Origin of the sequence: Streptomyces callyspongiae (assembly GCF_047200695.1) — a bacterium.
Taxonomy (GTDB): Bacteria; Actinomycetota; Actinomycetes; order Streptomycetales; family Streptomycetaceae; genus Streptomyces.
Genome location: NZ_JBJZOM010000009.1, coordinates 168574 through 223808, shown reverse-complemented (window position 1 = coordinate 223808; position 55235 = coordinate 168574). Strand labels below are relative to the sequence as shown.

Genomic DNA, 55235 nt, shown 5'->3' with positions numbered 1-55235 from the left:
CCGCCCGGCCCACCGCCGTGTCCTCCTCGGACGCCTCGAACACCTGGCACGCGGGGGCGGGCCAGGCCGGCGGCGCGGTCTCGCCCGACGCCGCCCAGGCTGCCTGCCGGGCCGCACCGAGAGCGGTGTAGTCGGCCGGCTCCGGCACCGCCACGCGGGCGCCGAGCAGCCCCGGCGCTGCCGCCCGCACTGCGGGAAGGCCGGCCGCGGCGCCCAGCAGGAACACCCGTCGCACCTGCACGCCGCGGCCGCGGAGGAGGTCCAGGGCGTCGGCGAGGCCGCAGAGCATTCCTTCGAAGGCCGCCCGGGCGAGATGCTCGGGGCGCATGCTCTCCCGGCGCAGCCCGTGCAGTGAGCCCGCGGTGTGAGGGAGCTCCGGGGTCCGCTCGCCCTCCAGGTAGGGCAGCAGCACCAGGCCGTAGGAGCCGGGAGTGGAACGGCAGGCCAGCTCGGAGAGCCCGTCGAGGTCGGTGTTCAGCATCTCCGCGGTGCCGCGGAGGACCCGCACGGCGTTCAGGGTGCGCACCACCGGCAGGTGGAGGCCGGTGGCGTCCGCGAAGGAGGCGATGGTGCCGGTCGGATCGGCCAGGGCCCGGTGGTGCACCGCGAAGACGGAACCGGAGGCGCCCAGCGACACCACCGCGTCGCCGATGCCGACGCCCAGCCCGAACGCGGCTGCCATCGTCTCGCCGGTTCCCGCCGAGATCAGCAGGCCCTCGGGAGTCGTGCCCGCCGTCTCGGCGGGGCCGATGACCTGCGGCAGAGTGAGCGGGTGGCCGAGCGCGAGCTCTGCGAGATCCGGGCGGTAGGACTCGGTGGCCGCCGACCAGTAGCCGGTGCCGGACGCGTCACCGCGGTCGGTGGTGCGTCGCGACGGGCGGCCCAGCAACTGCCAGGTCAGCCAGTCGTGCGGCTGCATCACCTCCACCACACGCGAGGCGGTCTCCGGGTCGGTGCGGGAGAGCCAGCGCAGCTTCGCGACGGGGTGGGCGGCCTGCGGGACGGCGCCCACCGCCTGAGCCCAGCCCTCACGGCCGCCCAGCGCGTCGACCAGGTCGGTCGCGGCACCCTGCATCGCCAGGTCGTTCCCGAGCAACGCCGGCCGTACCGGCGCCCCGGACGCGTCCAGCGCGACGACTCCTTGCTGTTGGGCGGCCACCCCGATCGCTGCCACGTCGCCCAGAAGGCCGCCCGCGGCGGCCTCACCGAGCGAGAGCAACCACGACTGCGGATCGTCCCGTTCGCCCGGGTGGTCGGCGCTTCCCTGCCGGACGATCTCGCCCGAGGAGGCGTCGCACACCACGAGGCGACTGTGGGCCGCTGCACTGTCCAGACCTGCGACTATCCCCATGGGGCGCATGATGCCGCATGGGACGCGGCGGACGACGCGGTGGCCGTGTGACTGCGGGCACAGCGCCGGAGGCGAGGCAGAGCCGGAGCCGCAGAGAGGCAGCCCTCCGGGGGCGACGGGGACCGGCGCCCCCGGACCGGGACCGCATCGGCTTCCCAGCAGCCTTGGTGGGAGGGAGAGTTGGCGTGGAGCCGAGGAGTGGGCGTGTCCTCGGACACGCCCACTCGTTGCACAGTTCGTCCGCTGCTCCGGCCGAAGCCGGGGGAGCGTGAGTGGGGCGGGTGGGACTCGAACCCACGGCCGACGGATTATGAGTCCGTTGCTCTAACCGGCTGAGCTACCGCCCCTCACGGCGCGTCGTGCACGTGTGTGCGCGTCGTCTGCCGCAGCATAGCCGCTCATACGATCTCTCGCCCGTGCCGGGATCGGATCCACGGGATCTTCGGGTGCACGTTCGTGTGCGGCCGCGAGCCGGTTGTCCGTTCCGTCCCGTGATCTCCCGGGTGGACTCTGCCGGAAGGGGCGGTGGGCGGTGCCACGACAAAGGGCCCCGTACGGGGCCCTTCGAGTGAGGCTCCCCCGACTGGATTCGAACCAGTAACCTGCCGGTTAACAGCCGGCTGCTCTGCCGATTGAGCTACAGGGGACTGACCTGCTCGGGACCGCCTTCCGGTTTCCCGGGGGCACTCCCTCGCTGCGAGCAATACATTAGCGCATGCCGGGCGCTACGCCGAAATCGGTGTGCCGCCGGGCCCATGACCGCCTCCACGAAAGGGGTGCCATGCGGTACCGAATCAGCTTCGTCCTCGGCCTGGCCATCGGCTTCGTACTCGGAACCCGCGCCGGCCGGGAGCGCTACGAGCAGATGCGTCGGCAGGCCCAGCGCCTCGGTGAGAACCCCGCCTTCCGCAACGTCGCGGAGTCCGCCGCGCAGAACGGCCGTCAGATCGCCACGCGGGCGTACGACACGGTGAACGAGCGCACCGGGCACCGCCTGCCGGACGCCGTGAGCGACCGCGTGCACTCCCTTGCCGACCACCGGGCGAACGGCGACGACTGGGGGACCGGCAGCGCCTGATCCGGGGAGGGACGTGCGGCGCCGCGGCGTCACGGGATCGTGCCCGTGCGCCGTCCGTCGCACAGCACCGCCATCGGGTCGCCCTGCCGCGCCACGCGGTCCGGGACGTCCGCGGCGGTGAAGACCAGATCCCGGGGTGTCCGGGCGGCCGCGAGCTCGTCCCAGCTCAGCGGCGTCGACACGGTCGGCTGCGGCTGGGCCCGCAGCGTGTAGGGGGCTGCCGTGGTCTTGGCCCAGGAGTTCTGCGAGTGGTCCACGAACACCTTGCCGGCCCGCAGCTTACGCGCCATCCGGTGGAGCGCCAGTGTCGGCATGGCCCGCTCCGCCTCCTGTGCGAGGCGCTTGGCGTAGGCCGAGACCGCCGAGCAGTCCGTGGGGCTGACGGCAGCCAGCAGATGCAGTCCCTTGGCTCCCGACGTCTTGGCCAGAGCCGTCAGTCCGTCCTGAGCCAGGCGTTCCCGCAACCACACCCCGACCGTGCGGCACTCCATGATCGTCGCCCCTTCGCCCGGGTCGAGGTCGAACACGATCCGGTCGGCCCTGCGCGGAGTCTCCACCCGCCACTGGTGGGTGTGCAGCTCGAGGGCCGCCAGGTTCGCCGCCCACACCAGCGTCGCCAGGTCCTCCACCACGACCTGGCGCTCCGGGACGTCCCCGCTGCGCCGGACCTCCGCCGTTCTCACCCAGTCGGGGGTTCCCGGCGGCGGGTTCTTCGCGAAGAAGCCCGCCGCCTCGACGCCGTCGGGGAAGCGGCGGAAGGACACGGCGCGGGAGCGGAGATGAGGCAGCACTGCCTCCGCGACCGCCACGTAGTAGTGGACGGCCTCGCCCTTGGTGAAGCCCGCGGCCGGGTACAGCACCTTGTCCAGATTGCTGAGGGAGAGCCGGTGGCCGTCGATCTCCGTGGTGGGCATACTCGGAAGAATCCCACAGAAGGGACAAGCGATGCGTTCCATCTGGAAGGGGGCCATTTCTTTCGGGCTGGTCTCCATCCCGATCAAGGTGGTCTCCGCCACCGAGAGCCACGGCGTCTCGTTCCGCCAGATCCACACCACCGACGGCGGCAGGATCCGCTACCGAAAGGTGTGCGAGCTCGACGGCGAGGAGGTGCCGGCCGAGGAGATCGGCAAGGCCTATCAGACCGCCGACGGCAGCGCGGTCGAGATCACCGAGGACGATCTCGCCTCCCTGCCCCTCCCGACCGCCAAGACCGTGGAGATTCTCGGGTTCCTGCCCGCCGAGGACATCGACCCCATCCGGTTGGACCGTTCGTACTACCTCACCGGCGACGGTCAGGGGGCGGCGAAGCCGTACGTGCTGCTGCGGGAGGCGCTGAACCGTTCCGGACGGGTCGCCGTCGCCAAGCTCGCCCTCCGCAACCGGGAGAGCCTCGCCATGCTCCGCGTCTACCAGGACACCCTCACCCTGCACACCATGCTCTGGCCGGACGAGGTGCGGCCCGCCGAGGGCATGGCCCCCAGCGAGAGCGTCCAGGTGCGCGACGCGGAACTCGATCTCGCCGACACCCTGATGGAGACCCTGGGCGAACTGGACATGGCGGACCTGCACGACGAGTACCGGGAAGCGCTGGAGGCCCTCGTCGATGCCAAGGAGTCCGGCGGTCCGCTGCCCACGGGGGAGCCTGCAGCCGCCACCGGGAAGGTCGTCGACCTCATGGCGATGCTGGAGACCTCCGTCCGGGAGGCACGGGAATCACGCGGCGAGCCCGAGGGGACCGGAGGCGAGGCCGAGGTCCACGACCTCCGGGACGGGCGCCGGACCCCGGCGACGGGCCAGGAAGGGAAACGCCCCGCGAAGAAGGCGGCCGCCGCGGAACCGTCTGGAGGGAAGCGCGGGACCGCGAAGAAGACCGCGGCGGCCAAGAAGGCGTCCAACGGGGCGTCCACGACCGCGGGGAGGAAATCCGCCGGCGGGAAGAAGACGACCGCGAAGTCCTCCGGCACGAAGAAGACCGCTGCCAAGAAGACGTCGGCGACCAAGCGCCCCCGCAAGTCGGCCTAGTAGCCTGCGGCCCCTGCGCGGCGCACCCCCGGGCGGGGCGGCCGTCACCCCGCCCGGCCGCCCCGCCCGGCGCGAGGGAACAACACCTCCTCGGCAGTGCGCGGCCCCGGCTCGTCCTCCCCGAGCACGCCGTACGCGCGCAGAGCGGCGGCCACGGCGGTGCCCCACGGAATCCGCAGCCCCGCCTCCGACAGCAGATCCGTTTCGGAGAGCAGCTCCTCCGTCCGGCCGGCACGCAGCCCCGCCCCCGTCAGCACGGCCGCGTCCTGTGCCCAGCGCAGCGCGAGGTCCACGTCGTGCGTCGCCATCACCACGGTGGTGCCGGAGCTCCGGAGTCCGGCGAGAACCGTGAGCAACTGCTCCTGGCCGTGCGGATCGAGCCCCGCCGTGGGCTCGTCGAGGACCAGCAGCCCCGGCCGCATCGCCACCGCGCCCGCGAGCGCCGCCCGCTTGCGCTGACCGTAGGACAGCAGATGCGTCGGACGGTCCCGCAGCGCCGCGATGCCCAGGGCGTCCAGGGACTCGTCCACCCGGCGGCGGACCTCGTCCTCGGGCACTCCCAGGTTCAGCGGGCCGAACGAGACGTCCTGGGCCACCGACGCGGCGAAGAGCTGATCGTCGGGATCCTGCACCACCAGCTGGACGGCGGTCCGCAGCCGCGTCAGGCCCGCCCGGTCGTAGCGCACCGGCGCCCCCTCCAGCAGCAGCCGTCCCGAACCGCAGCGCAGCCCGCCGGAGAGCAGCCGGAGCAGCGTGGTCTTCCCGCTGCCGTTCCGCCCGAGCAGGGCGAGCGAACGCCCCCGCTGCACGGTGAAGTCCAGGTCCCGGATCACCCACGGACCGTCCTCGTAGCGGAAGCCCGCACCGTCGAGCGCGACCAGCGGTTCGGGGGACGGGTTCAAGGAAGCAGCCTTTCCAGGACGAGGGTGGCGACGATCAGCCCGATGAGCAGCAGTGCCGTACCTGCCAGGAAGGGGCGGGACGGCAGGACGGCGGGCACCAGCACCCGCAGCGTGCCGTCGTAGCCCCGCCCCGTCAGTCCCCGCTCGAGGCGCTGGGCGCGGTCGAAGGCGCGGACGAACGCGGTGGATGCCAGGCCGGCCAGTGAGCGCCACGCGGCCGCCCGGGTGGCATGGCCCAACCGGGCCGCCTGCGCCTCCCGCACACGTCGCACGGCATCCAGCAGCAGGAAGCTCATCCGGTACATCACCAGCGCCACGTCCACGACCGCGGGGGGCACTCCGGCACGCACCAGGCGCGGCACCACGTCGGCGACGGGAGTGGTGAACGCGAACAGCAGCAGCCCGAGCGAGGCCGCCGACGTGCGCAGCAGCAGTCCGACAGCCTGGACGGGACCCTCGGGCGCCCACGAGAGACCCCAGCCGGAGCCGTCACCCGCTCCTCCCAGCCGGAACAGCAACGGGACCGCTCCGGTCACGCAGAAACCGAGGGGTACCCGGAAGGCGCGCCACAGCCGGCGCCCCGCGACGCCGGCCGGGCCGAGCAGCACGGTCAGCGTCGCGGCGGCGACGAGCGCGGCGCCCGGCCACGGCGGCAGGGCGACGGCGAGCGCGGTCAGCCCCAGCCCCAGCGCGGCCTTCTCCAGCGGGTGACGCCCCCGCCAGCGGTTCTCGTGGGCTGCGGCGTCGATGGGCAGCACGAGCGGCTACGGGACGGGTCGGCCGTCGGCCTCGCCGGCCACCGGGGCCGGTGCCGCGGCCTCGGCGGCCGCCGCGCCCTGGCGGCGTCCCCGGCGCAGCCCGAAGTAGTAGGCCACCACACCCCCGCCGAGAGCGGCCTGCAGCGCGAACAAGCCCGACGCCACTTCGCCCGACGGTGGTTCGTACACCGGTGCGAACCACGGTTCGTAGGCGGGAGCGTTCTCCTCGATGGCGCCCTGCGCCCGGGCGTCGGCACCGCCGAAGGGTTCGTCCGCGCCGTCGCCGGCGCCGATGGCCAGCGGGACCACGGCCAGGCCGACCACCACGGCGATCAGCAGCAGATTGATGCGGGTTCCGCGCGTCACCGGGCCGCCTCCTGCGTCGAGGCCGCCCGGTTCTCCGCCGCTCGAGCGGGCCCCGGGGCGAGCCGGGTCAGCACTCCGAGGCGGCGCAGCTCGCCTCGGCTGGACTGGGTCAGCAACCGCATCACCAGCACGGTGAGCAGGCCCTCGCTGACGGCCAACGGGAGCTGTGTGACGGCGAAGATGCCGCCGAACTTGGCCAGTGCTCCGGCCACGCCGGTCACCGGGTCGGGGAAAGCGAGTGCGAGCTGCACGCTGGTGACGCAGTAGGTGCTGAGGTCGGCCAGGAAAGCGCCCGCGAAGACGGCAGCCATCAACGGAGCCCCGGTGCGGACCAGCAACCGGTAGGCCCCGTAGCCCGCCCAGGGCCCGACGACCGCCATCGAGAAGGCGTTGGCCCCCAGCGTGGTCAGTCCGCCGTGGGCGAGCAGCAGCGCCTGGAAGAGAAGGGTCAGCGTGCCGAGAACCGCCATGACCGGCGGCCGGAACAGGATCGCCCCCAGCCCCGTGCCGGTCGGGTGGGAGCAACTCCCGGTGACCGAAGGGATCTTGAGTGCGGACAGGACGAAGGTGAAGGCACCCGAGGCTCCCAGGAGAAGCGTGGAATCCGGGTGTTCGCGGACCTGACGGGTGAGAGTGCGGACGCCGTGCAGGACGAACGGGGCGGCGGCGGCGCTCCAGGCGACCGCATGCCACGGGGGCAAGTACCCCTCGGCAATATGCATGTGAGTGAGACCTCTCCAGCACCTCGTGGATGGACGACGCGCCTTGGCCGGTCTCCTGGCTCACGGGTCATGCCGCCGGGGGCTCCGCCTTCCCGGCCCGTGCGGCGTACCGCAGCGGTCCAGTGGCTTCCGTTGAGGAATGGAGCCCGACTTCCCGATCACAGTGGCGAGGGCCGCACCGGATTCGCACCGGCTTCCCGAACACCAAGGCAGTGCGACAGTAGCCCGCCGTCGGACCCCTCCACAACCGTGCCCCGTTCGGCGGCCGTTGCGGCGTCGTCCCACCCATCGGCTCCCGCCCAAGGGCACGGACCGGGTTCGCGCGGGAAACCGGCCGTGCACCCCCGGCGGAACCTCTGCGGCGCCTCCTGGCGCTCCGGGTCCGCTCTCTCCCGACGACTCATTCCTCGAGGCGCACCACCATCTTTCCGGTGTTCTCCCCCTTGAGCATGCCGAGGAAGGCGTCGAGAGCGTTGTCGATACCGTCGACCACGGTCTCCCGGTAGTGCAGCTTCCCGGAACGGATCCACTCCGAGACCTCGGAGACGAACTGCTGCTGCATCCCGTAGTGGTCGGCCACCAGCATGCCCTGCATGCGGATACGCTTGCCGATCAGCATGGCCAGGTTCCGCGGTGCAGTCGGCGGTTCGGTGGCGTTGTACTGCGCGATCATGCCGCACACCGTGATGCGGCCGTGCACGTTCATCTCGCCGAGCGCCGCCTCAAGGTGATCGCCGCCGACATTGTCGAAGTAGACGTCGATGCCCTGGGGCGCCGCTGCCCGCAGCTGCTCCGCGACGGGGGCCGACTTGTAGTTGAACGCCGCGTCGAAGCCGTACTCCTCCTGCAGCAGGCGGACCTTCTCGTCGGAGCCCGCGCTGCCGATGACGCGTGACGCTCCCTTGAGGCGTGCGATCTGCCCCACCTGGCTGCCCACCGCCCCGGCCGCGCCGGACACGAACACGGCGTCGCCCTCGGTGAGGGAAGCGACCTCGAGCAGTCCCGCGTACGCGGTGAGTCCGGGCATGCCGAGGACGCCGAGGTAGGCGCTGGCGGGGGCCAGTTCGGGCGAGACGGTCGTGGCCTGCCGGGCGTCCAGCGTGGCGTACTCCCGCCACCCCTTGCCGTGCAGGACGTGGTCGCCGGCGTTGAAGCCCTCCGCGCGGGACTCCACCACGATGCCGACGGCTCCGCCGTCCATCGGTTCCTCCAGGCGGAACGGCGGTACGTAGGAGCGCCGGTCGTCCATGCGGCCGCGCATGTAGGGATCGACCGACAGGTACTGGTTCCGCACGAGGATCTGGCCGTCCGCGGGTGCCTCGACCGGCACCTCGCGCAGCGCGAAGCCGTCCGGTGCCGGCCAGCCCTGGGGCCGCTTCGTCAGGTGCCACGCGCGACCGGCGGTCGGCAGGGTCATGGGATGCCTCCATGTGTTTCAGGTGATGAAACAAGCGTGCACATGGATATTTCAGGTTGTCAAGCAATGGGGTAGAGTGGTGCCATGACTTCCGGCTCCCGTCCCGCGCTGCCGCAGCCCGATCCCCTCACCCGGGAGGTCGTCGAACTGATCGGCGGGGTCGTGGCGCGCTATCACGCGGAGTATGAGCTGGCGGCCGCGGACCACGCGCTCACCGGTGCGCAGGCCCGGGTGCTCACCCTGCTCGCGCGGCAGCCCACGCCGATGCGGAAGATCGCCGACCAGCTCCGCTGCGAACCGTCGAACGTCACGGGCATCGTGGACCGTCTGGAGGCGCGCGGTCTGGTCGAGCGTCGCCCCGATCCGGCGGACCGCAGGGTGAAGGTGGCCGCGGCCACCGAAGCGGGGCGCGACACCGCAGGGAGCCTGCGAGGGTCCCTGGACTTCGCGCGGGAACCGCTGGCCGACCTCACGTCCCTGGAGCGCCGGGTGCTGCGGGACCTGCTGGCACGCATGCTCGGCGGCTCCGAGCCCGGAGACGACCGGGCGTGAACGGGTGGCAGGGGGCAGTGGGCGCATCCCCTCGGCGCCTCAGCGATCGGTGATGCGCGCGTGGGCGAGCCGCGCCAGTGCGCTCTGCCCCTTCCGGCTGGGGTGGAACCAGTCCCACCTGCTGAGTGACGCCGCAGTGAAGCGGAAGCGGTGCACGGCGCCGCCGTCCCAGCGGCAGCGCCGCTCGGCGGAGCAGACCTCCCGCAGTGCCGCGTTGTACGCCCGTACCCGCTCCGCCACGCGCTCGCGACGGGCCTCGGCAGCCGCTCCGGTCGCCCGCGGGGCGCGCAGCATCGAGGGGCAGACTCCCAGGGCCCAGACCCGCCGTGCCTGCGGCTGCTTCCTGCCCACCCGCCACAGGTGCTTCAGGTCGGGGATGCCCGCGACGTACGCCTGTGCCCGCGGGGCCTTCCGCCACAGGGAGCGCAGGGCGTCCGCGAAATCGGCCCGGAAGGCGGCGACCGGGGTCATGGACGTCGCGGAGGGCCGGCAGGCGTCGTTGGCGCCCACCAGGACGGTCACCAGGGCCGGGGAGCGTGCCGCGGCGCGTGCCATCTGCCCGGGCAGGTCGGCCATCGTGGCCCCCGGCTCGGCGTAGTTCCGGCTGTCGCGCGCCGGGTGGTCCAGCAGTCGGCGGGCGAGGCTGTCCACCGAGGGATCGGTCCCGGTGGCCCACGAGGCCCGCGGGCACACCGCGAGCGGTCCGCAGGCGTCGAAGCCGGCTGTGATGGAGTCGCCCACGGCAGCGAGCGAGTCCGGAGAGGTGTCCCACTCGGGGCTGGCGGCCGGAGACGGCGCCGGGGAGCCGGTCGCCCCGCTCGGCGCCGCCGCGGACGAAGCGGGGCGCTCGCCGGGGGCGGTCGCGCTGTTCTGGCACGCCGTCAGAGTGAATCCGCACGCTGTCGCCGTCAGCGCCAGCAGCGCCGTTCCCGCGCGTCGCCGCAGGGAGCCGGTGCCGTGTGCGCGGGTCGTCGGCATCGGGACACCTTCCCTTCGTGGCACCTGGGCAGACGGTACGTCACGCACCGCCCCCGCGGCGCGGTAGCTTTCTCCCATGGGGCCGGGATGCTGCGTACAGGTAACCGAACGCACATCACATCGCGTCATATTCTGTCCGATTCGGCATAGTATGCCCACGATGGTGTTTACTGTTCGTCACCTCGGGAGCTGGTAGCAAGTGACCGATGGTGCAGAATGTCAGGCGCTGGTCCGGTGTGTGACCAGCAGGTACTCGAGGCCGCTGGGGAAGGCGCACCTCGAACCGCACTGGAGGTCCCCGTGACGACACGTGGAGTTCTGTTCGTCCACTCCGCACCCCGCGCACTGTGCCCGCACGTCGAATGGGCCGTGTCGGGAGTGCTCGGTGCCCGCGTCACGCTGGACTGGATCAAACAGCCCGCGTCGCCCGGCACCTGGCGTGCCGAGTTCTCCTGGCAGGGGGAGTCCGGCACCGCCTCGAAGCTCGCCTCCGCCCTGCGCGGCTGGCACATGCTGCGGTACGAGGTGACCGCGGATCCCGGCGCGACCGCGGAGGGGGAGCGGTACAGCTCCACCCCCGAACTCGGCATCTTCCACGCCGTCACCGGCGTGCACGGCGACATTCTCATCCCCGAGGACCGCCTGCGGGCCGCGATGTCCCGCTCCTCCCGCGGCGAGAGCGACCTCGAGGCGGAGATCGCCCACCTTCTCGGCAAGCCCTGGGACGACGAACTGGAGCCGTTCCGGCACGCCGGTGAGGGCGCGCCCGTGCGCTGGCTCCACCAGGTCGTCTGAGGCGCTCGCGCCTGCGCACGAGAACCTCGGACGGACGACGAAGCGCCGTTCCGGCAGGCCCTCGGGCCCGCCGGAACGGCGCTTCCGCGCGGTGAGGCGGTGTCAGACGGTCCGCAGCGCCAGCACGATGTTGTGACCGCCGAAGCCGAAGGAGTCGTTGAGCGCCGCGATGCGGCCCTGCGGAAGCTCCCGTGCCTCGTCCCGGACCACATCGGCGTCCGCCTCGGGATCGAGGTTGTCGATGTTGATGCTGGGCGGTGCCACACGGTGGTGCAGCGCCAGCACCGTCGCCACCGTCTCGATCCCGCCCGCACCGCCGAGCAGATGGCCCGTCATGGACTTCGTCGCGGACAGCGCCATGTGGTCGACGTCGTCGGAGAAGACCTTGCGCAGCGCCTTGATCTCCGCGATGTCGCCCTGCGGAGTCGAGGTGGCGTGCGCATTGACGTGCATGATCTCGTCGGCGCGCAGGTCGTTCCGCTGCATGAGGTTCTGCAGCGCGTGCGCGATGCCGTTGCCGCTCGGCTCCGGCTGGGTGATGTGGTGGCTGTCCGCCGAGACGCCCTGCCCCACGATCTCCGCGTACACCCGCGCGCCGCGGCGGGCCGCGTGCTCGGCGGACTCCAGGACGACGACGCCCGCGCCCTCGCCCATGACGAAGCCGTTGCGGTGCTCGTCGTAGGGACGGGAGGCGCCCTGCGGATCGTCGTTGTTCTTCGACATCGCCATCATGTTGCCGAACGCGGCGATGGGCAGCGGATGGATCGCCGCCTCGGTCCCACCTGCCACGACCACGTCCGCCCGCCCGGTACGGATCATCTCCACGGCGTAGCCGATCGCCTCCGAGCCGGAGGCGCACGCGCTCACCGGAGTGTGCACGCCGGCCCGCGCGTTGACCTCGAGGCCGACGTTGGCGGACGGGCTGTTCGGCATCAGCATCGGCACGGTGTGCGGCGAGACCCGCCGGACACCCTTGTCGCGGAGGACGTCGTACTGGTCGAGCAGCGTGGTCACACCGCCGACGCCGGAGGCGACGACAGTGCCGAGCCGGTCCGGATCGACACTGGCGTCCTCACCGGCGGAGGCGGTGAAACCCGCGTCACTCCAGGCCTCGCGCGCGGCGATCAGCGCGAACTGCGCCGAGCGGTCCAGCTTGCGCGCCTGCGGCCGCGGAATGATGTCGGAGGGGTCGGCCGCCGCCTGTGCGGCGATGCGCACCGGCAGATCGGCAGCCCACTCCTGATCGAGGGCACGCACACCGGACCGACCGGCGAGGAGACCCTCCCAGGTCGTCGCGCTGTCGCCACCCAGCGGTGTGGTTGCGCCGATACCGGTGACGACCACGGTGGAAGGGGTCGTGTTCATCGGAATTCTCTCTCCACGTGTCCGAGGTTCGCGCGGTGACGCTGCGGCGCCACCGCAGGGCGGCGACAGTCCGGCTCAGCCCTGGTGCTTGAGGATGTACTCGGTCGCGTCGCCGACGGTCTTGAGGTTCTTGACGTCGTCGTCCGGGATCTTCACGCCGAAGCGCTCCTCGGCGGCGACGACCACCTCGACCATGGACAGCGAGTCGACGTCGAGGTCGTCGGTGAAGGACTTCTCCTCCTGCACGTCCTCGGCGGGGATGCCGGCGATCTCGTTGACGATCTCGGCGAGACCGGCGATGATTTCTTCCTTCGTGGCGGCCATTGCGGCGCTCCTTCGTGTTGTGTCGGTCTCCCGGACGCGGCTTCCCGGCCCGGTGCTACCGCAGCGCCTCGGCATCGAGAGGCCGATGCGCTGCGAGGTTCAGGGTGATGATCTTGTCCCTCAGGGGAGGGTAACGACTGCTGCCGCGTATACGAGGCCGGCACCGAATCCGATGACCAGCGCCGTGTCGCCGCTCTTCGCCCGGCCGGTCGCCAGGAGACGTTCCATGGCCAACGGGATCGACGCGGCCGAGGTGTTGCCGGTGGTCTCCACGTCACGGGCCACCGTGACGCTGTCCGGGAGCCCCAGCGTCTTCACCATCGAGTCGATGATCCGCATGTTGGCCTGGTGCGGGATGAAGACGTCCAGGTCCTCGGGGGCGACCCCGGCCGCGGCCAGCGCCTCCTGCGCGACCTTCGCCATCTCGAAGACCGCCCAGCGGAACACGGTCTGGCCCTCCTGACGGAGCGCCGGGAACTTCACCTCCCCGGACTCGTCCAGCGGAAGCTCCGCGACGTCGCCCACCCGGAAGTCGTCCCACGGCACCGTCTGCGAGATGGCGTCCGCCTTGTCGCCCTCGGAACCCCAGACGACCGGACCGATGCCCGGCTCGTCGGCCGGGCCGACGACGGCCGCACCGGCACCGTCCCCGAACAGGAAGGCCGTGGAGCGGTCCTTCAGGTCGGTGAGGTCGGAGAGCCGTTCCACGCCGACGACCAGCACGTACTCGGCACTGCCGTCCAGGACCAGTCCCTTGCCGATGGCCAGTCCGTAGCCGAAGCCCGCGCAGGCGGCGGAGATGTCGAACGCCGCGGCCTTGCCCGTGCCCAGGCGATGGGCGATCTCGGTGGCGATCGCGGGGGTCTGCTTGAAGTGCGAGACGGTCGAGATGATGACCGCGCCGATCTGCTCCGGCGCGATGCCCGCATCGGCGACGGCCTTGCCGGCCGCCTCGAGGGTCATTTCGGCGACCGTCTCCTCCGGGCCCGCCCAGTGGCGCGTGGCGATGCCCGAACGCGAACGGATCCACTCGTCGGACGAGTCGATGTGCTGCAGGATCTCCTCGTTCGGCACCACCCGCGTGGGGCGGTAGCCGCCGACACCGTGGATGCGCGCGTACGGCGAACCCTTCGTGGGCCTGATCTTCGCGGTCATGCTCTCGATGCTCCTCTTCGGCTATTCGGCCGCAGCGGCGTGTTCGGCCACCAGGGCCCGGGCCGCGTCGAGATCGTCGGGGGACTTCAGCGCCAGGGTCCGCACCCCCGGCATGCCGCGTTTGGCGAGGCCGGTGAGGGTTCCCCCGGGGCAGACCTCGATCATGCAGGACGCACCCTGCTCCTGGAACGTCTGCATGCACAGGTCCCAGCGGACGGGGCTCGCGACCTGCGCGACGAGGCGCTGCGCGACCTCCTCCCCGCTCTTGACGACCAGGCCGTCCCTGTTGGAGACGTACGGGAGGACCGGAGAGCCGACGGACACGTCCCGCACAGCGTTCTCCAGCGCGTCCACGGCGGGAGCCATGTGCGCGGTGTGGAACGCGCCGGCGACCTTGAGCGGCATCACGCGGGTGCCCTCGGGCCGGTCGGCGGCGAGCGCCGCGAGCTGCTCCGCGGTACCGGCGGCCACGATCTGCCCGGAGCCGTTGATGTTCGCGGGAGTCAGGCCGAGCCGCTCGAGGTGTGCGGTGACGGCCTCCGGGTCCCCGCCGAGCACGGCCGACATGCCGGTCTCGGTGACGGCGGCCGCGCGGGCCATCGCCCTGCCGCGCGTCCGCACCAGGGACATCGCGTCCGCCTCGGAGAACACACCGGCGGTCGCGGCGGCCGCGAGCTCGCCGACGCTGTGGCCGGCGACGGCACCGACGGCGGCCGGCAGCCGGATTCCCTCGAGCAGCGCACCGGTGGACACCAGTGCGGAGGCCACCAGGAGGGGCTGCGCGACGGCAGTGTCCCGGATGTCCTCGGCATCCGCCTCGGTGCCGTAGTGGATCAGGTCGAGTTCGAGGGCTTCGGACCATTCCCGGAGGCGGTCGGCCACGCCGGGAAGGTCGAGCCAGGGGGTCAGGAAGCCAGGCTTCTGGGCGCCTTGGCCGGGAGCGACGAGTACGAGCACACTCACACTCTCTCTTGCGGACGTGGGTCCCCGCCGGTGGGGACCGGGACGAAGAACGGTCGAGGGAATTGTGGCTCCCCGACAAACCGTCCGCGCCAAGCCTAGGGCTGCCGGTCACCGTCGACGAGACGCCCCAGAATCAGCGCAATACGCAGAGTAAACGCTGAGCGTACATCCGACGGCGACCATCCGGTGACGTCCGTCACGCGTCGCAGCCGGTAGCGGACGGTGTTGGGGTGCACGAAGAGCATCCGGGCCGCCCCTTCGAGGCTGCTTGCCTGTTCCAGGTAGACGCTCAGCGTTTCCAGCAGCGCCGAGCCCGCCTCCTCCAGTGGCCTGTAGATCTCCTCCACCAGAAGTTCACGTGCCACGGGGTCCTCGGCCATCGCGCGTTCCGGCAGCAGGTCGTCCGCCAGGACCGGCCGCGGTGCGTCGGGCCAGGCGGCGCACGCCCGCAGCCCGGCGGCTGCGGCCTGGGCCGACCTGGTCGCCGACAGCAGGTCCCCCACGACGTGCCCGGCCACCACCGGCCCCGAGGCGTACGGCCCGATCAGCGCCTTCGCGGCCCGCAGCGGGTCGTCACAGCCGCCGGCGATGACCACCAGCCGGTCGCCCAGAACTCCCGTCAGCACCTGGAGCTTCGCCTGCCGCGCCGCGCGCCGGATGGCCTCCACCGTCAGCTCGCTGTCCCCGTCGGGCGCCGCCCCCAGCACCACGCAGACGGAGTCGGGCGAGTTCCACCCCAGGGCAGCAGCCCGGGACACCGCGCCCTCGTCCGCCTCGCCGGACAGAACGGCGTTGACCACCAGGGATTCCAGCCGCGCGTCCCAGGCGCCCCGCGCCTCGGCCGCCTGGGCGTAGACCTGCGCGGTGGCGAACGCGATCTCCCGGGCGTACACGAGCAGCGCCTCGCGCAGCACCGCCTCGTCACCGGGCGCCGCGACCTCGTCGATCGCCGCCTCGACGACCTCGATCGTGGTCCGGACGAGCTCCACCGTCTGCCGGAGCGTGATGGCCCGGGTCAGCTCGCGGGGAGCCGTCCCGAACACGTCGGTGCTGATCGCCTGCGGGGTCTCCGGGTGCCGGAACCATTCGGTGAACGCGGCGATGCCGGCCTGGGCCACCAGGCCGATCCACGAGCGGTTCTCCGGCGACATGGCGCGGTACCACGGCAGCTGCTCGTCCATGCGGGCGAGGGCGGCCGACGCCAGCTTGCCGGACGACTGCTGCAGCCTCCGCAGGGTGGCCGCGTGCGGATGTTCGGCGGGCGGCGTCGCGGAGCCGCCGGAGGGACTTTCGTCGGATTCCGTGGATTCTGGCACGGAACAAGCCTGCCTCATCCCTCGCGGCCCGCGGGTGCGGGGGCGTCTACGGTGGTTCCCATGCTCGAGGTATGGCGCGGTGGGAGCCGCTACCGCGGGGGCGATCCGGCGGCCGGGGTCGCGACGCGGCACGCCTTCTCCTTCTCCGGTTCCTACGACCCCGACAACGTGCGCTTCGGTCTCCTCGTCGCCTGCAACGAGGAGCAGTTGGCGCCCGGCGCGGGCTTCGACCTGCACCCGCACCGGGACCTGGAGATCGTCACCTGGGTGGTGTCCGGTGAACTGGAGCACCGCGACTCCGAGGGCCACACGGCCCGGGTGCGCCCGGGCGACCTGCAGCGACTCGGGGCCGGCGCGGGCATCCGTCACATCGAACGCAATCCCGGCGACGAGCCGCTGCGCTTCGTGCAGATGTGGCTCGTCCCGGGCACGTTCGGCGGCGAGCCGGTGTACGAGGTGGTGCGCGGCATCGCGGACGCCACGCCGTTCGCGATACCCGGCACGGACGCGGTGCTCCACGTCCGGCGTCTCGGGGAGGCGGAGGTCACGGCGGTCCCGGACGCCGCCTGGGTGTACGTCCATGTGGTGCGCGGGACGGTCCGAGTCGACGCGCACCGGCTGTCCGCCGGTGACGCCGCGCGGATCACCGGTGCCGACGGCCTCGCCGCCACCGCGGAACGGGACACCGAACTCCTGGTCTGGGAGATGCACGCCGAGCCGGTGTACGGCTGATCCCGCCCGCCGGAGCGTCGCTTCCTGCACGTTAGGCTGCGGAGCATGGACAGTGCGCTCCGGAAGATCGACGACTGGCCCGTGCCCACCGCGTCCGCCGCCGTGGTGAGGGCGGACGGTGCCGTCCTCGGGACGTACGGCGCGACCGGGCGCCGTTTTCCGCTCGCCTCCGTCACGAAGCCGCTGGCGGCATACGCGGTGCTCGTCGCAGTGGAGGAGGGTGCGGTCGAGCTGGGCGAGCCCGCCGGCCCCGAAGGGGCGACCCTGCGGCACCTGCTTGCGCACACCTCCGGCCTCGCCTTCGACGAGGACCGCGTGATGGCCTCGCCCGGCGACCGCCGCATCTACTCCAACGCCGGGTTCGAGGCCCTCGGCGACCATCTCGCCAAGGCCACCGACATTCCGTTCGCCGAATATCTGCGGCAGGCGGTGCTCTCACCGCTCGGCATGTCCGCCACCGACCTGTCGGGCTCGCCCGCCAAGGACGCCGTCTCCACGGTGGAGGACCTGACCCGGTTCGCCGCCGAGCTGCAGCGTCCGAGGCTGCTGGCGGCGCAGACGGTCCGCGAGGCGACCGAGGTCGTCCATCCCGGCCTGAGGGGCGTGCTGCCGGGCTTCGGGAACCAGGTCCCCAACGACTGGGGCCTCGGCTTCGAGATCCGCGACGGAAAGTCGCCCCACTGGACGGGCTCGCGCTCCTCGGCGCGGACGTTCGGCCATTTCGGCCAGTCCGGGACGTTCCTGTGGGTCGACCCGGTGGCCGGCGCCGCCTGTACGGTGCTGACCGACCGCGACTTCGGACCGTGGGCCGTGGAGGCGTGGCCGGCCTTCACCGATGCGGTCCTGGCCGCCCTCTGACGGCGGGAGGGCTCAGAGCTCCGCCAGCAGCTGGGCCTTCTTGCCGGAGAACTCGTCGTCGGTGAGGAGGCCCGCCTCGTACAGTTCGCCGAGGTGACGTATCCGGTCGGCGATGTCTGCCGGATCCGGGCGTTCCCGGTCGCCGGGCGGTGCGGCCGGGGCCGCCGTCACCGGGACGGGCTCCGCGGCCTGGACAGCGGCGCGCACGGCGGCCGCGAACGGCAGGGACTCGTGCACCGGCCCGTACCCGAGGCCGAACACCACGGCGGCCGGGTCCTGGTCCACCTCCACCCCGGGGAAGGCGCGCAGGGCGGCGGGGTCGGCACCGCGCGGGATCAGCCGCAGATGCCCCTTGAAGACCTCGGGGGAGCGCCACTCGACGCCCGCGAGCTCGCCGACGGCGAACGTCTGGTCGCCGGACTTCCACTTGGCGGAGGAGGCGCCGGTCCGGAACCAGCGGAAGGTGATCTCCTTCCCGTCGAAGGCGGCCTTCCCGTCGTAGGCCTTGAACGACAGCGGTGGCTCGGGTGCGTGGACCAGGTGGCCCGGGGCGGGCTCTGCCGCGTCCGGGCCGAGCTGGGACCGCATTTCGTGGACGAAGTAGTCGGCCAGGAGTTCCCGGTCGGCGGGGAGGACCAGACGGTAGGGGTCGCAGGTCTCCTTGAGCTGCCCGTCGGCGGCCTCCATCAGGGGGTCGGAGCCGGGTCGGGGCACGGCCCGCACCACGATGGTGCCCCGCCGTCCCCCGGGTGCCAGTTCGACACGGCTCAGTGCCTCGTAGGGGATGCGCCGTTCGCCGAGGACCTGCAGGAGTTTCGGCGTACGCAGTCCCCGCTCGTAGCGTACGAGCACGGAGTCGGACTCGAACTGCCAGGTCGAGTGGATTCCCGCCAGCACGTCACCCATGCGGCTCATCGTATGCGCGGACCGCTCGCGCGTCCCCCGGAGCCCGGCGGTGGCCCCTCGGCCGGTGCCGGCGGAAGGCTCCAGTCGTCGCTCAGGGCGGGGGCCATCAGATCCAGATAGGCCTCGGTGGTGCGCCGTGCCGCCTCCACCGTGGTGTCCCCGCTCTCGCCCCAGCGGCGGCCGGCGGCCCGCATCACCCCGGAGAACGAGGCCGTGAGCACCCGGGGCCGGGGGTCCGAGGGCGGGAGGTTCTCGCGCCGGGCGAAGACCTCCGCGAGCCGCTCCTCCATCTCGGTGGAACGCCGCATGTGGACCGCCAGCAGCGCGGGAGTCGTCTCGATCACCTGCCACATGTGCATGTACAGGCTGATCGGGACTACCTCGGCGATGGCCTCGCCGATGCTGTCCCAGGTCGAGTCGAGCGCATTGCGCAGGGCGCGCAGCGGAGCCTCGTGCCCGGGGCGTTCGAGGACCGCCTCGTAGAAGCGCGACTCGGTCTCGTCCTGCAGGGCGAACGCCACCTCCTCCTTGCTGGAGAAGTACCGGAAGAAGGTGCGCTGCGAGACGTCGACGGCCTCTGCGATGCGATCGACGGTGGTGTCGTCGTATCCCTGCGCGACCACGAGTTCGTGCGCCGCCCGGATCAGAGCGTCCCGGGTGCGCTGCTTCTTGCGCTCCCGCAGTCCGGTCACTTTCGGCCACCTCCGTCTCGATCGGCGCGTTCACCCTACCGGCGGAAAATCGCCGACCACAGGTCGGTGAACGGCGATGTCGTACGGCAGCGGCTGCCAGGTTCCGGAGGAGCTCCTGTGGACGGTACGGCTCCTGTGGACAATGCGGCCACCTGTACCGGTGAACTCCGCCGTCGGCTCTTGGATTCGGCACCCCGGGAGGCCAGCCTGGACCACACCACCGCGCGGAGAGTGCGCGGAAGACGACGGAGAGTGATTCACATGTCCGCATCGGGCGCCGCCCGTACCGTCCGCACCGCTCGTACCGTTCGCACCGCGGCCCTCACCGCGACGGCGCTCTGTCTGGGCACCGCCGCTGTCGTGCCCGGAGCCCGGCCTGCCGAGGCGGCGGACCGCAGCGCCGCCCGTACGGCACTGGGCGACTGCGGGGCAGGGCACCTGTGCCTCTGGGACGGTCAGGAGTTCACCGGCGAGCGGCTGACCTACGAGCTGGCGGGCGCCGACATCGAGAGCTGCGAGCCTCTGCCGACCGGATTCACCGCGGATGCCTACGCCAACCGCACCGGCCGGCCCGTCACGCTCTACCAGAGTGCGGAGTGCGCCACGACGGGTGAGTTCAGCACACACCCCTCGGGGACCTGGACGCCCAGATCCGCCTACCAGGTCCGTGCCTTCAAGCTCTGGGAGCGATGACGGCTTCCCGGCCCCGGAGAGCCGGCCCCGGAGAGCCGGCCCCGGGAACCTCGTCCGGCGCTCGTCAGGCGTCCCCGCCGGCGGCACCCGGATCGGCGGCCGCCACATCGAGAAGTTGGTAGCGGTCCAGGGCTTGCTTGAGGGCGGATCGGTCCACCCGGCCCTCCCGGGCGAGTTCGGTGAGTACGGCCAGCACGATCGACTGCGCGTCGATGTGGAAGAAGCGCCGCGCCGCGCCGCGCGTGTCGGCGAAGCCGAAACCGTCGGCCCCGAGGGACTGGTACGCCCCGGGGACCCAGCGGGCGATCTGGTCCGGAACGCCGCGTTCCCAGTCCGACACCGCGACCTTCGGGCCGTCGGCGCCTTGCAGCTTCCGCGTCACGTACGGCACGCGCTGCTCCTCCTCCGGGTGCAGCAGGTTGTGCCGCTCGACCTCCACCGCCTCCCGGCGCAGCTGGTTCCAGGACGTCGCCGACCACACGCTCGCCCGCACGTCCCACTCCTCGGCGAGGATCCGCTGCGCCTCCAGGGCCCAGGGGAGGGCCACCCCGGAGGCGAGGATCTGCGCCGGGTGGGTGCCCTGCTCGCCCTCGCGATACCGGTACAGGCCCTTGAGGATTCCGTCGACGTCGACGTTCTCGGGCTCCGCGGGCTGCTGGATCGGCTCGTTGTAGACGGTCAGGTAGTAGAAGACGTCCTCACTGTCCTCGCCGTACATGCGGCGCAGACCGTCCTTGACGATGTGGGCGATCTCGAAGCCGAACGCCGGGTCGTAGGCGACGCAGGCCGGGTTCGTGGCCGCCAGCAGCATCGAGTGGCCGTCCGCGTGCTGCGTGCCCTCGCCCGTCAGCGTCGTGCGACCGGCGGTCGCCCCCAGGACGAAGCCCCGCGCCATCTGGTCGGCCATCTGCCAGAACTGGTCGCCGGTGCGCTGGAAGCCGAACATCGAGTAGAAGACGTACACCGGGATCAGCGGTTCGCCGTGTGTGGCGTAGGCCGAGCCGGCCGCAATCAGCGAGGCGGTGCAGCCCGCCTCGGTGATGCCGTCGTGCAGCAGCTGCCCGGTGGGGGATTCCTTGTAGGCCAGCAGCAGCTCGCGGTCCACGGCCTCGTACGTCTGCCCCAGCGGGTTGTAGATCTTCGCCGAGGGGAAGAAGGAGTCCATGCCGAACGTGCGGTACTCGTCGGGCGCGATCAGCACGAAGCGCCTGCCGATCGCCTTGTCCCGCATGAGGTCCTTCAGCAGGCGCACGAAGGCCATCGTCGTGGCGACCTGCTGCGACCCCGAGCCCTTCCTGACCGTCGCGTAGGACGAGTCGTCCGGGAGGGCCAGCGGCTCCGCCCGCACCACCCGGGTCGGCACATAGCCGCCGCACTCCCTGCGGCGGTCGTGCATGTACTGGATCTCCTCCGAGTCCCGCCCCGGGTGGTAGTACGGCGGCAGGCCGGACTCCAGTTCGCTGTCGGGGATCGGCAGGTGCAGCCGGTCGCGGAAGTGCTTCAGGTCGTCGACCGTCAGCTTCTTCATCTGGTGGGTGGCGTTCCGGCCTTCGAAGTTGGGGCCGAGCGTCCAGCCCTTGACCGTCTGCGCCAGGATCACCGTCGGCTGGCCCTTGTGCTCCTTGGCCGCCTTGTACGCCGCGTAGACCTTGCGGTGGTCGTGGCCGCCGCGCCCCAGATGGAGGATGCGATCGTCCGACATGCCCTCGACCATGGCCCGGAGGCGCTGGTCCCCGCCGAAGAAGTGCTCCCGGATGTAGCTGCCGGACTCGGTCGCGTACGTCTGGAACTGGCCGTCCGGCGTGCTGTTGAGCTTGTTCACCAGCACACCGTCGCGGTCCTGGGCGAGCAGCGGGTCCCAGGAGCGGTCCCAGACCAGCTTGATCACGTTCCAGCCGGCGCCGCGGAAGGCGGACTCCAGCTCCTGGATGATCTTCCCGTTTCCGCGCACCGGCCCGTCCAGCCGCTGCAGGTTGCAGTTGACCACGAAGGTCAGGTTGTCCAGGCCCTCGCGGGCGGCGATGGACAGCTGGCCGAGGGACTCCGGCTCGTCCATCTCGCCGTCGCCGAGGAAGGCCCAGACGTGGGAGTCGGAGGTGTCGGCGATGCCGCGGGCCTGCATGTAGCGGTTCATCCGCGCCTGGTAGATCGCACTGATCGGGCCGAGCCCCATGGAGACCGTCGGGAATTCCCAGAAGTCCGGCATCATCCGCGGATGCGGGTAGCTGGACAGCCCGTTCGGCGATTTCGACTTCTCCTGTCGGAAGCCGTCCAGCTGCGTCTCGGTCAGCCGGTCCAGCAGGAACGCGCGGGCGTAGATGCCGGGGGAGGCGTGCCCCTGGAAGAAGATCTGGTCGCCGCCGCGGCCGTCGTCCTTGCCGCGGAAGAAGTGGTTGAAGCCGACGTCGTACAGCGACGCCGAGGAGGCGAAGGTGGCGATGTGCCCTCCCACGCCGATCCCGGGCCGCTGCGCCCGGGAGACCATGACGGCCGCGTTCCATCGGGTCGCATTGAGGATCTTGCGCTCGATCTCCTCGTTGCCGGGGAAGAAGGGCTCGTCCTTGGTCGCGATGGTGTTGACGTAGTCCGTGCTCCGCATCTCCGGGACGGCGACGCGCTGGTCACCCGCCCGTTCGATGAGGCGGAGCATGAGGTAGCGGGCGCGTTCCCGGCCGCGCTCGTCGACGGCTGCGTCGAGCGAGTCGAGCCATTCCTGGGTCTCCTCCGGATCGAAATCCGGGACCTGGCTGGGAAGGCCGCCAATGATGATCGGGGTGCGATCGGGTCCGGAAGCCACGCTTGTCCTTCGCTGTTCGGTCTCGGTCTTCCTGCTCGGCCCGGGCTGAGCAGGCCGAACGCTCTCCTGCGGCCCATGCCGCATCCATCGTGTACCGCGGTCGGGCGTACGTCACCCCTACCGTCGGGTAACCGCCCGGTCGGAGCGCCGGCCGGCCGCTCCGCGCTCCGCCGCGGCCGAAATCCCACCCTACGCCCGGGGAGCCCCTCCGGGGCTCGGTGTGGTGCGAACCGCGGCGGATCGTGCATTGTGGGAGGAGAAGTCGATGTTTGTGCGGGACGGCGGGCCGGGTACTTGCGCGATCCGTCCAGCCCGTGTGGACTACCCCAAAGCCTTGCTCACAGGTGAGGCGCAACCCTTGTACCGGAACATGACAGGAGGCAATCCGTGAGCGCGACCGCGGACCACGCGGAGGAGCGGACCAACCCCGCCGCAAGGCTGGGTTTCCAGCCCGGGATGGTGGTCCAGGAGCTCGGCTACGACGACGACGCCGAGCAGGCACTCCGTGAGGGAATCGAGGCCATCACGGGCACCGAACTCGTCGACGAGGACCACGACGACGTTGCTGACGCCGTGGTGCTGTGGTTCCGCGAGGAGGACGGTGATCTGACGGACGCGCTCGTGGACGCCACCACGATGATCGACGAGGGCGCTCCTGTCTGGCTGCTGACGCCGAAGACCGGCCGTACCGGCTACGTCGAGGCCAGCGACATCGGAGAGGCCGCACAGACCGCCGGGCTCGCCCAGACGGGCAACGTCAACGCCGGTACCGACTGGACCGGCTCCCGTCTGATGACCCCCAAGGCCGCGAAGTCCGGCAAGCGCTGACCGGCACGCGCCGAGAAGCGCAGGGACCAGCCGTCGAAGTACCCCGGTCCGCCCCGAGCGGGTCGGCGGACACCGCGCGTCCCCGGCAGTCCAGGCTGCCGGGGACGCGCGCTGCCCGCATGCGTAGGCTGGGCGGGTCACGCACCGCTACCGAGGAGTTCGCAGCATGCAGCCTGTCGAGGTCGGCACCAAGGCCCCCGAGATCACCTGCAAGAACCAGCACGGCGAGACCGTCACGCTGTCGGAGTTCAAGGGCCGCAAGAACGTGGTCCTGCTCTTCTACCCCTTCGCCTTCACGGGCGTGTGCACGGGTGAGCTGTGCGCCCTGCGCGACGAGCTGCCCCGGTTCTCCGGCGAGGACGTCCAGCTGCTGGCGGTCTCGTGCGACTCGCCGTTCTCGCTCCGGGTATTCGCCGAGCAGGAGGGGCTGGAGTACCCGCTCCTCTCGGACTTCTGGCCGCACGGCGAGGCCGCTCGGGCCTACGGTGTCTTCGACGAGGACAAGGGTTGCGCCGTGCGCGGCACCTTCATCATCGACAAGGAGGGCGTGGTCCGCTGGACGGTCGTCAACGGGCTGCCCGACGCCCGTGACCTGAACGACTACGCCAAGGCGCTGGAAGCCCTCTGAGTGAACCCGGGGCGCCCGGGGAACCGCTCACCGGGATCCACTCGTTGAGCCACCGGCATCCCTTTCACGTCACGGGGGCACGCCGTGCTCCTCACGGACACATCTGCAGGAGGCATCGTGGGAGTCAGTCTCGCCAAGGGCGGCAACGTCTCTCTGACCAAGGAGGCCCCCAACCTGACCGCTGTCGTGGTCGGGCTGGGCTGGGACGCCCGTACCACCACCGGAAGCGACTTCGACCTCGACGCCAGCGCCCTGCTGGCGGGCAGCGAGGGCAAGGTCACCAACGACCGCAACTTCGTCTTCTTCAACAACCTCACGAGCCCCGACGGTTCCGTGCAGCACCTCGGGGACAACCTCACCGGTGAGGGCGAGGGCGACGACGAGGTCATCAAGGTCAATCTGGCGGCCGTGCCGTCCGAGGTGGAGAAAATCGTCTTCCCGGTTTCCATCTACGAGGCGGAGGCGCGTCAGCAGAGCTTCGGCCAGGTACGGAACGCCTTCATCCGCATCGTCAACCAGGCCGACAACAACGAGCTCGCCCGCTACGACCTGAGCGAGGACGCCTCCACCGAGACCGCGATGGTCTTCGGTGAGCTGTACCGGCACGGGGCGGAGTGGAAGTTCCGCGCGGTCGGCCAGGGCTACGCCTCGGGGCTTCGCGGTATCGCCCAGGACTTCGGGGTGAACGTCTGACGCGGAGGTCGGCATCCCGCCCGATCCCGGCAGGACGCGGCGCTGCGGGCTTCCCGGATGGGGAAGTGTGCAGCGCCGCTTCCGTGCCGCAGACTCGGTGCCGTCACAACGGCTGGCCTCCGTGGCCGGGATGCGGTCCCGGGCGGCGGGGCACCAACGCGGAGAGGACGGCAGACATGGGCGTCACGCTCGCCAAGGGAGGCAACGTCTCCTTGTCCAAGGCCGCACCGAACCTCACCAGGGTTCGGGTGGGGCTGGGATGGAAGGCTCGGTCCACGACCGGCGCCGCCTTCGACCTGGACGCCAGCGCGCTTCTCTGCGCGGGCGGTCGCGTGCTCGGTGACGAGTACTTCGTCTTCTACAACAACCTCACGAGTCCCGACGGGTCCGTCGAGCACACCGGGGACGAACTGGTCGGCGGCACCGGGAGCGACGACGACGAGACGGTGCTGGTCGACCTCCCGCAGGTGCCGGCGCAGGTCGACCGTATCGTCTTCGCCGTCTCCATCCACGATGCCGAGAGCCGCAACCAGGCTTTCGGGCAGGTCACAGATGCCTACATCCGTGTGGTCAACCAGGAGGACGGACAGGAACTCGCCCGTTACGACCTCACCGAGGACGCCTCCACCGAAACCGCGATGATCTTCGGTGAGCTGTACCGGCACGGCGGGGAGTGGAAATTCCGTGCAGTCGGCCAGGGGTACGCGTCGGGCCTGCGGGGCATCGCCCTAGACTTCGGAGTCAACGTTTCGTAAAGAGTCCGGTCTGCGGGCCCCGCGCGACGAGAGAGATTGGGTAGCCAGTGCTTCTGAAAACCTTCGGCTGGTCCTTCGGCGTCACCGCCGCGGGTCTCGCCCTGGCCGCAGTTCTGTGGGGCCCGGAAGGCTTCGCCGTGGTGGCGATCCTCTCCGTCCTCGAGATCTCGCTGTCCTTCGACAATGCGGTCGTCAACGCCGGCGTCCTCAAGAGGATGAACGCCTTCTGGCAGAAGATCTTCCTCACCATCGGCGTCCTGATCGCCGTCTTCGGCATGCGGCTGCTGTTCCCCGTCGTCATCGTCGCGATCAGCGCCGGCGTCGGCCCGGTGGAGGCTGTCGACCTCGCCCTCGCCGAGCCGGACCGGTACGAGCAGCTCGTCACCGACGCCCACCCCGCCATCGCCGCGTTCGGTGGGATGTTCCTCCTCATGATCTTCCTGACGTTCCTGTTCGAGGAGCGTGAGCACACCTGGTTCTCGTGGCTGGAACGCCCGCTGGCCAAGCTGGGCAAGGTCGACATGCTGTCCGTCACCGTGGCGCTGGCCGTCCTGATGCTCTCCGCACTGTTCCTCGCCGTGCACGCGCACCAGTACGACGGCCACGCCGACAAGACGTCCACGGTGCTGATGGCGGGTGTCGCCGGCCTCCTCACCTTCCTCGTCGTCCACGGCCTCTCCAACCACTTCGAGGAGCGCATCGAGGAAGAGGAGGAACGCGAGGAGGAGGAAGAGGAAGCGGCGCGCAGGGCCGGCAAGTCCCCCACCATGGTGGGCCTGGCGGGCAAGGCCGCCTTCTTCATGTTCCTCTACCTCGAGGTGCTGGACGCGTCCTTCTCCTTCGACGGCGTGATCGGCGCCTTCGCCATCACCAACCACATCTTCTGGATGGCGCTCGGCCTCGGCATCGGCGCGATGTACGTCCGGTCCCTCACGGTCTACCTCGTCCGGCAGGGCACCCTCGACGACTACGTGTACCTGGAGCACGGCGCGCACTACGCCATCGGCGTGCTCGCCTTCATCCTGCTCGTCACCATCCGCTACCAGATCTCCGAGGTGATCACCGGCCTCGCCGGTGTCGCCCTGATCGCGCTGTCGTTCTGGTCCTCGGTCCGGCACAACCGGGCACTCCAGGAACGCGACGGCGGGGAGGGAGAACCGGAGGAGCGGTCCTCGGTCTCTTCCGGAGTGTGAGACGGACGGGGTGATGCCCCGTCAGGGGTGTCAGCATCCCCCGTATGCGGAACGCTGACAGGTGGGGCGGCACCGAGCCGGACTCGGCGCCGTCCCACCTCGTCACAGTCGGTGCGGAACGTGGGGGTGGGGCCGGATGGTCTCCCTGTGGGAGAACTGGCGGCAGGGCATGGGCAGGTGGCCGAAATTCGACACCGTCGGCGGCCCCTCCACGTACGCCGTGGAACTCACCCGGCGCCACCCGGTGGTGTCCCTCACCAAGCAGGGCGCGGACAGCGGCAGCCTCCAGGTCAACCTCTCCTGGCAGATGCACACCTCCGACCTGACGACGAAGCGCCGCGGCGGTTCGCTGCGGCATCCCCTGCGGGCCATCAAGCCCGACGACGTGCAGGCGCACACTCGCGGCGTCGTCAGCGTGGACCTCGATCTGGCCTGCCTCTACGAGCTGACCGACGGCAGCAGAGGCGTCGTCCAGCCGCTGGGCAGCCTCTTCGGCGACTTCCAGGGACCGCCGTACGTCAAGCTCACCGGCGACGACCGGTTCGGTGCGCCCTCGGGCGAGTCGATCTACGTCAACCTGGACCACGCCGCCGACATTCGCCGGCTGCTGTTCTTCGTCTACATCTACGACGACACCCCGGCCTTCGCTCGGGCGAAGGGCCTGCTGACGATCATCCCCAGCAACGGCTCGCACATCGAGATCGGCCTCGACGAGCGCGCACCGCAGGCGCGTTCCGTCGCTGCCGTGCTGCTGCAGCACGAGAAGGACGAACTCGTCCTCCGCCGCGAGGTCCGCTACGTCTACGGCTTCCAGTCCGAACTCGACCGGCTCTACGGCTGGGGCCTCCACTGGGGCCGGGGCTACAAGAAGGACCGCGTCTGACCGGCGGCCCCGCCCTCGCCGGGCGGGGCCGCCGGTGGCGAGGACTCAGCGGTGCAGGAACTGCGGGCCCTGCGGCGGGAGCGTGAACGCCGGGTCCGGCTGCTGCGGATACCCGTACGCGGGCTGCGGATAGCCGTAGGCGGGCTGCGTGCTCGGCGGGTGCTGCGGCGGTTGAGGAAAACCGTAGGGCGCTGTCGCCTGGTCGTCCGGAGCGGCGAATGCGGCACCGGCCGGGTCCGGCTGCGGCTCCGGGCCGGGCGGTTCCGGCACGGGGCCGGGCGGCACCGGACCCGGCCCGGGACCGGGCTCGGGCTGCGGATGCGGCTCCGGCCGCGGCTCCGGGACCGGAGAGGGCTCCGGGAAGTCCGGCTCGGCGGGGGGTTCGGGAACCGTGGCGTCGCCCGGCAGCGAGGCGCCCGCGTCGCCCGCATCGCCGGCGGCCTCCTCGTCCACGGAGATGCCGTACTCCGCCGCCAGCCCGACCAGGCCTGTGTCGTAGCCCTGGCCCAGCGCCCGGAACTTCCAGACCTCTCCCCGCCGGTACAGCTCGCCGCAGATGATGGCGCTCTCCGAACCCGTCTCCGGCTCCACCTCGAAGACCGCCAGAACCGTCCCGGCGGCGGCGTCCCGCACCTCCAGGCACAGGCCGGCGACCTGCGCGAAGGTGCCGCCGTCGGCCGACGCCACCAGCAGCACCCGGTGCGCCGAGTCCTCCAGCAGGCCCAGATCCGCCTGCACCGCATCCGTGAGGCCCTGCTCGTCGCGCTCCTTCGACAGGTGGCACACCGAGCCCGACGGGTGCCGCGGTTGGTTGTAGAACACGAAATCGTCGTCGGAACGCACCCGGCCGTTGTCCCCGACGACCAGCGCGGACGCGTCCACATCCGGGACGCCGTCGGCGGGCTCCGCCCAGCGCAGCACGGCGTGCACGGCGGACGCCTCCAGTGGGACGTTGGAACCCTTCAGCATCGCGTGCGTCATACGCTCAATCCTGCCTTCCCGCACGACCCCCGTACAACGCGGGTGGCCCTGCCGGCCCCGGGCGTAACCTGCTTTTCACCTCTCCCGGGAACTCCGGGCCCCCTCCCGAACGTACGATGAGCGGCCGGATCACACCGTTTTCGACGGGCGGCCGACCGGCACGACAACGGGGAGGCGGTTCTTCATGCGGCACTTCGGGCATCTGACGCCCGACACCAGGGCAGAGTTGTTCCACCGCCCACCAGCAGAGTTCGACCTCCGATCGCCGCAACGCCTCCTCGGCACGGCACTCGGAGCGACCCTCTACAGCCCCGCCACCCGCCCCCGGCTCGCCGCCGACATCCTCAAGCAGGCGCGGCGCGGCGTCGTCTCCATGGTGCTGTGCCTGGAGGACTCCATCGACGACGCCGACGTCGCCCGGGCCGAGACCAATCTCGTCGAGCAGATCGCCGCCCTGCCCCGAGGGGCGGAGGCCGACGAACTGCCGCTCCTCTTCGTCAGAGTGCGCACCCCGGAGCAGATCGGCGACCTCGTCGCCAGGATGGGCGACAGCGCCGCCGCTCTGGCCGGCTTCGTCCTGCCGAAGTTCACCGAAGAGACCGGCCTGCCCTTCCTGGAGGCCGCCGCCCGAGCCGAAGCAGCCTGCGGGCGGCCCCTGTTCACCATGCCGGTGCTGGAATCCCCCGAACTCCTCCACCTGGAGACCCGGACCGAGACCCTCACCGGCATCGCCCGCGCCGTCGACAAGTTCCGCAACCGCGTCCTCGCCCTGCGCCTGGGCGTCACCGACTTCTGCTCCGGCTACGGACTGCGCCGCACACCCGAGATGACGGCCTACGACGTGCAGCTCGTCGCCTCCGTCATCGGGGACGTCGTCAACGTCCTCGGCCGCGCCGACGGCACCGGATTCACCGTCACAGGGCCCGTCTGGGAGTACTTCCGCCTGCAGGAACGTATGTTCAAACCGCAGCTCCGTCGCAGTCCGTTCCTCAGCGGCCGCGCCGAGGAACTGCGCACCGACCTCATCGAGCACGACATGGACGGCCTGCTGCGCGAGATCGAACTCGACCGCGCCAACGGACTCCTCGGCAAGACCTGCATCCACCCCTCGCACGTCGCGCCCGTGCACGCCCTCTCGGTCGTCTCCCACGAGGAGTACAGCGACGCCCGCGACATCCTCCGCCCCGAGTCCTGCGGCGGTGGGGTGCTGCGCTCGGCCTACACCAACAAGATGAACGAAGTGAAACCGCACCGCGCCTGGGCCGAACGCACCCTGCTGCGTGCCGAAGCCTTCGGCGTCGCCCACGAGGGCGTCGGATTCGTGGAACTGCTCGCGGCAGGCGTCAAGGAAACGACGGAGTGACACAGCACGTGGACGATCTGAAGGAACAGCCCACCCCCTCCACCGCAACGACCGGCAGCACCGGGGACACCGTGTGGCCCGGCAGCCGCGTCGCCCGCGACCTGGGTGTCGAACTCACAGGCGACGTCCGCCGTCTGGTCGGCCTCGCCCTGCGCCGCAACCCCAAACGCGCACACCTGCTCGTCTCGCAGGTCCTGGGCAAGCACGTGCCGCAGCGCCCCCACCTCGTCCACGAAGCCGGCCTCGCCCTCGGACGCCGGGTCCGCGCACTCCTCACCGGTACCACCGCCCCGTCCACCGCCCCCCACCAGGACTTGCTGCCCGCGGGCACGACCGTCCTCGGGTACGCCGAGACCGCGACCGGCCTCGGCCACGCCGTCGCCGACGGCCTCGGCCCCGTGCCCTACCTGCACTCCACCCGCCGCGCCGTGCCGGGCGCCGCCGCCGCGGGCACCTTCGAGGAATCCCACAGCCACGCCACCGGACACCTCCTCCTCCCCGAGGACCCCGCCCTCCTCGCCGCCCGCGGCCCCCTCGTCCTCGTCGACGACGAGTTCTCCACCGGCAACACCGTCCGGAACACCATCCGCGCCCTCCACACCCGGCACCCGCGGCAGCGCTACGTCGTCGTCGCCCTCGTCGACGTCCGCTCCGCCGAGGACCGCGCATCCCTCGACACCTTCGCCGCCGACCTCGGCACCACCGTCGACGTCGTCGCCCTCGCCTCCGGAGCCGTCCACCTCCCCGCCGACGTACTGGAACGCGGCCGCGCCCTCGTCGCCCGCCACGAAGCAGACGCCCCACCCCCACCCGCGCCCACCGGCGACAGGGCCCGCACGGAGCCCTCCGCACACCGCGTCGACCTCGACTGGCCGACCGGCGTCCCCGACGGCGGCCGCCACGGCTTCCTCCCCACCCACCGGGACCGGCTCGACGCGGCCCTGCCCTCCATGGCCGCCCGCCTCCACACCGCCCTGCACCGTGCCGGGACCCTGCCCGAGCCTCCCTCCGCACCACCGGCCGGGCGCCGCATCCTCGTCCTCGGCACCGAGGAACTCATGTACGCCCCGATGCGGCTCGCCGGCGCCCTGCAGGACCGCCTCGGCCCCGACACCGACGTCCGGTTCTCCACCACCACCCGCTCACCGGTCCTCCCCCTCGACGACCCCGCCTACGCGATCCGCACCCGGCTCACCTTCCCCGCCCACGACGACCCCACCGACGGGCCCGGCGAGCGCTACGCCTACAACATCGACCCCGGAACCGACCCGGCACGCCGCTTCGACGCCGTCGTCGTCGTCACCGACACCCCCGGCGACACCCCGGCACTCCACGCCCCGGACGGTCTCCTCGCCCGCCTCGCCCCTCACACCGACGCCGTGCTCCTCACCGTCGTCCCCTCCCGCACGCCCCTGCCCCCGCCGCTCCGCGGCCCGGACTTCTCCTCCTACGCCCCCGGCGACGTCGCATGGCTGCTCCAGGACCTCTCCGACGTCCCGCTGGAAGCCCCCACGGAGGAACGCGAGGAAGCCATCCAGCGCGGCGGCGCCCACTACGCCGAATCGCTGCCCGTCGAGTACCAGCCGAGCCCGGAATACCAACGCCTCTTCCACAGCGCCCTGGACACCTCGGCAGCCCGCATCGCCCGCGCGGTCGGCGCCGTCACCGAGACCGTCCTCGCCGAACGCGGCAAGGACGCCGTCCTCGCCTCACTGGCCCGCGCCGGCACCCCCGTCGGCGTCCTCATGCGCCGCTGGGCCCAGCACGTGCACGGCCTCGACCTGCCGCACTACACGCTCTCCATCGTCCGCGGCCGCGGCATCGACACCAACGCGCTGCGCTTTCTGGCCACGCACCACGAACCGTCCGCCGTCGTCTTCGTCGACGGCTGGACCGGCAAGGGCGCCATCACCCGCGAACTCGCCGAAGCCCTCAGTCCGTTCCCGGCGTTCGACCCCGAGATCGCAGTCCTCGCCGACCCCGGCGGCTGCGTCCGCACCCACGGCACCCGCGAGGACTTCCTCATCCCCTCCGCCTGCCTCAACTCCACCGTCTCCGGCCTCGTCTCCCGCACCGTCCTCCGCCACGACCTCGTCGGCCCGCACGACTACCACGGAGCCAAGCACTACCGGGAACTCGCCGACGCCGACCTCTCCCGCCACTTCGTCGACACCGTCGCCGCCCGCTTCGACGACGTCCGCCACGCAGCGGCCGCCGACGCCCGCCGTCTGACCGCCGCCACCGACCGCGCCCCCACCTGGACCGGATGGCGTGCCGTCGAACGCATCAGCCGGGAGTACGGCATCGGAAACGTGAACCTCGTCAAACCCGGCGTCGGTGAAACCACCCGCGTCCTGCTCCGCCGCGTCCCCTGGCGCATCCTCGCCCGCCGCGGCGCCGGCGCCGACCTCGACCACGTCCGACTGCTCGCCGAACAGCGCGGCGTCCCCGTAGAGGAGACCGACGACCTGCCCTACACCTGCGTCGGACTCATCCACCCCCGCTACACCCGCGGCGCCACCGGAGCCGACGGAAAGGCCGCCACATGACCCCGCCGACCACGCTCTTCGCCAGCGACCTCGACCGCACCCTCGTCTACTCCGCCGCGGCCCTCGCCCTGGACGTCCCCGACCACGAGGCGCCCCGCCTGCTCTGCGTCGAGACCTACCAGCAGCGCCCGCTGTCCTATGTCACCGAAACCGCGGCCCGACTGCTGCCGCAGGTCGCCGAAGCCACCGTCTTCGTCCCCACCACCACCCGCACCCGCGAGCAGTACCGGCGCATCCGGCTGCCCGGCCCGCCCGCCCGCTACGCCGTGTGCGCCAACGGCGGACACCTGCTCGTCGACGGCGAGACCGACCCGCACTGGCACGCCCGCGTGCACCGCACCCTCGCCGACTGCGCCCCGCTCACCGAGATCCAGGCCCACCTGCGACGCACCGCCGACCCGGCCTGGCTGCTCAAGGAACGGACGGCCGAGGACCTCTTCGCCTACCTCGTCGTCGACCGCGACGCCCTCCCCGACACCTGGGTCAAGGACCTCGCCGGCTGGGCGGCACCGCGCGGCTGGAACGTTTCCCTGCAAGGACGCAAGATCTACGCCGTGCCGGGCCCGCTCACCAAGAGCGCCGCCGTCGCCGAGATCGCGCGACGCACCGGTACCGACCGCACCCTCGCCGCCGGAGACTCCCTGCTCGACGCCGACCTGCTGGAACACGCCGACACCGGCTGGCGCCCCGGCCACGGCGAACTCGCCGACACCGGATGGGACGCCCCGCACATCACCGCACTCCCGGAACACGGCGTCGCCGCCGGGGAGCGCCTGCTGCACGAAGCGCTCCGCACCGCACAGCAACCATGAGCACCGGGCGCGGCGCCATCCGCCGCGCCCGGAACCCGTCGCGGGAGCGTCAGCCGCAGCACCCGCCGCCGCAGCAACCGCCGCCCCCGCCACCACCGGCAGGAGCGGTCGCCGTACCGCCGACCGCGACCGTCGACAGCAGCTTCACCGTGTCCCCGTGCCCCTCGGGGCAGGGGGCCGGCGCGTCGGACTCGGCCATCGGACGACGAAGCTCATACGTCGCACCGCACTCGCGGCACCGGTACTCGTAACGTGGCATACCCCGCAGCATAGACCGGAACGGCCCACGGAGCCGGGGCGCCGATCAGCCGCCCGCCCGGTCCCGCCGGATCCGGCCCACCACCTCCTGCACCGTCTCCCGCACGGCATCCAGCTCCGTCACGAAACGCCAGTAGTCCGGATGCCGGCCCGTCAACCCCGCCACCGCGTCGTCCACCCGCTGCACCGACCGGTCCAGCGGCTCCGCGTGCCGCGGATCCGGCGTACTGCGCCCCGCCATCGCCAGCCGCTGCGCATCCCGGATCGCGAACCGGACCTTCTCCACCTCCGCCGAATGGTCGACGCTCACCTCGTTCAGCCGCTGCAGCCGCTCACCCGCGGCCTTCACCGCCTCATCGGTGGTGTTCAGCAGCGCCCGCACCGTCGCCAGCAGCGATGTCGCCTCCACCCAGCGCTGCGCGTCCCGCGCCTGCTGCGCCTCCCGCAGCTTCTCCTCGGCCTGCCGCACCGTCCGCACCGCCTGCTGCGGCACCTCCTGCAGGTCCTGCCAGCACGCCGCGCTGAACCGGCGCCGCAGCTCGCTCAGCACCGGCTCGACCTTGCCGGCACGCGTGTCGAGCGCCTGCGCCCGGGTGCGCAGCGACGACAGCCGACGGTCCGTCTCCGCCGCACGCTCCGGCAGCCGCTCCGCCTCGCCCCGGATCGCCTCGGCCTCCCGCACCACCCGGTCCGCGCGCTCCAACGTCTCCGGCAGACCGTGGCGGCCCGCGCCCTCGTTCAGCTTGGTCAGCTCCGGCGACAGGGCGGCCAGTCGCGCGGCGAGATCGTCCGCCTGCAGGCCCGCCGTCCGGGCATTCTCCAGCGCCGTGGTGGCCTGCAGCAGCCCCTGCCGTGCCCGCTCCACCGCGGGCGCCAGCCGGGCGAGCTGCGTCTCGGCCCGGTCGAGCAGCGGCCCCAGGCGCTCCCGGAAGCGTTCCAGCTCCGTCCTGCTCTGCTCCAGCTCGCGCCGTGCCTGCTCCAGGTCGGCCCGCGCGCGGTCGGCCGTCCCGGCGTCGAGATCGTCCCGATCCAGGTCGTGGGCGTCGACCGCGGTGATGTAGCGGTGACTCACCTGGTCGATCCGCGTCCCCAACTCGGCGAAGTCCGCCGCCACCTGCCGCCCCTGGGGCGAGTCGTCGACGGCATTGATCGTCTCGACGGAGATCCGCAGGTCGCGCTGCGCGCTGTCCAGCTCGTAGAAGGCCTCTGCAGCGGCATCCTTGGCGGCCTGCGCGTCGGCCCGCTTGTTCTCCGTCCGGCCGCTTCCCCATCCCCACCGGCGGGTGCCGCCGCTCGTTGTCACGTCTGCCCTCTCCCCGTCGCCGCCATCAGTGGATCGCCCGCCCATTCTCCCACCCGGCTGCCAGGCCCAGCGGGCCGCGGTTGCTCCGCGGACGAGAGGGCAGGGTAGTCTGTTTGCTCACCCCAGTCCGGGCGCATAGCTCAGCGGTAGAGCGCTGCCCTTACAAGGCAGATGTCACAGGTTCGATCCCTGTTGCGCCCACACTTCGCACCAGCCCCGACCGGCACGAAAGTGCAGGTCGGGGCTGGTTCTGTGTGGGTGGGGGAGTGGCTTCATCCCGATCGGTGTGGGGTTTGCCGGGGCCTTCGGCGGTTCGTGTTGGTGACCCCGTCTTCCAAGAATCTCCCACGATGATGTCGGTCACCGTATTCCCAGGTGTTGGGGCTGCACGCGTGCATCCGTGTCGTGCAGACCTGCCGCCCGAGTACGGCAGGGCATTGCGCCCGGCCGGGCAGTGGTCGGACCTCCTGTCAGCGTCTCCGAGACGGTCCTCGGGGCCGGTGACACCACCTCCGAGGCCGTCCACTCGGCAGGGGTAAAAGTCATGCCGGTCCCGGAGGCCAGCGATTCTTGTGCGGGTCGGGAAGAGAATAACGGGGCTTCTGTGCTGGTCAGGCGGCGTGTGGCGATTGTGCTGGCATCCCGCTACACTTGACTGGTACCAGAGTAGGTACCAGTTGCGAGAGAAGGTGCCCATGCCCGCCCTGAATGTGTCCTTCACGGACGACGAGATGGCCACGATTCGCGACGCCGCAGCGCGGGAGGACATCAGCATGAAGAACCTCGCGCACGAGGCGATTCTCGCCGAGGTCCATCGGCGCAAGGTGACCGCGGCGGCCATCCGTACTAGCCGAATCTCCGCCGGGCTGAACCGGCGCCTTGAGAACACGTAGCCGGAGGCGGTCATCACCGAGTACCTGGACGTCCGGGATGTCCTGGACATCGCCGAGATCACTCTCTGCTCCCGGCCGGGTGTCCGTGACTGGGGACTGCTCGAATCAGCGGTGGCTCGTCCGCAGGCGACAGTGTTCGGCCAGGAGGCGTATCCCGGCCTCTTCGAGAAAGCGGCGGCGCTGCTGCATTCTCTGGCGAGTAATCACAGTCTGGTCGACGGAAACAAGCGGACCGGCTGGGCTTCGGCGATCGTCTTTCTCGACATCAACAGCCATCCGTTGATCGAGCCGCTGGATGAGGACGAGGCGGAGAAGTTCGTCGTCGCCGTCGCGCAGTCGCAGAGGGAGGTCCCGGAGATCGCGGATCGGCTGAGGTTCTTCGTCGAACCGTGACCCACGCCTCGAGCGCCCGCTCGGAGGGCCAGGAGGGGCTCCCTCATGCCCGCGCGTGGGGCGATTGAGCTCTGCGTCTCTTCACTGCCGGACCTGAACCGCCGGACCTGTGGGGAAGGGAGGGGCAGCTTCCGCAGCTTTGCGTGGGTCATTTCGCCGAGAAGGCGTCACTGATGGTCGGACTCCATCGATCCATGCCTGCGGAGACTCACCCGTATCGCTTACATGCCGGGAAGCGTGTCCTGCTCGACGTCGACGCGCGGCGGTGCGGGTGCGGCGCGGAGCTCCAGTTTGCGGCGGCAGTCGCGTCCGAGCCCCCACAGGCGGCTGGTGCGGTCGCGGAGAGGAGCGCCGCACATGCCGCAGGTGACGCGCGGCCCCTGACCGTCGACATCCGCCTCGCCGGGTGCGGAAGCGTCGGGCAGGGGCAACAGGGCGTCGGTCACCGGAGCATGGTGTCAGGTGAGGCCGGGCCTTGGGACGGATCGCCCGGGCGAGCCGCGTCCCGCCGAGGAGCATGAGGACGGTGCGCAGCCTGACAGCGCTTCGATACGGTGCAGCGCCGATCAGCAGCCGTGCGGACGACGCGTCACGATGCGGTGCCGGCATCGGAGGCACGGTCCCGGCCGGGACCGGCTACCGGAGGCTGGTCCGGCCACGTGAAGGCGTACTCGGGGTTTCCTCCTCGGCACAGTCGAACGTAACGCAGCAGCTCGCGGATGATTCCTGCATTGCCCATGGCCCAACCGTGACGCGGTTCGAGACTGCTCGGGCCGGCCCGGTGCTCGACGTTCGACCAGCGGGTGCCCTCGGTACTTCGGATCGCTCGGGCGACGATGTCGCTCACGAGCTCGTGTGCGAAGTCGTGTGGGTCCTGCTGTTCGGCGATCCGGTCGCAGGCCAGGGCGAGGACCCCCGCAGTTCCGCAACACCGGCCGTTGTTGTCCCAGAAGCCGGGGCGTAGCCGTTTGGGCAGGCCGGAGTGGGTGATCGTGTGCCAGCAGCGCTCGGCGAGGGCGGACCAGGCGGGGAGGCCGGTGATGTTCCGTAGCTCTCGGAAGACGTGGGCATCGCCGGCCGGGCCGTGGCACCAGCCGTAGCGGAAGGGCTCGTGACGGCGCGAGATGGTTGCACGATCAACAGAAATTCCGGCCGGCGCGCTCCCGGCCCCCGGCCGCCCTCCGAGAGCCTCCGCTCGCGCTTCGGCGGCAGGGCGACGCGGCCCGTGCCGTTCGGGGGAGCGGTCGCACCGGCGCGGACGACGGCGGCGCCGGTTGACATGATGGAGCGGTGAACTTCTGGTCGATCTATGAGCAGGGCTTCGCGCGGGTCGCCGCATGCACCGGGCACGCGGCCGTCGCCGATCCGCGGACGAACGCCGAGTCGGTGCTGCGCCTGGGAGAGCAGTGCGCGCGGGAGGGCGCCGCGGTCGCGGTCTTCCCCGAACTGTGCCTGTCCGGGTACTCCATCGAGGACCTGCTCCTCCAGGATCCGTTGCTCGACGAGGTCGAGGCCGCGCTGCGCACCGTGGTCGCCGGATCGGTGGACCTGCTGCCGGTGCTGGTCCTCGGCGCGCCCCTGCGGCACCGCCACCGCATCTACAACTGCGCGGTCGTCGTCCACCGGGGGCGGATCCTCGGCGTCGCGCCCAAGTCGTACGTGCCGAACTACCGCGAGTTCTACGAGCGCCGCCAACTCGCCCCGGGCGACGACGAACGCGGCGGTCTGCTGCGGTTCGGCGGCGAGGACGTGCCGTTCGGCGCCGACCTGCTGTTCGCGGCGGACGACGTCCCCGGCCTGGTCCTGCACGCGGAGATCTGCGAGGACATGTGGGTGCCGGTCCCGCCGTCCGCCGAGGCGGCCCTCGCGGGAGCCACGGTCCTCGTCAACCTCTCGGGAAGCCCCATCACTGTGGGCCGGGCCGAGGACCGGCGGCTGCTGTGCCGGTCGGCATCCTCACGGTGCCTGGCCGCCTACGTCTACGCGGCCGCGGGTCTCGGCGAGTCCACCACGGACCTGTCCTGGGACGGCCAGACCATGATCTACGAGAACGGCACCCTGCTTGCGGAGACCGAACGCTTCCCGCTGGACGACGCCCACGCGGTCGCGGACGTGGACCTGGACCTGCTGCGCCAGGAGCGCGCCCGGGCGGGCACCTTCGACGACAACCGCCGCACGCACGCCGCCCGCACGGACGGCTTCCGGCGGGTGCCGTTCCGGCTGGACCCGCCGACCTCCGACCTCGGACTGCGGCGCGCGGTCGAACGGTTCCCGTTCGTGCCGTCCGACGCCGACCGGCTCGCCCAGGACTGCTACGAGGCGTACAACATCCAGGTCGAGGGCCTGCAGCAGCGCCTGGCGGCGATCGGCGGTCCGAAGGTCGTCATCGGCGTGTCCGGCGGCCTGGACTCCACCCACGCGCTGATCGTCGCCGCCCGCGCCATGGACCGGGCCGGCCGCCCCCGCAGCGACATCCTGGCCTTCACCCTGCCCGGCTTCGCGACCAGCGAGCACACCAGGGGCAACGCGCACGCCCTGATGCGCGCCCTCGGCGTCACCGCGGCCGAGCTGGACATCACGCCGACCGCCCGGCTCATGCTCCGGGAGATCGACCACCCGTTCGCCGCCGGTGAGCCGGAGTACGACGTCACCTTCGAGAACGTGCAGGCGGGCCTGCGCACGGACTACCTGTTCCGGCTGGCCAACCAGCGCGGCGGGATCGTGCTCGGCACCGGCGACCTGTCCGAGCTGGCCCTGGGCTGGTGCACGTACGGCGTCGGCGACCAGATGAGCCACTACAACGTGAACTCCGGCGTGCCGAAGACGCTGATCCAGCACCTGATCCGCTGGGTCGTCCGCAGCGGCCAGTTCGACGAGGAGACCGGCCGCACGCTGACGGCGATCCTCGACACCGAGATCAGCCCGGAGCTGGTGCCGGGGGAGGAACTCCAGTCGACCGAGTCGAAGATCGGCCCGTACGCCCTCCACGACTTCACGCTGTTCCACGTCCTGCGCCACGGCTTCCGCCCGACGAAGATCGCGTTCCTCGCCTGGCACGCGTGGCACGAGCGGGACGCGGGCAGCTGGCCGCCGCACTTCCCCGACGCGGAACGGACGGCCTACGACCTGCCCGAGATCCGGCGCTGGCTCGAGACCTTCTGCCGCCGCTTCTTCGCCTTCGCGCAGTTCAAGCGCTCCGCGATGCCGAACGGCCCGAAGGTGTCCGCCGGCGGGTCGCTCTCTCCGCGCGGCGACTGGCGGGCCCCCTCCGACGGCACGGCCCGTGCCTGGCTGCGCGACCTGGAGCGCTGGGACGCGGAGCGTACCGACCCGTAGGCATGGCGGCCACGGCGGCGATCCGGCCCACGGCCGCCACCGGCCGTGGGCGATTCCTCAGGCGCCGCCGTCGGCCCGGACCGCCGTGCCGAGGATGTGGGTCGCGGCGGGCGAGCGGGGATCCGGGAACAGGAAGCGGTCGACATCGGTCACGGTGAACCCCGCGGCGGCGAGCGCCGCCTCGGTGTCGCGTCCCGTGTGGCAGCCCCCGCACACCAGCGGCCACACCGTCGCGTCCAGCACGCGCTGGACGCGACGCATCCGGGCCGAGTCGGCCCGGACATGTTCGAAGAAGTGCAGGCGTCCACCGGGGCGCAGCACCCGGCGGAGCTCCGCGAGCGCGGTGGGCACGTCCTCGACGGAGCAGAGCACCAGGCAGGCCACGGCGGCGTCGAACGAGGCGTCCTCGGCCGGGATGCGGTGCGCCGTGCCGTCCACGACCCGTACCGGGACCGGTGCGTCGTGCCGGGCGGCCCGGACGGCGAGCCCCCGCAGCCGCGGCTCCGGCTCGACGGCGACCACTTCCCTCACGGTGCGGGGGTAGTGGGGGAAGTTGAGTCCGTTGCCCGCGCCGATCTCCAGCACCCGTCCGTCCAGGCCGTCGAGGAGCCGCCGACGGTGCTCCGACACCCCGGCACGTTCCATCGCCGGTCCGGCGCAGCGGGCGTAGAGGCGGGAGAAGACCGGTCGGCGCATGTTCTGCGGCATGGTGGGGCGGCACCTTCCTCGTCGACGTCGGGGCGGGCGTGCGGCACGCTGCCGCCGCTGCCGGTCGTGCACCGGACGACGCTACGGGAGACGGGAGTCCGCTGTGGTGTCCGTCCGGGTATCCGCTGCGTGCGGGGCGCTCCGCTCCGCCGCCACGGCGTGCGACACGGCGGCCTGCAGCAGCCGCACCAGCCGGTCCTCCGCGTCCGGGGCGGCCAGCAGCACGCGGAGGGCGTACTCCAGGTGGTGCCGGCCCGGTCCGCGCCACCACAGCGTGTCGGCGGCGCGTCCGAACGCACCGGGGCGGGCGTCGCCCGTGTGACGGGCCCGGCGTCGGCAGCGGTCCTCCCGGCGTGCGGCGGCAGGACAGGAGGCCGGCAGGTCACCGGCCGCGTGCAGCACGTCGGCGATCATCGACGCCTCGTACGACCGGCCCGCCGGGCGGGCCGCGGCGAGGTCCGCGGCCAGGGGGCGTAGGCGGCGGCGCGCCGGCTCTCCCACGGCGTCGTTGATGCTGCGGGCGAGCGCGGCGAGTGCCGGGTCCGTGCCCCGCGGGCTGTCGGTGAAGGGACCGGCGGCGAGTACGGAGGCCGTCTCCATGAGGCAGGCGCCGTCCTCCGGCGCCAGATGCCCGTACGGGCGGGGGGCGGGCAGACCGTCGGGCGGTGAACCGTCGCCGCCCGGGGTGCGCGGGTCGGAGGGGCGGTGCGGGACGCGCATGGGGGCCTCCGCGGATCGGATTCCGGTCACCGGCTCGGACCGGACCGGCTGCACGACCCTCCCGGCCGGTGCGGCTCGGGAGTGGGCAGAACCCGGTCGGTCGGGTGGTGCGCGCTGCTCCCCAGCGTACGGCCGAGAGGCGCCGGGCGGCGTACGGCGCCCGGCGCAGTGGACGCACACGGCCCGGACGGTCCGCCTCCGCCGTCCCGCGCGAAGTCGGCCGTTCCGCGCCATGCTGGAGGTGAGGCGGGGTGCCCTGCTCCGCCTGCTCGCGCCGAGGAGGTACGAGGATGTCCCACACGGTGACCGCGGGCCTGGACGGCTCCCGGGAGAGCCACGCCGCGTTGGACTGGGCGGCCGCGGAGGCGGTCCGGCGATCGGCGACGCTGGAGATCGTGCAGGTCCACGAGACCGGGGCCTACCCGTACTCGCAGCTCATCGACGACCAGGTCGAGATCGACCATGCGGAGCGCATGGTGAAGGAGGCCGCCGCGGAGATCGACCGCCGCCATCCCGGTCTGCACCTCACGTCGCAGGTGGTGGCGGGACGGCCCGCCGCCGTGCTCGACGAGATCGCCTCCCGCTCCGACCTGCTGGTGCTGGGAACGCGGGGCTTCGGAGGTCTGCGCGGCTTCTTCGTCGGGTCCGCCGCACTGCCCGCGGTGGCGCACGCCCGCTGCCCGGTCGTGCTGGTGAGGGCCGGAGGAGGCGACCCGGACCGCAAGGGCGACATCGTGGTGGGTGCGAAGCCGGACGGGACCCCGCCCGCGCTCCTCGACTTCGCCTTCGACGAGGCCGCGCTCCGGTCGGTCCCGCTGCGCGTCCTGCACGCCCTGGACCTTCCGCCGGGACACCGCCGGGGCCGGCGGCGCGCCGCACCGCCTCCCGACGCGGAACTCGTCGAGCAGCAGACGGCGCGACTGCGCGGCCAGGTGGAGCCGTGGCGGGAGCGGCACCCGGATGTCGAGGTGGAGTGCCGCACGGTCGAGGGCCCGCCCGCGGTGCACCTGGTGGAGGAGGCCGCCGACGCGGCGCTGCTGGTGGTGGGCCGGAGGCCGCACCACCACCGGGTCGGCACGCACATCGGTCCCGTCACCCACGCGGTGATGCACCACGCGCTCGTGCCGGTGGTCGTCGTGCCCCACGACTGACGTGCGGCGCGTCGAGTGAGCAGTCACACACCGCTCCTGACGTGCTGTTCGGGCCCCGGGGGCCCGGGCCGGCAGGGAAGTACGACCGGGCGCACGTACCCTGCCAGGTGGAGAACCGAGGGAGGTGCGATGTCCGAGAAGAGCAGACGGCTCACTCTGACGCTGCTCGTCGCGACCGACGGGTGCGCCCTGCTGCGTGCCGCGGGGGAGCTCGATGTGCACACCGAGCAGCGATTCCTCGCCGACGCCGGTGAGCTGGTCGACAGCGGACACCTGTACCTCGTGCTGGATCTGACGGCGCTGACGTTCTGCGACTCCCGCGGCCTGAACTGCCTGCTGGCTCTGGACTGGCTGTGCCGCCGCCTCGACGGCCGGCTCATCCTCGCGTCCGTCGGCAACCGGCTGCTGCAGCTGCTGGAGCAGACGAAGGTGCGCGACCGGTTCCTCGTGCTGCCCTCGGTCGGGGCGGCCCTCGACACGGTGCCGCCGGAGCACCGTCCGGCCTGGCCGCCGATCGGATCGGGGGCGGGGCCGACCGGCGGCCCGGGTTCCTCGCCGGGCGGCGTTCCCGCCGAGGGCCGGCCTCCTCGCTGAGGGCGGCCCCACCCGGGGCGCTCCCGAACGCCCTGAAGGACGAGTCGTCTCCCCTGGTCGCGTCACCCCGACGGCGTGCCTGGCCGGAGTCCTTCCCCTCGTGTCCTAGCTTCTTCTCCCGCGGCGAGGAGGCCGCACCTCCACCACGCGACGGGAGAAGCCATGAGGCGACGTCAGTTCCGTGCCCGCAGACTCCTGCCGGCTGTCGCCGGCCTGAACGTGCTCGCGCTCGCCGTGCTGGGTCTCGGTGCCTCCTCGGAGGCCTCGCCCGGCCAGGGGCGGGAGATCCGGGCGCCACGCGAGTTCAGCGGCATCGCCTGGCTCGCCACCGACGCCGGGCACACCGTTCCGGGCGGCGACGACGAACCCCAGCAGGTGTTCCTGGTCTGCCACGACACCCGGGACAACGACGCGGAGCGCGACCTGCCGCGCCTCTCGCTCGTGCGGACCCCGGTCGACCCCGACGGGATCATCGTCGAGGAACTCGACGTCGACTTCCCCAGCGTGCCGAACGACCTCGAGAGCATCGCCCGGGTGCCGCACCGGAAGGAGGCGCTGCTGGCGGAGAGCAACGCCGACGGTGACGACCCCGACCCCACCCTCTACCTCGCCCGGTGGGACGACGACCTCGACGTCGAGATCGTGAACGCCGTGCCGTGGCCCGAGACCCCCGAACCACTCGTCAACGTCGAGGCGACCGCCGTGACACGGGTCCACGGGCGGACCTACTTCGTGTACGCAGAGCGTGCGCAGGGGAGCGACACCACCCGCTTCCACATGACCCGGATCCGGATTCGGCGGAGCGGGGCGATCACCTTCGGCACCCGGTGGTCCTCGGTCCCCTTCACCGCTCCCGAACCGCCCGGCGCCCGCCCGGCTTCCGGCCTCGACATCGACAGGCACGGCAACCTCTACGTCTCGTCGGCCTACGACCCGGGCGACCTCGGCCCGTTCGACAGCGCCGTCCACCGGGCGGCCACGGTCCGCCCCGGCGGTCCCCTCGGTGCCCGGCTCCGCCCGGTGCGGCCACCGCAGGAACTCGCCCGGAGCTCCGGGCTGAAGATCGAGGGCGTCGGGCTGGTCGACGGCTCCTTCCCGCTCTTCGCCGGGGACGACGACGAGGACTACGGCGGGCTGCTGCGCCGGCTGCGCCTCACGGAACAGGGCCGCCGCGCCTCCTCGTGACCCGAAGCGCTGCTCGCGCCGGTGCCGCCGCCCGAACGCAACCGTTCCCGGCCGCCGCACGTCGGAAGTCGTTGACGCGCGACCGCTCCGGTTCGCGCCGGTCCGCGACAAGGAGTCCTCGTGCCGATCAGCCTCGACAAGATCCCCACACCCCTGCACCCGCTGGTGAGGACGGCAGCGGTCTCGCTCGACAAACACGGCCTGACCGGGCAGCGCGCAGCCGTCTACCTCGTGCTCGACAGATCCGGCAGCATGCGGCGCTACCGGGTCTATTCGCAGTGCACCGGGCTTCAGCCCGGTGGCGAAGCGAATCCGAGAGCTGCTCTGACCTCAGCTGTGTGCACGGATCCGCAGTGTTCGCCTCGGCCCGGGTCGGAGCGGTCGGTTCTGCTGCTCGATGTACTGCTTCACGATGCTGAGCGGTGCGCCGTCGATCGGAACCGGCGAAGTACGAGCCGGACCAGAGTCGTTGTGCCCGCCAGTAGTGGCGGACGAGGTCGGGGAACTCCTGGCGCAGCCGCCGGGAAGAGACGCCCTTGAGGGAGTTGACCAGCTTGGACACGGCGATCTCCGGCGGGAAGTTCACGAGCAGGTGGATGTGGTTGTTCTCGCCGTTGAACTCCACCAGGTCGGCCTCGAAGTCCTCGCACACGGCTCGCATGATCTCCTCGCAGCGCGTCAGGTGCCGGTCGGCGAAGCCTTGTGCCGGTACTTCGTCAGGCAACCAAGTGGACATGCATGCGGAAGACGCAGTGGCGACCTGTACGAATGTTCTCATCGATACCCGTAAGTCAACTATGTAGCATGATCTGCGTGCAGCTTCGGTACAGCTTCCGCGTGTACCCGAGTGCCGGTCAGCGCATGGCGCTGGCAAGGGCGTTCGGGTGTGTGCGGGTGGTCTACAACGACGCGCTCCGCGCTCGGGAGAGCGCCCGCAGCGAAGGCATGCCGTTCCCGAAGACCGGGGACCTGTCGAAGCGGCTGATCACGGAGGCGAAGAACACCCCCGAGCGGGCCTGGCTCGGCGAGGTCTCGGCGGTCGTCCTCCAGCAGTCCCTCAGGGACCTTGACACGGCGTACCGGAACTTCTTCGACGGGCTCAAGGGCAAGCGGCCCCGCATGGGCGCGCCCCGGTACAAGTCGAAGCGGGACACCCGGCAGTCGGTCCGGTTCACCGCGAACGCCCGCTGGTCGATCACCACCGGCGGGAGGCTGCGCCTGCCGAAGATCGGCGACGTCAAGGTGAAGTGGTCGCGGACGCTGCCCTCCGTGCCGTCGACGGTGACGGTGGTCAAGGACAGCGCGGGCCGGTACTTCGCGAGCTTCGTCGTGGAGACCGGCCCGGAGGAAGTCCTTCCCGCGGTCACACCCGAGCTGGGCATCGATCTCGGGCTCGGGCACTTCGCGGTTCTCTCCGACGGGACGAAGGTCGACAGCCCGCGCTTTCTGCGCCGCGCCGAGAAGCGCCTGAAGAAGGCACAGCGCGCCCTCTCCCGCAAGGAGAAGGGCTCCAGCAACCGGAACAAGGCCCGGATCAAGGTCGCTCGCGCACACGCGAAGGTGGCCGACGCACGCCGCGAGTTCCACCACCAGCTCTCCACGAAGCTGATCCGCGAGAACCAAGCGGTCGCCGTGGAGGACCTGGCGGTGAAGGGACTCGCCCGCACGCGCCTGGCCAAGTCCGTCCACGACGCCGGATGGTCGGCGTTCGTCACGATGCTGGAGTACAAGGCCGCCCGGTACGGACGCACCTTCGTGAAGATCGGCCGGTTCGAGCCCACGTCTCAGGTGTGCTCGCAGTGCGGCGTGAAGGACGGCCCGAAGCCGCTGCACGTCCGTGTGTGGACGTGTGGGGCGTGCGGGGCCGTCCTGGACCGGGATATCAACGCGGCGGTCAACGTCGCCAAGGCGGCCGGACTGGCCGTGTCAGCCTGTGGAGCGCAGGTAAGACCGGGACTCGTCCCGGCACCGCGCAGCGAAGCAGGAACCCACCCGACACCGCAGCCTTCAACGGCGCGGTAGGCGGGAATCGCCGCCCTTCAGGGCGACGAGGATGTCAATACAAGAACGGGAGTGTCCAGCCTCGCCGAGCAGGCACTCGGTCTGTCCGCCAACCTCGACGACGACGGCACCGTTCCCGTCGTCTTCTTCGACACCGACGCGCACGACCCGGTGGACGTGTCGGTGGACGACTACGAAGGGGCCATCCAGCGACACCACGACCGGCTCGGACACATGGGCACCACCAACTACGCCGATGCCATGCAGGCAGTCGTCGACCACCACCGGAAGGCCCGGCCCGACAGCCCGGCGTTCGTCCTCTTCCAGACCGACGGGTCGCCCGACTCCCGCCGCAAGGCGGAACGTGTGCTGTGCGACGCGTCCACGCTGCCGATCTTCTGGCAGTTCATCGGGTTCGGCGACGACCGGTTCGCCTTCCTCCGCAAGCTCGACGATCTCGCCGTCCCGAAGAAGCGAGCCGTCGACAACGCCGGGTTCTTCCCCGCGGGCCGCGACCCCCGCGCCCTGTCCGACGGGCAGCTGTACGACCGGCTCATGGCCGAGTACCCGCAGTGGGTCGTGGCGGCCCGCGCTGCCGGCATCATCCGGTGACACCGCGGGCGTTCCCGTCACCGGGAGCCTAGGACCGCCCGGCGTGCTCCCGCGGAGGCGGTGCCGACGAGTCGGGCTTCCCGGTGCCGGGCTCTCCGGCTTCCGGTACGGCTGTCCGCGGCGCACGCGGCTGCGCGGGGACCCGCGCCGGTGCCGGCGGGTTCCGGCGGATCACCCGCGTCGCCAGCGTTCCCGCCGCGAACAGCGCGCACACCGAGACCGCCGTGCCCATCCAGGTGGCGCCGAGCCAGCGGCTGCCGATCCACCCCAGACCCACGCTGTACACGGCCCACGTCAGCCCGGCCAGGGCCGACCAGGGCAGGAACTCCTTGGCGCGCCGTTGCGCGGCGCCCGCGGTGAGGCTGACCACGGTGCGTCCGGCCGGCGCGAAACGGGCCAGGACGACCAGGATGCCGCCGCCCGCGTCCAGGGCGTGCCCCAGGCGTTCCTGGGCCCGCGTCAGGCGACGGGACCGTGCGAGTGCCCGGTCCAGCCAGGACCCGCCGCGCCGGGCGAGGCGGTAGACGAGCAGGTCGCCGGTCACCGAGGCGCCCGCGGCGCACAGCACCAGCGCCAGCATCTGCGGCAGCCCCGTTCCGACCGCGGCCCCGGCACCCGCGGCGGTCGTCCCGGCCACGGCGGTCGCCGCCGCGATGACGAGGACGCCGCTCGGCAGCACCGGCAACCAGACGTCCAGCAGCACCGAGGTCACGATGAGTACGTAGATCCAGGGCGTACCCAGGAGTGACTCCAGGGCTTCCTGCACTGTCTTCCCCCGTCCGGCCTTGCTCTCCCGCCGTTCTCGGCCTCCAGCGTACGCGCGGACGATGCGCCCGGACGGCCCGGGGCGTGGGCAGCGGCGCGTGTCGTCCCGCGTCACGCCGCGGCGACGGCCGACGCCCGGACGCGCTCCCGCCGGCCCACGGTGGCCAGCACAGCCCTTGCCACGGCGTCGGTGTCGGTCAGGGTTACGGAGTTCACACCGGGACGGGCTCCCGCCGCCGTCACCCAGTGCACGCCCTCGGTCGGGACGCCCACGGCGAACCTGCCCGGATGCGGCGTCCCGTGCCGGTCGACGACCCGGTAGGGGCGCGGTGTGACGTCCAACCCGCCCGTCTCGTAGGTGCCGACACGGTGCGGACGGCACGCGCCGTCGCGCAGCATCCCCGCGAGCAGCCGATCCGCGGTGCGGCGGAGGTCGGGTTCCGGGAGACGTGCCTCGACGAGGCAGGAGGCCCGGACCGTCACCCCCGGAACCGCCGGCGAGTGCGCCTCGAAGGCGCCCCCTTCGGGACTGGGACGGACCGTCATGCCGGGGCCCAGTACGTCCAGCACCCCGGCCTCGATCAGGGCGGCCATCTCCTCGATGCGCCGCCGCGGCGGGCCGATGGACAGGAACGCGTTCAGCGGGGTGTACCAGCGGTCGAGGTGGTCGCGCCGGGACGTGCCGGCGATCCCCGCGTGGTCGACGGCCAGCCGCACCTCGTTGCGCAGGTCCCGCAGCACGTCGAGTGCGGCCTTGCAGGGGCCGTTCACGTTGCCGCGCCGGGCCTCGGCGATGTCGCGGCGCAGCCGTTCCAGCAGCCAGGCCCGGTGTGTGGCGGCGTCGCCGAAGTGCAGTCCGTCGCAGGGCCGGGCGAGGCGGTGCCAGTCCCAGCGCCGGTCCTCCGGCACGCCGTGCCCGTCGAGCAGCGCGGACTCCGCAGGGTCGCCGTGGGGCACGCGCAGGAAGGCGGCACGGAAGTCGGCAGCCTCCCGTCTTCCGGCCGCACGGTCCGGGGCGCGCTCCGCCAGCAACGCCTCGTAGTAGACGGTCTCGACCTCCTTGGCCACCAACGGCCATATGTCGTGCAGGAAGTCCGGAGGGTCGCCGTTCTCCGCGCGGGCGCGCAGCCGCCGCACTGTCGGCTCCGTCAGCAGCAGTGGGCGGTGCCGCCCGTGCGCGCCCTTCTCGTTGTCGCCGCGCGCGTGGTACGGAACGCCGCGCCGCGAACCCGCGTACAGCCGCGGCTCCCGGCCGGACGGCAGGTACCGCAGCGCACCGCCCGGCCCGGACGAGGTGAACCGCCCGCCCCGGCCGCTGGTCAGCAGTGCCATGTGGTCGAAGAAGTTCAGGCCCAGCCCCCGCAGCAGCACCGGTTCGCCCGGTGCGAGCGCGGCCAGTTCACCCGCCAGGTCGGCCGGGTTGGCGGGCGGTACGTAGCGCAGACCGTGCTCGCGGGCGTAGGCGCCGAGGCGTCGCTGTTCCGGGCCGGGGGCGCCGGGCAGGTGGCCCTGCGCGAGCACCACGGCCCCCAGTCCGCGCAGTTCCGTGCCGTCGGACAGCTCCAGCCGTTGCCCGTCCTCCGCGTCGTCGAGCCGGACCGCCCGCGTGCGGTGGACCGTCACCCTCACCCGGGACGGCGCCCGGTGGAGGGTCTCGGCGAACACCCACTCCAGGTAGGCGCCGTACTGGGCACGCGTGGGGTAGTCGTCGGGGCCGAGGGTGCCGGGGTGTGCGCGTTCGAACCACTCGTGGAGTGTCGGCCCGGGACGCACCGGCCCCTCGGTCTCCACGCTGGCGTCGGTGAACAGCGTGACCTGCGAGGCGACGGTGTTCATGAGCAGGTGGCCGGACTGTGCGGTCCGCCACACGCGTCCCGGGCCCGGCCGCTCCGGGTCGACGACGTGCACGGTCAGCTCGTCGTCGGTGCCGAGGAGTTCGGCCGCGGACGCGCACAACCGCTCCACGACGCTCGTGCCGCGCGGGCCGGCGCCGACCACGGCGACGGAGTGCCGCGCGGCGGCTCCGGAGGCGGCCGGCTGATGGTGCTCCAGGTTCCGGCTGCGCGGGGCATGCCGGACCTGCGGGGCGTGCGGGACGGACACGTGTCTTCTCCCGGTCGGACGCTGACGTCCTTCGGCGATACGGCTGCACGGTGCCTGCGGCGGCGCTGCCTGCCGCGGCGGTGTGCCGCCTCATCATGCCCGCCCCGCCCGGGCCCGCGAAGACCTCCCCTGCGGATCGGGCGCAGGTGTGGGAAGAGTCACGCGGCTGCTCAGCGCCGTTCCAGGTCCCGCTCCAGCACGCGCGCGAGATGCGACACCGGATGTGCGTCGCCGTCCCCGGAGGGGTTCACGGACTCCGCCCGGTCCATGCTCAGCCGCGCGGACCTCCCGTGCAGGGCGAGCGTCATCAGATGGTTGCCGAACCACGGGCCACCGGTGCGGCGCCACGTCAGTGGCGGCCGCGGAACCCGCGCATGCCGGGCGAGCAGCCGCCCCAGCCACCGGCCGGGGGCGCTCCACCCCAGCCGGAAGCCCCATTTCATGTAGGCGGGGACGCTGTTGTGCATCGGCGAGCACGTCAGCTGCGTCACCGCCGCTGTCGGCCGCCGGGGGAAGTGCTGCCGCGGGAACCGCGGTTCCGCCAGGTAGGCGTGGTGGACGTCGCCGGACAGGACGCTGACGGTGGCCGGCCCGTTCTCCGCCGCAGCGGCCGAGGCGATCAGCTCCGCCAGTTCGCGGAAGGAGTCGGGGAAGGCGGCCCAGTGCTCCAGGTCCGCGGCCCGGCGCAGCTTCTCACCCCACCGGGCCCAGCGTTCGCCGCGCGCCCCCGCGCACAGTGCCGCGTTCCACGTCTCGGCGTCGTGGATGGCGGGCGGCAGCAGCCACGGCAGGGAGGAGCCGACGAGCAGGTGGTCGCAGCCCTCTTCGCGCATCTGGTCGCTCAGCCACTCCCATTCGCTGCGGTCGAGCATGGACCGTTCCCGCTCCGTCAGGACGCGCGCCGCGCGGCTGTCGGTCATCACCAGCCGCACCCGGCCGAAGTCGCGTCGGAAGCTCCAGCGGAACGACTCCGGGTCCTCGTCGGCGCGTTCCGCCGCCTCCCGCAGCACGCCGGCCCCGTCCTGCGCCTCCCGCACCGCTGCGAACAGCGGATCCCGGGACAGCTCGCCCGGTGAGAGGTTGCCCAGGTGCTGGTACACCCAGTACGAGGTGAGTCCGCCCAGCAGGCGTTCCCGCCACCACGGCAGGGCGCGGATGTCCCGCCTCCAGGACTCACTGGTGTTCCAGTCGTCGATCACGTCGTGGTCGTCGAAGATCATGCAGGTCGGGACGGTGGACAGCAGCCAGCGGACCTGCGGCGCCAACCAGGACTCGTAGTACAGCTCGGTGTACTCCTCGTAGTCGGCGACCTGGCTCCACGGCGGATCGTCGAGGTCGCGCCGTTGCTCGAGGCGCTCCCGCAGGTGCGGGGACGTCTCGTCGGCGTACACCTGGTCGCCGAGCAGCAGCAGGACGTCCGGTGTCTCGCCGCCCGCGGCGACCTGCCGGGCCAGCGCCTCCAGCGCGTCCGGGCCCACCGGGTCGTGGGCACTCCGTGCCGGGCGGGCGGCCCAGCGGCAGGAGCCGAACGCGACCCGCAGCGGCGGGCCGTCGTCCGGGGCGTCCGCGGCGAGCGTGCGGATCGTGGAAGCGGGCAGTCCGCCGTCCTCGAGCGGCCAGACCTGCTCCCCGTCGAGCAGCACCCGGTAGGGAGTCACGGTGCCCGGCTCGAGGCCCACCACCGTGACCAGCGCGTAGTGGTGCCCGTCGACCTGCCAGGTCCTGGCGCTGCCACCGGCGTTCCGGCAGCCGCCCGGCTCGGCGTCCGATCCGCACACCACCTCCGCCTCGCAGGGCCGGTCGGACTCGATCCAGACCGTGGCGGTGTCCTCGTCCACGTAGCGCAGCAGCGGCCCCAGACGCAGCTCGGGCATCCGGTCTCCTCCTCGACCTCGGCACCCACCAGGAAGCCGGCGCCGACGGGGTGCCCCGCACGAGTGCCGGTGGAGCCGAGTCTAGGCTGAGGCGGTGATCGCCGCCGACGCCCTGCTGCCCGTGAACGCCACACTCGGTTTCGTGCTCGCCGGCCTGTTCCTGGCCGCCATGGGTGTCGCCGCGTTCAGCCGGCTCGTGCACGACGACGGCCGGAGCCACACCAGGGCGGTCGCGCTCGCCGGCGTGCGCGCCACCCTCCAACTCGCCGCCGTCTCCTACGTCATCGGCTGGGTCGTCGGCGCGGTGCCGACGCTGCTGGGGTTCGTCGGGCTGATGTACGCGGTCGCGGTGCGGACGGCCGGACGGCGCGTCACCGCCAACCGCACCTGGTGGTGGGCGGCAGCACCCATCGCCGCCGGCGTCGGTCCGGTGCTTGCCGCCGTGCTGCTCACCGGACTTGTCCCGCTGAAGGGCATCGCCCTCGTGCCGATCGCCGGCATCCTCATCGGCGGAGCCATGACGGCGACCACCCTGGCGGGCCGCCGGATGCTCGACGAGATGCACACCCGCCGTGGCGAGGTGGAGGCCGCGCTCTCCCTCGGACTGCATCCCAGGGACGCCCGCCTGGAGGTCGTCAGGCCGACCGCGGCGGCAGCGCTCGTGCCCGGCGTCGACCAGACCCGGACCGTGGGCCTGGTCACGCTGCCCGGCGCGTTCGTCGGCATGCTGCTCGGCGGCGCCTCGCCGGTCATGGCGGGTGCGGTGCAGCTCTTCGTCCTGCTCGCTCTCCTGTTCGCGCAGACCGTGGCGGTCGCGGTCGTGCTGGAGCTCGTGGCGCGCGGGCGTCTCCATCGCGTACCGTGGCGCACGTCTGAAGGGGAGTAGCTCTTCGCCGGACCGTCGACACACTGGGCGGCGCGCGGAACACGTGCGGCCGCCCCGGCGCCCGGAGCGCGACGAACCCACCGGAAGGTGGCCGCCGCGCCGGCGAGACCTTCGGCCGCAGCATCCGTACACCCGATGCTGCCGGACCGAAGTGCGCGCTGCCCGGCCCTCTCCGGCTCCGGCAGCCCGACCGGAGCCAGGAGTCGTCCGCTCATGTTCAGCCTCACCACCGCAGCCGTCGCGTTCGGCGTCGTCTTCCTCGCGGAACTGCCCGACAAGACCGCACTCGCCGGCCTGCTGCTCGGTACCCGCTTCCGCGCCTCCTACGTCTTCGCCGGTGTGGCGGCGGCGTTCACCGTGCACGTCGCGCTCGCCCTCGCCGCGGGCGGTGTCCTGACCCTGCTGCCCCACCGCCTGGTCGACGGGGTCGTCGGGCTGCTCTTCCTGGCGGGCGCCGCCCTGCTGCTGTTCAGGAAGGACGCCGCCGAGGACGAAGCGGGACCGGCGGCTCCCGAGGACCAGACGTTCTGGAAGGTGGCCGGCAGCGGCTTCTCCCTCATCCTCGTCGCCGAGTTCGGCGACCTCACCCAGATCATGACCGCCAACCTCGCCGCCCGGTACGACGACTGGCTGTCGGTCGGTGCCGGTGCGCTGCTCGCCCTGTGGTCGGTGGCCGCCCTCGGCATCCTCGGCGGCCGCACCCTGATGCGGTACGTGCCGCTGCGGCTCGTCACGAAGGCCGCGGCTACGGTCATGGCCGTCCTCGGCGTGTGGAGCCTCTACGAGGCGCTCTCCTCCTGAGTCCGGTCGCGCGGGGCGGGCCGGAACGGTCCGGGCCGCCCCGGTCCGGCCGGAAATGCCGGGGCGGGTACCGTGTCCTGGCCCTGAGCGCGCCGCCCGGGGCCAGGACTCCGACCAGCCACGGCGAGGGGCGATGCTGACACGGAAAGCGGGGCTTCCCCGCCAGGCGCCGGGACTGGGGGGTCTGCGTCACCCGACGCAGGTGATCGCCGTCGCGTTCGCCTCCGCCGTGCTCCTCGGTTCCGGCCTGCTGTCGCTGCCGGTGGCCACCGCGTCGGGAACGCGCGCCCCCTACCTCGACGCGTTGTTCACCTCCACGTCCGCGGTGTGCGTGACCGGCCTGATCACGGTCGACACCCCGCACTACTGGTCCACGTTCGGCGAGGTCGTCATCCTGGTGCTCATCCAGGCCGGTGGCCTCGGCATCATGACGCTGGCCACGCTGTTCGCCGTGCTCGTCTCCCGCCGCCTGGGCCTGCGCGCCCGGCTGCTGGCCCAGGCGGAGACCAAGGCCCTCTCCCTGAAGGACCTGCGCCGCGTGGTGCGCAACATCGTGCTCTTCAGCCTCGGCAGCGAGATCGTGTTCGCCGCCGCACTGGGCACGGAGTTCGCTCTCGGCCACGCCATGACGCCCGGCCACGCCCTCTACCAGGGGCTGTTCCACGCCGTGTCCGCCTTCAACAACGCCGGCTTCTCCCTCCACAGCGACAGCCTCATGGGCTACGCGGACGATCCCTGGGTGACGCTGACCGTGGCCGCGGCGGTCGTCCTCGGAGGCCTCGGCTTCCCCGTGCTGTTCGAACTGCGGCGCTCCTGGCGGCGCCCGCGCACCTGGTCGGTCCTCACCCGCGTCACCCTGGCGCTCACCGCCGTCCTGCTCCTCCTCGGCACCTTCGTGCTCACCGCCGCCGAGTACACCAACCCCGAAACCCTGGGCCCCATGCCCACCTGGCAGAAGTGGCTGGCAGGTCTCTTCGCCTCGGTCAACGCCAGGACGGCCGGGTTCAACGGCATCGACACCTCGGAGCAGGGCCCCGAGAGCCTGATGGCCACCGACATCCTCATGTTCATCGGCGGCGGGAGCGCCGGCACCGCCGGCGGCATCAAGGTCACCACTTTCGGGGTGCTGGCCTTCGTGATCTGGGCCGAGATACGCGGCGAGCCCGGTGTCCGGGTGGGGCGGCGCCGGATCCCGGAGACCAACCAGCGCCAGGCGCTCGCCATCGCGCTCGTCGGCATCGCCGCGGTCCTCCTCGCCACCTTCGTCCTGCTGGGCCTCAGCGGCTACCGCCTGGACCGCGTGCTGTTCGAGGCGATCTCCGCGTTCTCCACCGTCGGCCTGTCCACCGGGATCACCGACGGCCTGTCACCGGCCGGCCAGGGAGTGCTGATCGCCCTGATGTTCATCGGGCGCATCGGCCCCCTCACCCTCGCCTCCGCGCTGGCCCTGCGGCACCGGGCGCGGCGCTACGAACTCCCCGAGGAAAGGACCATCGTTGGCTGACCACAGGGACGACCCCGTCGTCATCATCGGACTCGGACGCTTCGGCAGCGCGCTCGCCCTGGAGCTGACCGAGCGCGGCACCGAGGTCCTGGCCGTCGACAGCCGCCCCAAGGTGGTGCAGGGTCTGTCCGGTGAACTCACCCACGCCGTGACCGCCGATTGCACCGACATGGAGGCGCTGCGGCAGCTCGGCGTCCCGGACTTCTCCAAGGCCGTGGTCGGCATCGGCACCGACATCGAGTCGAGCATCCTGACCACGTCGCTGCTTGTCGAGTTGGAGATCGAGGACATCTGGGCGAAGGCCATCAGCCGGCAGCACGGCCGCATCCTGGACCGGATCGGCGCCCACCACGTCGTCTTCCCCGAGCACGACATGGGGGAACGGGTGGCCCATCTGGTGTCCGGGCGCATGCTCGACTACGTCGAGGTCGACGAGAACCATGCCATCGTCAAGGTCAGGCCCCCGCGGGAGCTCGTCGGCAGGCCGCTGCGCGAGTCGCGGGTGCGCAGCCGGTTCGGCCTGACCGTCGTCTCCGTCAAACACGACGACGGCGACTACAGCTACGCCACTCCCGACACCGTGCTGAGCTACTCGGACCTGATCCTCGTTCTCGGGAAGATCGACGACGTGGAGCGGTTCGCCGCCAGGAACTGAACCCGGCCTGCGGCGGCGGCGCGTACCGTCCGCCGCCGTCAGTCCGCCGTGCGAAGAGCGAAGACG

General features: G+C 71.9%; 55 protein-coding genes, 3 tRNA genes, 1 pseudogene and 1 riboswitch (2 of these 60 only partly in view). Of the genes and pseudogenes, 29 read left to right on the top strand and 30 right to left on the bottom strand.

Features of this window, described 5'->3' with window-relative positions; translation table 11 throughout:
* The 3 genes from ACL06G_RS11465 to ACL06G_RS11455 all read right to left on the bottom strand — a co-directional run.
* Positions 1 to 1351, bottom strand: partial view of an FGGY family carbohydrate kinase gene (locus ACL06G_RS11465; RefSeq protein WP_412835827.1) — the 5' portion only. It extends 56 nt beyond the left edge of the window; only the first 1351 of its 1407 coding nucleotides appear in the window; the start codon lies at positions 1349 to 1351; its stop codon lies beyond the left edge, outside the window.
* Positions 1352 to 1624: 273 nt separating this feature from the next.
* A tRNA-Ile gene (locus ACL06G_RS11460) sits at positions 1625 to 1698 on the bottom strand.
* Between the two features lie 227 nt (positions 1699 to 1925).
* Positions 1926 to 1998: transfer RNA gene (locus ACL06G_RS11455), tRNA-Asn, on the bottom strand.
* 134 nt (positions 1999 to 2132) lie between these two features.
* On the opposite strand from ACL06G_RS11455, the gene ACL06G_RS11450 reads away from it, so the two are divergent.
* On the top strand, positions 2133 to 2429 hold the full coding sequence (locus ACL06G_RS11450; RefSeq protein ID WP_412786882.1) for a YtxH domain-containing protein: 297 nt from the start codon (positions 2133 to 2135) through the stop codon (positions 2427 to 2429).
* A 29-nt stretch (positions 2430 to 2458) separates the two neighbouring features.
* Here ACL06G_RS11450 and ligD read toward each other — a convergent pair whose 3' ends face one another.
* Positions 2459 to 3343: a non-homologous end-joining DNA ligase gene (gene ligD / locus ACL06G_RS11445; RefSeq protein ID WP_412786881.1), complete on the bottom strand. Its 885-nt coding sequence runs from the start codon at positions 3341 to 3343 to the stop codon at positions 2459 to 2461.
* Positions 3344 to 3374: 31 nt separating this feature from the next.
* On the opposite strand from ligD, the gene ku reads away from it, so the two are divergent.
* Positions 3375 to 4451, top strand: coding sequence for a non-homologous end joining protein Ku (gene ku, locus ACL06G_RS11440; RefSeq protein WP_412835826.1), 1077 nt, complete (start codon positions 3375 to 3377; stop codon positions 4449 to 4451).
* 44 nt (positions 4452 to 4495) lie between these two features.
* On the opposite strand, the gene ACL06G_RS11435 is transcribed toward ku, so the two are convergent.
* From ACL06G_RS11435 to ACL06G_RS11415, 5 genes are all read right to left on the bottom strand, one after another.
* The gene (locus ACL06G_RS11435) at positions 4496 to 5353 is read right to left on the bottom strand and encodes an energy-coupling factor ABC transporter ATP-binding protein (RefSeq protein WP_412835825.1); all 858 of its coding nucleotides are present in this window, start codon (positions 5351 to 5353) and stop codon (positions 4496 to 4498) included.
* A complete protein-coding gene (gene cbiQ / locus ACL06G_RS11430) occupies positions 5350 to 6111 on the bottom strand; it encodes a cobalt ECF transporter T component CbiQ (RefSeq protein ID WP_412835824.1) in 762 nt (253 codons plus the stop codon). The genes ACL06G_RS11435 and cbiQ overlap by 4 nt, the downstream gene beginning before the upstream one ends.
* Positions 6112 to 6117: 6 nt before the next feature.
* On the bottom strand, positions 6118 to 6477 hold the full coding sequence (locus ACL06G_RS11425; protein ID WP_412786877.1) for an energy-coupling factor ABC transporter substrate-binding protein: 360 nt from the start codon (positions 6475 to 6477) through the stop codon (positions 6118 to 6120).
* Positions 6474 to 7199 carry an energy-coupling factor ABC transporter permease gene (locus tag ACL06G_RS11420; protein ID WP_412786876.1) on the bottom strand — a complete coding sequence of 242 codons (726 nt, stop codon included), beginning with the start codon at positions 7197 to 7199 and terminating at the stop codon, positions 6474 to 6476. The genes ACL06G_RS11425 and ACL06G_RS11420 overlap by 4 nt, the downstream gene beginning before the upstream one ends.
* 28 nt (positions 7200 to 7227) lie before the next feature.
* Positions 7228 to 7423, bottom strand: a riboswitch (cobalamin riboswitch).
* Between the two features lie 176 nt (positions 7424 to 7599).
* A complete protein-coding gene (locus ACL06G_RS11415) occupies positions 7600 to 8616 on the bottom strand; it encodes an NADP-dependent oxidoreductase (protein WP_412786875.1) in 1017 nt (338 codons plus the stop codon).
* 84 nt (positions 8617 to 8700) lie between these two features.
* Between ACL06G_RS11415 and ACL06G_RS11410 the strand changes: the two genes are divergently transcribed.
* Complete coding sequence (locus tag ACL06G_RS11410; RefSeq protein ID WP_412786874.1) at positions 8701 to 9168, top strand: MarR family winged helix-turn-helix transcriptional regulator; 468 nt, start codon at positions 8701 to 8703, stop codon at positions 9166 to 9168.
* A gap of 39 nt (positions 9169 to 9207) precedes the next feature.
* Here ACL06G_RS11410 and ACL06G_RS11405 read toward each other — a convergent pair whose 3' ends face one another.
* Positions 9208 to 10146, bottom strand: a complete 939-nt coding sequence (locus ACL06G_RS11405) for an SGNH/GDSL hydrolase family protein (RefSeq protein WP_412786873.1) — start codon at positions 10144 to 10146, stop codon at positions 9208 to 9210.
* A 300-nt stretch (positions 10147 to 10446) separates the two neighbouring features.
* Between ACL06G_RS11405 and ACL06G_RS11400 the strand changes: the two genes are divergently transcribed.
* A complete protein-coding gene (locus tag ACL06G_RS11400) occupies positions 10447 to 10941 on the top strand; it encodes a DUF3145 domain-containing protein (protein WP_412786872.1) in 495 nt (164 codons plus the stop codon).
* A 102-nt stretch (positions 10942 to 11043) separates the two neighbouring features.
* On the opposite strand, the gene fabF is transcribed toward ACL06G_RS11400, so the two are convergent.
* The 5 genes from fabF to ACL06G_RS11375 form a co-directional block, all read right to left on the bottom strand.
* Positions 11044 to 12306 (bottom strand): beta-ketoacyl-ACP synthase II, encoded by a 1263-nt coding sequence (gene fabF / locus ACL06G_RS11395; protein WP_412786871.1) that lies wholly within the window; start codon positions 12304 to 12306, stop codon positions 11044 to 11046.
* A gap of 75 nt (positions 12307 to 12381) precedes the next feature.
* On the bottom strand, positions 12382 to 12630 hold the full coding sequence (locus tag ACL06G_RS11390) for an acyl carrier protein (protein WP_412786870.1): 249 nt from the start codon (positions 12628 to 12630) through the stop codon (positions 12382 to 12384).
* Between the two features lie 120 nt (positions 12631 to 12750).
* Positions 12751 to 13785 (bottom strand): ketoacyl-ACP synthase III, encoded by a 1035-nt coding sequence (locus ACL06G_RS11385; protein ID WP_412786869.1) that lies wholly within the window; start codon positions 13783 to 13785, stop codon positions 12751 to 12753.
* A gap of 21 nt (positions 13786 to 13806) precedes the next feature.
* Positions 13807 to 14742 carry an ACP S-malonyltransferase gene (locus ACL06G_RS11380; RefSeq protein ID WP_412786926.1) on the bottom strand — a complete coding sequence of 312 codons (936 nt, stop codon included), beginning with the start codon at positions 14740 to 14742 and terminating at the stop codon, positions 13807 to 13809.
* Between the two features lie 101 nt (positions 14743 to 14843).
* A complete protein-coding gene (locus ACL06G_RS11375) occupies positions 14844 to 16082 on the bottom strand; it encodes a PucR family transcriptional regulator (protein ID WP_412786868.1) in 1239 nt (412 codons plus the stop codon).
* Between the two features lie 42 nt (positions 16083 to 16124).
* On the opposite strand from ACL06G_RS11375, the gene ACL06G_RS11370 reads away from it, so the two are divergent.
* Positions 16125 to 16796 carry a pirin family protein gene (locus ACL06G_RS11370; RefSeq protein WP_412786867.1) on the top strand — a complete coding sequence of 224 codons (672 nt, stop codon included), beginning with the start codon at positions 16125 to 16127 and terminating at the stop codon, positions 16794 to 16796.
* A 45-nt stretch (positions 16797 to 16841) separates the two neighbouring features.
* Positions 16842 to 17654, top strand: a complete 813-nt coding sequence (locus tag ACL06G_RS11365; protein ID WP_412835823.1) for a serine hydrolase domain-containing protein — start codon at positions 16842 to 16844, stop codon at positions 17652 to 17654.
* Positions 17655 to 17666: 12 nt separating this feature from the next.
* On the opposite strand, the gene ACL06G_RS11360 is transcribed toward ACL06G_RS11365, so the two are convergent.
* Entirely contained in the window at positions 17667 to 18560 is an 894-nt protein-coding gene (locus ACL06G_RS11360; protein ID WP_412835822.1) for a DUF4429 domain-containing protein, read from the bottom strand.
* A gap of 5 nt (positions 18561 to 18565) precedes the next feature.
* Positions 18566 to 19252, bottom strand: coding sequence for a TetR/AcrR family transcriptional regulator (locus tag ACL06G_RS11355; RefSeq protein ID WP_412786864.1), 687 nt, complete (start codon positions 19250 to 19252; stop codon positions 18566 to 18568).
* 261 nt (positions 19253 to 19513) lie between these two features.
* Here ACL06G_RS11355 and ACL06G_RS11350 point away from each other — a divergent pair, with 261 nt between their 5' ends.
* Positions 19514 to 19945: a peptidase inhibitor family I36 protein gene (locus ACL06G_RS11350; RefSeq protein WP_412835821.1), complete on the top strand. Its 432-nt coding sequence runs from the start codon at positions 19514 to 19516 to the stop codon at positions 19943 to 19945.
* A gap of 64 nt (positions 19946 to 20009) precedes the next feature.
* On the opposite strand, the gene aceE is transcribed toward ACL06G_RS11350, so the two are convergent.
* Positions 20010 to 22742 (bottom strand): pyruvate dehydrogenase (acetyl-transferring), homodimeric type, encoded by a 2733-nt coding sequence (aceE, locus tag ACL06G_RS11345; RefSeq protein WP_412786863.1) that lies wholly within the window; start codon positions 22740 to 22742, stop codon positions 20010 to 20012.
* Positions 22743 to 23129: 387 nt separating this feature from the next.
* On the opposite strand from aceE, the gene ACL06G_RS11340 reads away from it, so the two are divergent.
* The 6 genes from ACL06G_RS11340 (at position 23130) to ACL06G_RS11315 (ending at position 27722) form a co-directional block, all read left to right on the top strand.
* Positions 23130 to 23570: a DUF3052 domain-containing protein gene (locus ACL06G_RS11340; protein ID WP_412786862.1), complete on the top strand. Its 441-nt coding sequence runs from the start codon at positions 23130 to 23132 to the stop codon at positions 23568 to 23570.
* 166 nt (positions 23571 to 23736) lie between these two features.
* Positions 23737 to 24198, top strand: coding sequence for a peroxiredoxin (locus ACL06G_RS11335; RefSeq protein WP_412786861.1), 462 nt, complete (start codon positions 23737 to 23739; stop codon positions 24196 to 24198).
* A 117-nt stretch (positions 24199 to 24315) separates the two neighbouring features.
* On the top strand, positions 24316 to 24891 hold the full coding sequence (locus ACL06G_RS11330) for a TerD family protein (protein WP_412786860.1): 576 nt from the start codon (positions 24316 to 24318) through the stop codon (positions 24889 to 24891).
* Between the two features lie 176 nt (positions 24892 to 25067).
* Positions 25068 to 25646, top strand: coding sequence for a TerD family protein (locus tag ACL06G_RS11325; RefSeq protein WP_412835820.1), 579 nt, complete (start codon positions 25068 to 25070; stop codon positions 25644 to 25646).
* 47 nt (positions 25647 to 25693) lie between these two features.
* Entirely contained in the window at positions 25694 to 26839 is a 1146-nt protein-coding gene (locus ACL06G_RS11320) for a DUF475 domain-containing protein (protein ID WP_412786858.1), read from the top strand.
* A 136-nt stretch (positions 26840 to 26975) separates the two neighbouring features.
* A complete protein-coding gene (locus ACL06G_RS11315; protein WP_412835819.1) occupies positions 26976 to 27722 on the top strand; it encodes a Tellurium resistance in 747 nt (248 codons plus the stop codon).
* Positions 27723 to 27767: 45 nt separating this feature from the next.
* Here ACL06G_RS11315 and ACL06G_RS11310 read toward each other — a convergent pair whose 3' ends face one another.
* Entirely contained in the window at positions 27768 to 28703 is a 936-nt protein-coding gene (locus ACL06G_RS11310; RefSeq protein WP_412835818.1) for a TerD family protein, read from the bottom strand.
* A 184-nt stretch (positions 28704 to 28887) separates the two neighbouring features.
* Between ACL06G_RS11310 and ACL06G_RS11305 the strand changes: the two genes are divergently transcribed.
* From ACL06G_RS11305 to ACL06G_RS11295, 3 genes are read left to right on the top strand one after another with little or no spacing between them, the layout of a single operon-like run.
* On the top strand, positions 28888 to 30066 hold the full coding sequence (locus tag ACL06G_RS11305; RefSeq protein WP_412786855.1) for an HpcH/HpaI aldolase/citrate lyase family protein: 1179 nt from the start codon (positions 28888 to 28890) through the stop codon (positions 30064 to 30066).
* A 17-nt stretch (positions 30067 to 30083) separates the two neighbouring features.
* On the top strand, positions 30084 to 32615 hold the full coding sequence (locus ACL06G_RS11300; protein ID WP_412835833.1) for a phosphoribosyltransferase: 2532 nt from the start codon (positions 30084 to 30086) through the stop codon (positions 32613 to 32615).
* On the top strand, positions 32612 to 33427 hold the full coding sequence (locus tag ACL06G_RS11295; protein WP_412786854.1) for an HAD family hydrolase: 816 nt from the start codon (positions 32612 to 32614) through the stop codon (positions 33425 to 33427). The genes ACL06G_RS11300 and ACL06G_RS11295 overlap by 4 nt, the downstream gene beginning before the upstream one ends.
* A gap of 49 nt (positions 33428 to 33476) precedes the next feature.
* Here the strand turns inward: ACL06G_RS11295 and ACL06G_RS11290 are convergent, their stop codons facing one another.
* Positions 33477 to 33686 (bottom strand): FmdB family zinc ribbon protein, encoded by a 210-nt coding sequence (locus ACL06G_RS11290; protein WP_412786853.1) that lies wholly within the window; start codon positions 33684 to 33686, stop codon positions 33477 to 33479.
* A 45-nt stretch (positions 33687 to 33731) separates the two neighbouring features.
* Entirely contained in the window at positions 33732 to 35033 is a 1302-nt protein-coding gene (locus ACL06G_RS11285) for a coiled-coil domain-containing protein (RefSeq protein ID WP_412835817.1), read from the bottom strand.
* A gap of 84 nt (positions 35034 to 35117) precedes the next feature.
* Between ACL06G_RS11285 and ACL06G_RS11280 the strand changes: the two genes are divergently transcribed.
* The 3 genes from ACL06G_RS11280 to ACL06G_RS11270 all read left to right on the top strand — a co-directional run bounded on the left by ACL06G_RS11280 (position 35118) and on the right by ACL06G_RS11270 (position 36274).
* Positions 35118 to 35189: transfer RNA gene (locus ACL06G_RS11280), tRNA-Val, on the top strand.
* A gap of 494 nt (positions 35190 to 35683) precedes the next feature.
* Complete coding sequence (locus ACL06G_RS11275; protein ID WP_412786851.1) at positions 35684 to 35881, top strand: hypothetical protein; 198 nt, start codon at positions 35684 to 35686, stop codon at positions 35879 to 35881.
* Positions 35882 to 35893: 12 nt separating this feature from the next.
* Positions 35894 to 36274, top strand: coding sequence for a type II toxin-antitoxin system death-on-curing family toxin (locus ACL06G_RS11270; RefSeq protein WP_412786923.1), 381 nt, complete (start codon positions 35894 to 35896; stop codon positions 36272 to 36274).
* A gap of 221 nt (positions 36275 to 36495) precedes the next feature.
* On the opposite strand, the gene ACL06G_RS11265 is transcribed toward ACL06G_RS11270, so the two are convergent.
* Complete coding sequence (locus ACL06G_RS11265; protein WP_412786850.1) at positions 36496 to 36720, bottom strand: DUF6011 domain-containing protein; 225 nt, start codon at positions 36718 to 36720, stop codon at positions 36496 to 36498.
* 143 nt (positions 36721 to 36863) lie between these two features.
* Entirely contained in the window at positions 36864 to 37613 is a 750-nt protein-coding gene (locus ACL06G_RS11260) for a lanthionine synthetase LanC family protein (protein ID WP_412835816.1), read from the bottom strand.
* Between ACL06G_RS11260 and ACL06G_RS11255 the strand changes: the two genes are divergently transcribed.
* The gene (locus ACL06G_RS11255; RefSeq protein WP_412786848.1) at positions 37565 to 39610 is read left to right on the top strand and encodes an NAD(+) synthase; all 2046 of its coding nucleotides are present in this window, start codon (positions 37565 to 37567) and stop codon (positions 39608 to 39610) included. The genes ACL06G_RS11260 and ACL06G_RS11255 overlap by 49 nt on opposite strands.
* Positions 39611 to 39667: 57 nt before the next feature.
* Here ACL06G_RS11255 and ACL06G_RS11250 read toward each other — a convergent pair whose 3' ends face one another.
* Both ACL06G_RS11250 and ACL06G_RS11245 read right to left on the bottom strand, forming a co-directional pair.
* Complete coding sequence (locus ACL06G_RS11250) at positions 39668 to 40318, bottom strand: class I SAM-dependent methyltransferase (RefSeq protein ID WP_412786847.1); 651 nt, start codon at positions 40316 to 40318, stop codon at positions 39668 to 39670.
* An 81-nt stretch (positions 40319 to 40399) separates the two neighbouring features.
* Positions 40400 to 41038 (bottom strand): hypothetical protein, encoded by a 639-nt coding sequence (locus ACL06G_RS11245; RefSeq protein WP_412835815.1) that lies wholly within the window; start codon positions 41036 to 41038, stop codon positions 40400 to 40402.
* Between the two features lie 290 nt (positions 41039 to 41328).
* Between ACL06G_RS11245 and ACL06G_RS11240 the strand changes: the two genes are divergently transcribed.
* From ACL06G_RS11240 to ACL06G_RS11230, 3 genes are all read left to right on the top strand, one after another.
* Positions 41329 to 42189, top strand: coding sequence for a universal stress protein (locus ACL06G_RS11240; RefSeq protein WP_412786845.1), 861 nt, complete (start codon positions 41329 to 41331; stop codon positions 42187 to 42189).
* 129 nt (positions 42190 to 42318) lie between these two features.
* Positions 42319 to 42783, top strand: a complete 465-nt coding sequence (locus ACL06G_RS11235) for an STAS domain-containing protein (RefSeq protein WP_412786844.1) — start codon at positions 42319 to 42321, stop codon at positions 42781 to 42783.
* 162 nt (positions 42784 to 42945) lie between these two features.
* A complete protein-coding gene (locus ACL06G_RS11230) occupies positions 42946 to 43968 on the top strand; it encodes a hypothetical protein (protein WP_412786843.1) in 1023 nt (340 codons plus the stop codon).
* A 330-nt stretch (positions 43969 to 44298) separates the two neighbouring features.
* On the opposite strand, the pseudogene tnpA reads toward ACL06G_RS11230, so the two are convergent.
* Positions 44299 to 44708 (bottom strand): annotated as a pseudogene (gene tnpA / locus ACL06G_RS11225) (IS200/IS605 family transposase).
* 73 nt (positions 44709 to 44781) lie between these two features.
* On the opposite strand from tnpA, the gene ACL06G_RS11220 reads away from it, so the two are divergent.
* Entirely contained in the window at positions 44782 to 45990 is a 1209-nt protein-coding gene (locus tag ACL06G_RS11220; protein ID WP_412835814.1) for an RNA-guided endonuclease InsQ/TnpB family protein, read from the top strand.
* Positions 45991 to 46041: 51 nt separating this feature from the next.
* A complete protein-coding gene (locus ACL06G_RS11215; RefSeq protein WP_412835813.1) occupies positions 46042 to 46581 on the top strand; it encodes a VWA domain-containing protein in 540 nt (179 codons plus the stop codon).
* A gap of 28 nt (positions 46582 to 46609) precedes the next feature.
* Here ACL06G_RS11215 and ACL06G_RS11210 read toward each other — a convergent pair whose 3' ends face one another.
* The 3 genes from ACL06G_RS11210 to ACL06G_RS11200 all read right to left on the bottom strand — a co-directional run bounded on the left by ACL06G_RS11210 (position 46610) and on the right by ACL06G_RS11200 (position 51323).
* Positions 46610 to 47347, bottom strand: coding sequence for a DedA family protein (locus ACL06G_RS11210; RefSeq protein ID WP_412835812.1), 738 nt, complete (start codon positions 47345 to 47347; stop codon positions 46610 to 46612).
* 110 nt (positions 47348 to 47457) lie between these two features.
* The gene (locus ACL06G_RS11205; RefSeq protein ID WP_412786922.1) at positions 47458 to 49398 is read right to left on the bottom strand and encodes an FAD/NAD(P)-binding protein; all 1941 of its coding nucleotides are present in this window, start codon (positions 49396 to 49398) and stop codon (positions 47458 to 47460) included.
* A gap of 221 nt (positions 49399 to 49619) precedes the next feature.
* Positions 49620 to 51323 carry a DUF7800 domain-containing protein gene (locus ACL06G_RS11200; RefSeq protein WP_412786840.1) on the bottom strand — a complete coding sequence of 568 codons (1704 nt, stop codon included), beginning with the start codon at positions 51321 to 51323 and terminating at the stop codon, positions 49620 to 49622.
* A 169-nt stretch (positions 51324 to 51492) separates the two neighbouring features.
* Between ACL06G_RS11200 and ACL06G_RS11195 the strand changes: the two genes are divergently transcribed.
* From ACL06G_RS11195 to ACL06G_RS11180, 4 genes are all read left to right on the top strand, one after another.
* Positions 51493 to 52209, top strand: a complete 717-nt coding sequence (locus ACL06G_RS11195) for an ABC transporter permease (protein WP_412786921.1) — start codon at positions 51493 to 51495, stop codon at positions 52207 to 52209.
* 213 nt (positions 52210 to 52422) lie between these two features.
* Positions 52423 to 53010 carry a TMEM165/GDT1 family protein gene (locus ACL06G_RS11190; protein ID WP_412786839.1) on the top strand — a complete coding sequence of 196 codons (588 nt, stop codon included), beginning with the start codon at positions 52423 to 52425 and terminating at the stop codon, positions 53008 to 53010.
* 133 nt (positions 53011 to 53143) lie between these two features.
* A complete protein-coding gene (locus ACL06G_RS11185; protein WP_412835811.1) occupies positions 53144 to 54514 on the top strand; it encodes a TrkH family potassium uptake protein in 1371 nt (456 codons plus the stop codon).
* On the top strand, positions 54507 to 55169 hold the full coding sequence (locus ACL06G_RS11180) for a potassium channel family protein (protein WP_412786837.1): 663 nt from the start codon (positions 54507 to 54509) through the stop codon (positions 55167 to 55169). Before ACL06G_RS11185 ends, ACL06G_RS11180 begins: the two co-directional genes overlap by 8 nt.
* Before the next feature lie 38 nt (positions 55170 to 55207).
* Here the strand turns inward: ACL06G_RS11180 and ACL06G_RS11175 are convergent, their stop codons facing one another.
* Positions 55208 to 55235 carry the final stretch of an HAD-IA family hydrolase gene (locus tag ACL06G_RS11175; protein WP_412786836.1) on the bottom strand. Its footprint extends 641 nt past the window's final position, so 28 of the gene's 669 nt are visible here — the last part of the coding sequence; its start codon lies beyond the right edge, outside the window; the stop codon is at positions 55208 to 55210.

Coding starts and splice junctions, on each gene's coding strand:
- ACL06G_RS11450 (WP_412786882.1), top strand. CDS start 2,133: ATGCGGTACCGAATCAGCTTCGTCCTCGGCCTGGCCATCGGCTTCGTA.
- ligD (WP_412786881.1), bottom strand. CDS start 3,343: ATGCCCACCACGGAGATCGACGGCCACCGGCTCTCCCTCAGCAATCTG.
- ku (WP_412835826.1), top strand. CDS start 3,375: ATGCGTTCCATCTGGAAGGGGGCCATTTCTTTCGGGCTGGTCTCCATC.
- ACL06G_RS11420 (WP_412786876.1), bottom strand. CDS start 7,199: ATGCATATTGCCGAGGGGTACTTGCCCCCGTGGCATGCGGTCGCCTGG.
- ACL06G_RS11415 (WP_412786875.1), bottom strand. CDS start 8,616: ATGACCCTGCCGACCGCCGGTCGCGCGTGGCACCTGACGAAGCGGCCC.
- ACL06G_RS11410 (WP_412786874.1), top strand. CDS start 8,701: ATGACTTCCGGCTCCCGTCCCGCGCTGCCGCAGCCCGATCCCCTCACC.
- ACL06G_RS11405 (WP_412786873.1), bottom strand. CDS start 10,146: ATGCCGACGACCCGCGCACACGGCACCGGCTCCCTGCGGCGACGCGCG.
- fabF (WP_412786871.1), bottom strand. CDS start 12,306: ATGAACACGACCCCTTCCACCGTGGTCGTCACCGGTATCGGCGCAACC.
- ACL06G_RS11390 (WP_412786870.1), bottom strand. CDS start 12,630: ATGGCCGCCACGAAGGAAGAAATCATCGCCGGTCTCGCCGAGATCGTC.
- ACL06G_RS11385 (WP_412786869.1), bottom strand. CDS start 13,785: ATGACCGCGAAGATCAGGCCCACGAAGGGTTCGCCGTACGCGCGCATC.
- ACL06G_RS11375 (WP_412786868.1), bottom strand. CDS start 16,082: ATGAGGCAGGCTTGTTCCGTGCCAGAATCCACGGAATCCGACGAAAGT.
- ACL06G_RS11370 (WP_412786867.1), top strand. CDS start 16,125: ATGCTCGAGGTATGGCGCGGTGGGAGCCGCTACCGCGGGGGCGATCCG.
- ACL06G_RS11365 (WP_412835823.1), top strand. CDS start 16,842: ATGGACAGTGCGCTCCGGAAGATCGACGACTGGCCCGTGCCCACCGCG.
- ACL06G_RS11360 (WP_412835822.1), bottom strand. CDS start 18,560: ATGGGTGACGTGCTGGCGGGAATCCACTCGACCTGGCAGTTCGAGTCC.
- ACL06G_RS11350 (WP_412835821.1), top strand. CDS start 19,514: ATGTCCGCATCGGGCGCCGCCCGTACCGTCCGCACCGCTCGTACCGTT.
- ACL06G_RS11335 (WP_412786861.1), top strand. CDS start 23,737: ATGCAGCCTGTCGAGGTCGGCACCAAGGCCCCCGAGATCACCTGCAAG.
- ACL06G_RS11325 (WP_412835820.1), top strand. CDS start 25,068: ATGGGCGTCACGCTCGCCAAGGGAGGCAACGTCTCCTTGTCCAAGGCC.
- ACL06G_RS11315 (WP_412835819.1), top strand. CDS start 26,976: ATGGTCTCCCTGTGGGAGAACTGGCGGCAGGGCATGGGCAGGTGGCCG.
- ACL06G_RS11310 (WP_412835818.1), bottom strand. CDS start 28,703: ATGACGCACGCGATGCTGAAGGGTTCCAACGTCCCACTGGAGGCGTCC.
- ACL06G_RS11305 (WP_412786855.1), top strand. CDS start 28,888: ATGCGGCACTTCGGGCATCTGACGCCCGACACCAGGGCAGAGTTGTTC.
- ACL06G_RS11295 (WP_412786854.1), top strand. CDS start 32,612: ATGACCCCGCCGACCACGCTCTTCGCCAGCGACCTCGACCGCACCCTC.
- ACL06G_RS11290 (WP_412786853.1), bottom strand. CDS start 33,686: ATGCCACGTTACGAGTACCGGTGCCGCGAGTGCGGTGCGACGTATGAG.
- ACL06G_RS11285 (WP_412835817.1), bottom strand. CDS start 35,033: ATGGGCGGGCGATCCACTGATGGCGGCGACGGGGAGAGGGCAGACGTG.
- ACL06G_RS11275 (WP_412786851.1), top strand. CDS start 35,684: ATGCCCGCCCTGAATGTGTCCTTCACGGACGACGAGATGGCCACGATT.
- ACL06G_RS11260 (WP_412835816.1), bottom strand. CDS start 37,613: ATGCGGCGACCCGCGCGAAGCCCTGCTCATAGATCGACCAGAAGTTCA.
- ACL06G_RS11250 (WP_412786847.1), bottom strand. CDS start 40,318: ATGCCGCAGAACATGCGCCGACCGGTCTTCTCCCGCCTCTACGCCCGC.
- ACL06G_RS11245 (WP_412835815.1), bottom strand. CDS start 41,038: ATGCGCGTCCCGCACCGCCCCTCCGACCCGCGCACCCCGGGCGGCGAC.
- ACL06G_RS11240 (WP_412786845.1), top strand. CDS start 41,329: ATGTCCCACACGGTGACCGCGGGCCTGGACGGCTCCCGGGAGAGCCAC.
- ACL06G_RS11235 (WP_412786844.1), top strand. CDS start 42,319: ATGTCCGAGAAGAGCAGACGGCTCACTCTGACGCTGCTCGTCGCGACC.
- ACL06G_RS11230 (WP_412786843.1), top strand. CDS start 42,946: ATGAGGCGACGTCAGTTCCGTGCCCGCAGACTCCTGCCGGCTGTCGCC.
- ACL06G_RS11200 (WP_412786840.1), bottom strand. CDS start 51,323: ATGCCCGAGCTGCGTCTGGGGCCGCTGCTGCGCTACGTGGACGAGGAC.
- ACL06G_RS11195 (WP_412786921.1), top strand. CDS start 51,493: ATGGGTGTCGCCGCGTTCAGCCGGCTCGTGCACGACGACGGCCGGAGC.
- ACL06G_RS11190 (WP_412786839.1), top strand. CDS start 52,423: ATGTTCAGCCTCACCACCGCAGCCGTCGCGTTCGGCGTCGTCTTCCTC.
- ACL06G_RS11185 (WP_412835811.1), top strand. CDS start 53,144: ATGCTGACACGGAAAGCGGGGCTTCCCCGCCAGGCGCCGGGACTGGGG.